Annotated in this window: 55 protein-coding genes and 1 pseudogene (1 of these 56 running past the window's edge); 23 read left to right on the top strand and 33 right to left on the bottom strand. The window is 59.9% G+C overall.

Features of this window, described 5'->3' with window-relative positions; genetic code table 11:
* The 3 genes in view from JFT81_RS15350 to JFT81_RS15340 are tightly spaced (at most 60 nt apart) and all read right to left on the bottom strand, a layout consistent with a single transcriptional unit that may run on beyond the window.
* Positions 1-189, bottom strand: partial view of an acyltransferase gene (locus JFT81_RS15350; RefSeq protein WP_201227950.1) — the beginning only. 714 nt of this gene lie to the left of the window's left edge; only the first 189 of its 903 coding nucleotides appear in the window; the start codon lies at positions 187-189; its stop codon lies off the left edge, out of view.
* Positions 190-2,289, bottom strand: coding sequence for a phosphate acetyltransferase (pta, locus tag JFT81_RS15345; protein WP_201227949.1), 2,100 nt, complete (start codon positions 2,287-2,289; stop codon positions 190-192).
* A gap of 60 nt (positions 2,290-2,349) precedes the next feature.
* Positions 2,350-2,676, bottom strand: a complete 327-nt coding sequence (locus JFT81_RS15340) for a DUF3565 domain-containing protein (protein ID WP_201227948.1) — start codon at positions 2,674-2,676, stop codon at positions 2,350-2,352.
* On the opposite strand from JFT81_RS15340, the gene JFT81_RS15335 reads away from it, so the two are divergent.
* The 3 genes from JFT81_RS15335 to JFT81_RS15325 all read left to right on the top strand — a co-directional run bounded on the left by JFT81_RS15335 (position 2,645) and on the right by JFT81_RS15325 (position 5,035).
* Complete coding sequence (locus tag JFT81_RS15335; RefSeq protein WP_008085027.1) at positions 2,645-3,130, top strand: peptidylprolyl isomerase; 486 nt, start codon at positions 2,645-2,647, stop codon at positions 3,128-3,130. The genes JFT81_RS15340 and JFT81_RS15335 overlap by 32 nt on opposite strands.
* Before the next feature lie 123 nt (positions 3,131-3,253).
* A complete protein-coding gene (locus tag JFT81_RS15330) occupies positions 3,254-3,736 on the top strand; it encodes a glutathione peroxidase (RefSeq protein ID WP_064387988.1) in 483 nt (160 codons plus the stop codon).
* 195 nt (positions 3,737-3,931) lie between these two features.
* Entirely contained in the window at positions 3,932-5,035 is a 1,104-nt protein-coding gene (locus JFT81_RS15325) for an NADH:flavin oxidoreductase (protein ID WP_201227947.1), read from the top strand.
* Positions 5,036-5,169: 134 nt separating this feature from the next.
* On the opposite strand, the gene JFT81_RS15320 is transcribed toward JFT81_RS15325, so the two are convergent.
* The 5 genes from JFT81_RS15320 to JFT81_RS15300 form a co-directional block, all read right to left on the bottom strand.
* The gene (locus tag JFT81_RS15320) at positions 5,170-6,369 is read right to left on the bottom strand and encodes a glycosyltransferase family 1 protein (RefSeq protein WP_201227946.1); all 1,200 of its coding nucleotides are present in this window, start codon (positions 6,367-6,369) and stop codon (positions 5,170-5,172) included.
* Positions 6,370-6,423: 54 nt separating this feature from the next.
* Positions 6,424-7,176 (bottom strand): sulfate transporter CysZ, encoded by a 753-nt coding sequence (gene cysZ, locus JFT81_RS15315; RefSeq protein ID WP_201227945.1) that lies wholly within the window; start codon positions 7,174-7,176, stop codon positions 6,424-6,426.
* Between the two features lie 138 nt (positions 7,177-7,314).
* The gene (locus JFT81_RS15310) at positions 7,315-8,400 is read right to left on the bottom strand and encodes an aromatic ring-hydroxylating dioxygenase subunit alpha (RefSeq protein ID WP_201227944.1); all 1,086 of its coding nucleotides are present in this window, start codon (positions 8,398-8,400) and stop codon (positions 7,315-7,317) included.
* Positions 8,385-9,986 carry a GH3 auxin-responsive promoter family protein gene (locus JFT81_RS15305; RefSeq protein WP_201227943.1) on the bottom strand — a complete coding sequence of 534 codons (1,602 nt, stop codon included), beginning with the start codon at positions 9,984-9,986 and terminating at the stop codon, positions 8,385-8,387. Before JFT81_RS15305 ends, JFT81_RS15310 begins: the two co-directional genes overlap by 16 nt.
* Positions 9,986-10,915 carry a fatty acid desaturase gene (locus JFT81_RS15300; RefSeq protein WP_201227942.1) on the bottom strand — a complete coding sequence of 310 codons (930 nt, stop codon included), beginning with the start codon at positions 10,913-10,915 and terminating at the stop codon, positions 9,986-9,988. The genes JFT81_RS15305 and JFT81_RS15300 overlap by 1 nt, the downstream gene beginning before the upstream one ends.
* Positions 10,916-11,019: 104 nt before the next feature.
* On the opposite strand from JFT81_RS15300, the gene JFT81_RS15295 reads away from it, so the two are divergent.
* Together JFT81_RS15295 and JFT81_RS15290 are read left to right on the top strand one after the other, a co-directional pair.
* On the top strand, positions 11,020-11,898 hold the full coding sequence (locus JFT81_RS15295) for a metal-dependent hydrolase (protein WP_201227941.1): 879 nt from the start codon (positions 11,020-11,022) through the stop codon (positions 11,896-11,898).
* A 14-nt stretch (positions 11,899-11,912) separates the two neighbouring features.
* Positions 11,913-12,806, top strand: coding sequence for a hypothetical protein (locus tag JFT81_RS15290; RefSeq protein ID WP_201228106.1), 894 nt, complete (start codon positions 11,913-11,915; stop codon positions 12,804-12,806).
* On the opposite strand, the gene JFT81_RS15285 is transcribed toward JFT81_RS15290, so the two are convergent.
* Both JFT81_RS15285 and JFT81_RS15280 read right to left on the bottom strand, forming a co-directional pair.
* Positions 12,794-13,909 carry a hypothetical protein gene (locus tag JFT81_RS15285; RefSeq protein ID WP_201227940.1) on the bottom strand — a complete coding sequence of 372 codons (1,116 nt, stop codon included), beginning with the start codon at positions 13,907-13,909 and terminating at the stop codon, positions 12,794-12,796. The genes JFT81_RS15290 and JFT81_RS15285 overlap by 13 nt on opposite strands.
* Positions 13,903-14,562, bottom strand: coding sequence for a hypothetical protein (locus JFT81_RS15280; RefSeq protein ID WP_201227939.1), 660 nt, complete (start codon positions 14,560-14,562; stop codon positions 13,903-13,905). Before JFT81_RS15280 ends, JFT81_RS15285 begins: the two co-directional genes overlap by 7 nt.
* Before the next feature lie 245 nt (positions 14,563-14,807).
* Between JFT81_RS15280 and JFT81_RS15275 the strand changes: the two genes are divergently transcribed.
* Complete coding sequence (locus JFT81_RS15275) at positions 14,808-16,268, top strand: fatty acid desaturase (protein ID WP_201227938.1); 1,461 nt, start codon at positions 14,808-14,810, stop codon at positions 16,266-16,268.
* 33 nt (positions 16,269-16,301) lie between these two features.
* Here the strand turns inward: JFT81_RS15275 and JFT81_RS15270 are convergent, their stop codons facing one another.
* The 7 genes from JFT81_RS15270 to JFT81_RS15240 all read right to left on the bottom strand — a co-directional run bounded on the left by JFT81_RS15270 (position 16,302) and on the right by JFT81_RS15240 (position 25,101).
* The gene (locus tag JFT81_RS15270) at positions 16,302-16,562 is read right to left on the bottom strand and encodes a PAAR domain-containing protein (protein WP_054048120.1); all 261 of its coding nucleotides are present in this window, start codon (positions 16,560-16,562) and stop codon (positions 16,302-16,304) included.
* Between the two features lie 13 nt (positions 16,563-16,575).
* The gene (locus tag JFT81_RS15265; protein ID WP_277952780.1) at positions 16,576-18,156 is read right to left on the bottom strand and encodes a DUF2875 family protein; all 1,581 of its coding nucleotides are present in this window, start codon (positions 18,154-18,156) and stop codon (positions 16,576-16,578) included.
* A complete protein-coding gene (locus JFT81_RS15260; RefSeq protein WP_201227937.1) occupies positions 18,156-20,300 on the bottom strand; it encodes a DUF3274 domain-containing protein in 2,145 nt (714 codons plus the stop codon). The genes JFT81_RS15265 and JFT81_RS15260 overlap by 1 nt, the downstream gene beginning before the upstream one ends.
* Before the next feature lie 76 nt (positions 20,301-20,376).
* On the bottom strand, positions 20,377-21,114 hold the full coding sequence (locus JFT81_RS15255; protein WP_201227936.1) for a hypothetical protein: 738 nt from the start codon (positions 21,112-21,114) through the stop codon (positions 20,377-20,379).
* Complete coding sequence (locus tag JFT81_RS15250) at positions 21,111-21,725, bottom strand: hypothetical protein (protein WP_201227935.1); 615 nt, start codon at positions 21,723-21,725, stop codon at positions 21,111-21,113. The genes JFT81_RS15255 and JFT81_RS15250 overlap by 4 nt, the downstream gene beginning before the upstream one ends.
* Entirely contained in the window at positions 21,718-24,477 is a 2,760-nt protein-coding gene (gene tssI, locus JFT81_RS15245; protein ID WP_201227934.1) for a type VI secretion system tip protein VgrG, read from the bottom strand. Before tssI ends, JFT81_RS15250 begins: the two co-directional genes overlap by 8 nt.
* Positions 24,478-24,585: 108 nt before the next feature.
* A complete protein-coding gene (locus JFT81_RS15240) occupies positions 24,586-25,101 on the bottom strand; it encodes an Hcp family type VI secretion system effector (RefSeq protein ID WP_201227933.1) in 516 nt (171 codons plus the stop codon).
* A 565-nt stretch (positions 25,102-25,666) separates the two neighbouring features.
* Here JFT81_RS15240 and trxB point away from each other — a divergent pair.
* A complete protein-coding gene (gene trxB, locus JFT81_RS15235; RefSeq protein WP_201227932.1) occupies positions 25,667-26,629 on the top strand; it encodes a thioredoxin-disulfide reductase in 963 nt (320 codons plus the stop codon).
* Positions 26,630-26,814: 185 nt separating this feature from the next.
* Here the strand turns inward: trxB and JFT81_RS15230 are convergent, their stop codons facing one another.
* The 6 genes from JFT81_RS15230 to JFT81_RS15205 form a co-directional block, all read right to left on the bottom strand.
* Positions 26,815-27,153, bottom strand: coding sequence for a HopJ type III effector protein (locus JFT81_RS15230; protein ID WP_201227931.1), 339 nt, complete (start codon positions 27,151-27,153; stop codon positions 26,815-26,817).
* Entirely contained in the window at positions 27,146-27,442 is a 297-nt protein-coding gene (locus JFT81_RS15225) for a DUF1244 domain-containing protein (protein ID WP_201146955.1), read from the bottom strand. The genes JFT81_RS15230 and JFT81_RS15225 overlap by 8 nt, the downstream gene beginning before the upstream one ends.
* Before the next feature lie 98 nt (positions 27,443-27,540).
* Positions 27,541-27,912, bottom strand: coding sequence for a dihydroneopterin triphosphate 2'-epimerase (gene folX, locus JFT81_RS15220; protein WP_007914273.1), 372 nt, complete (start codon positions 27,910-27,912; stop codon positions 27,541-27,543).
* Positions 27,913-28,473, bottom strand: coding sequence for a GTP cyclohydrolase I FolE (gene folE / locus JFT81_RS15215; protein WP_201227930.1), 561 nt, complete (start codon positions 28,471-28,473; stop codon positions 27,913-27,915).
* 22 nt (positions 28,474-28,495) lie between these two features.
* The gene (gene folM / locus JFT81_RS15210; protein WP_201227929.1) at positions 28,496-29,206 is read right to left on the bottom strand and encodes a dihydromonapterin reductase; all 711 of its coding nucleotides are present in this window, start codon (positions 29,204-29,206) and stop codon (positions 28,496-28,498) included.
* A 181-nt stretch (positions 29,207-29,387) separates the two neighbouring features.
* A complete protein-coding gene (locus tag JFT81_RS15205) occupies positions 29,388-29,957 on the bottom strand; it encodes an antibiotic biosynthesis monooxygenase (RefSeq protein WP_201227928.1) in 570 nt (189 codons plus the stop codon).
* Positions 29,958-30,168: 211 nt separating this feature from the next.
* Between JFT81_RS15205 and JFT81_RS15200 the strand changes: the two genes are divergently transcribed.
* Positions 30,169-31,128 carry a MerR family transcriptional regulator gene (locus tag JFT81_RS15200; RefSeq protein ID WP_201227927.1) on the top strand — a complete coding sequence of 320 codons (960 nt, stop codon included), beginning with the start codon at positions 30,169-30,171 and terminating at the stop codon, positions 31,126-31,128.
* A 3-nt stretch (positions 31,129-31,131) separates the two neighbouring features.
* On the opposite strand, the gene JFT81_RS15195 is transcribed toward JFT81_RS15200, so the two are convergent.
* Both JFT81_RS15195 and JFT81_RS15190 read right to left on the bottom strand, forming a co-directional pair.
* Entirely contained in the window at positions 31,132-31,737 is a 606-nt protein-coding gene (locus tag JFT81_RS15195) for a hypothetical protein (protein WP_201227926.1), read from the bottom strand.
* Between the two features lie 54 nt (positions 31,738-31,791).
* On the bottom strand, positions 31,792-32,268 hold the full coding sequence (locus JFT81_RS15190) for a PAS domain-containing protein (protein ID WP_201227925.1): 477 nt from the start codon (positions 32,266-32,268) through the stop codon (positions 31,792-31,794).
* A gap of 154 nt (positions 32,269-32,422) precedes the next feature.
* On the opposite strand from JFT81_RS15190, the gene JFT81_RS15185 reads away from it, so the two are divergent.
* Positions 32,423-32,878 (top strand): flavodoxin, encoded by a 456-nt coding sequence (locus JFT81_RS15185; protein WP_201227924.1) that lies wholly within the window; start codon positions 32,423-32,425, stop codon positions 32,876-32,878.
* On the opposite strand, the gene JFT81_RS15180 is transcribed toward JFT81_RS15185, so the two are convergent.
* Positions 32,868-33,755 (bottom strand): LysR family transcriptional regulator, encoded by an 888-nt coding sequence (locus tag JFT81_RS15180; protein WP_201227923.1) that lies wholly within the window; start codon positions 33,753-33,755, stop codon positions 32,868-32,870. The two genes, JFT81_RS15185 and JFT81_RS15180, sit on opposite strands and share 11 nt — an antisense overlap.
* Before the next feature lie 97 nt (positions 33,756-33,852).
* On the opposite strand from JFT81_RS15180, the gene JFT81_RS15175 reads away from it, so the two are divergent.
* The 5 genes from JFT81_RS15175 to JFT81_RS15155 all read left to right on the top strand — a co-directional run bounded on the left by JFT81_RS15175 (position 33,853) and on the right by JFT81_RS15155 (position 37,946).
* Positions 33,853-34,239, top strand: a complete 387-nt coding sequence (locus JFT81_RS15175) for a CidA/LrgA family protein (protein WP_201227922.1) — start codon at positions 33,853-33,855, stop codon at positions 34,237-34,239.
* On the top strand, positions 34,229-34,915 hold the full coding sequence (locus JFT81_RS15170) for an LrgB family protein (RefSeq protein WP_201227921.1): 687 nt from the start codon (positions 34,229-34,231) through the stop codon (positions 34,913-34,915). Before JFT81_RS15175 ends, JFT81_RS15170 begins: the two co-directional genes overlap by 11 nt.
* A gap of 131 nt (positions 34,916-35,046) precedes the next feature.
* Positions 35,047-35,829, top strand: a complete 783-nt coding sequence (locus tag JFT81_RS15165) for a class II aldolase/adducin family protein (protein WP_201227920.1) — start codon at positions 35,047-35,049, stop codon at positions 35,827-35,829.
* Positions 35,829-36,731: an alpha/beta hydrolase gene (locus JFT81_RS15160; protein ID WP_201227919.1), complete on the top strand. Its 903-nt coding sequence runs from the start codon at positions 35,829-35,831 to the stop codon at positions 36,729-36,731. The genes JFT81_RS15165 and JFT81_RS15160 overlap by 1 nt, the downstream gene beginning before the upstream one ends.
* Positions 36,732-37,034: 303 nt before the next feature.
* Entirely contained in the window at positions 37,035-37,946 is a 912-nt protein-coding gene (locus JFT81_RS15155) for an SDR family oxidoreductase (protein ID WP_201227918.1), read from the top strand.
* A 40-nt stretch (positions 37,947-37,986) separates the two neighbouring features.
* Here the strand turns inward: JFT81_RS15155 and JFT81_RS15150 are convergent, their stop codons facing one another.
* Both JFT81_RS15150 and JFT81_RS15145 read right to left on the bottom strand, forming a co-directional pair.
* A complete protein-coding gene (locus tag JFT81_RS15150; protein WP_201227917.1) occupies positions 37,987-38,244 on the bottom strand; it encodes an immunity protein in 258 nt (85 codons plus the stop codon).
* Between the two features lie 13 nt (positions 38,245-38,257).
* The gene (locus JFT81_RS15145; RefSeq protein WP_201227916.1) at positions 38,258-38,545 is read right to left on the bottom strand and encodes a hypothetical protein; all 288 of its coding nucleotides are present in this window, start codon (positions 38,543-38,545) and stop codon (positions 38,258-38,260) included.
* Between the two features lie 400 nt (positions 38,546-38,945).
* Between JFT81_RS15145 and JFT81_RS15140 the strand changes: the two genes are divergently transcribed.
* The 3 genes from JFT81_RS15140 (at position 38,946) to JFT81_RS15130 (ending at position 44,831) form a co-directional block, all read left to right on the top strand.
* Positions 38,946-40,739 (top strand): DUF1302 domain-containing protein, encoded by a 1,794-nt coding sequence (locus tag JFT81_RS15140; protein WP_201227915.1) that lies wholly within the window; start codon positions 38,946-38,948, stop codon positions 40,737-40,739.
* Positions 40,740-40,762: 23 nt separating this feature from the next.
* Entirely contained in the window at positions 40,763-42,130 is a 1,368-nt protein-coding gene (locus JFT81_RS15135; RefSeq protein WP_201200671.1) for a DUF1329 domain-containing protein, read from the top strand.
* Between the two features lie 139 nt (positions 42,131-42,269).
* Complete coding sequence (locus tag JFT81_RS15130) at positions 42,270-44,831, top strand: LuxR C-terminal-related transcriptional regulator (RefSeq protein WP_201228104.1); 2,562 nt, start codon at positions 42,270-42,272, stop codon at positions 44,829-44,831.
* A gap of 13 nt (positions 44,832-44,844) precedes the next feature.
* Here JFT81_RS15130 and JFT81_RS15125 read toward each other — a convergent pair whose 3' ends face one another.
* Positions 44,845-45,633, bottom strand: coding sequence for an IclR family transcriptional regulator (locus JFT81_RS15125; protein ID WP_201227914.1), 789 nt, complete (start codon positions 45,631-45,633; stop codon positions 44,845-44,847).
* A gap of 164 nt (positions 45,634-45,797) precedes the next feature.
* On the opposite strand from JFT81_RS15125, the gene hmgA reads away from it, so the two are divergent.
* From hmgA to JFT81_RS15105, 4 genes are all read left to right on the top strand, one after another.
* Positions 45,798-47,102 (top strand): homogentisate 1,2-dioxygenase, encoded by a 1,305-nt coding sequence (gene hmgA / locus JFT81_RS15120; protein WP_201227913.1) that lies wholly within the window; start codon positions 45,798-45,800, stop codon positions 47,100-47,102.
* Positions 47,103-47,105: 3 nt separating this feature from the next.
* Complete coding sequence (fahA, locus tag JFT81_RS15115) at positions 47,106-48,410, top strand: fumarylacetoacetase (RefSeq protein ID WP_201227912.1); 1,305 nt, start codon at positions 47,106-47,108, stop codon at positions 48,408-48,410.
* Positions 48,411-48,422: 12 nt separating this feature from the next.
* Complete coding sequence (gene maiA, locus JFT81_RS15110) at positions 48,423-49,058, top strand: maleylacetoacetate isomerase (RefSeq protein ID WP_201227911.1); 636 nt, start codon at positions 48,423-48,425, stop codon at positions 49,056-49,058.
* A 148-nt stretch (positions 49,059-49,206) separates the two neighbouring features.
* On the top strand, positions 49,207-50,568 hold the full coding sequence (locus JFT81_RS15105; protein WP_201227910.1) for an aromatic acid/H+ symport family MFS transporter: 1,362 nt from the start codon (positions 49,207-49,209) through the stop codon (positions 50,566-50,568).
* A gap of 75 nt (positions 50,569-50,643) precedes the next feature.
* Here JFT81_RS15105 and JFT81_RS15100 read toward each other — a convergent pair whose 3' ends face one another.
* Positions 50,644-51,447, bottom strand: coding sequence for a transglutaminase family protein (locus tag JFT81_RS15100; protein ID WP_201227909.1), 804 nt, complete (start codon positions 51,445-51,447; stop codon positions 50,644-50,646).
* A gap of 185 nt (positions 51,448-51,632) precedes the next feature.
* Here JFT81_RS15100 and JFT81_RS15095 point away from each other — a divergent pair, with 185 nt between their 5' ends.
* Positions 51,633-52,652: a Glu/Leu/Phe/Val dehydrogenase gene (locus JFT81_RS15095; protein ID WP_201227908.1), complete on the top strand. Its 1,020-nt coding sequence runs from the start codon at positions 51,633-51,635 to the stop codon at positions 52,650-52,652.
* Positions 52,653-52,842: 190 nt separating this feature from the next.
* On the opposite strand, the pseudogene JFT81_RS15090 reads toward JFT81_RS15095, so the two are convergent.
* Positions 52,843-53,082 (bottom strand): annotated as a pseudogene (locus JFT81_RS15090) (YebG family protein); the annotation flags it as partial.
* Positions 53,083-53,409: 327 nt separating this feature from the next.
* Here JFT81_RS15090 and JFT81_RS15085 point away from each other — a divergent pair.
* Positions 53,410-53,910 (top strand): phosphate-starvation-inducible PsiE family protein, encoded by a 501-nt coding sequence (locus JFT81_RS15085; RefSeq protein WP_095188769.1) that lies wholly within the window; start codon positions 53,410-53,412, stop codon positions 53,908-53,910.
* Here the strand turns inward: JFT81_RS15085 and JFT81_RS15080 are convergent.
* Both JFT81_RS15080 and JFT81_RS15075 read right to left on the bottom strand, forming a co-directional pair.
* Positions 53,907-54,224, bottom strand: coding sequence for a DUF3509 domain-containing protein (locus tag JFT81_RS15080; protein ID WP_201227906.1), 318 nt, complete (start codon positions 54,222-54,224; stop codon positions 53,907-53,909). The genes JFT81_RS15085 and JFT81_RS15080 overlap by 4 nt on opposite strands.
* A gap of 305 nt (positions 54,225-54,529) precedes the next feature.
* Positions 54,530-55,831: a serine/threonine transporter gene (locus tag JFT81_RS15075; protein WP_201227905.1), complete on the bottom strand. Its 1,302-nt coding sequence runs from the start codon at positions 55,829-55,831 to the stop codon at positions 54,530-54,532.
* Between the last annotated feature and the right edge of the window lie 19 nt (positions 55,832-55,850).

Raw genomic sequence — 55,850 nt, 5'->3', positions numbered from 1 at the left:
CTTGTTGTTGCTGATCCACGCTTCATGAGTGTGGCTCATCAGCCAGCCGGCGATGCGCTGGGTGAAGGCGAACGGCAAGGCCTTGACCAGTGCGACGCAGAACAGAAACGAGCAGAGCAGAATCGTATTGAGCGCCAACAACAGTGAGGCGATCACGCCGCGCAGCGGTGCAGGTAGAAAATCCAGCATTTACACATCCATAGGTCGGTTGGCGGCTTGAATCGCAGTGAGGGCGATGGTGTAGACGATGTCATCGACTTGCGCGCCGCGCGGCAAATCATTCACCGGTTTGCGCAGGCCCTGCAGCATCGGGCCGAGGCTGACGCAATCGGCGCTGCGCTGTACGGCTTTGTGGGTGGTGTTGCCGGTGTTCAGGTCGGGGAACACGAACACGGTGGCGCGACCGGCCACCTGGCTGTTCGGCGCCAGTTGCCGGGCAACGTCCGTGTTGGCGGCAGCGTCGTATTGCAGCGGGCCGTCGATCAGCAGCGAGTGCTGTTGTTCGTGGGCGAGCAGGGTGGCTTCGCGGACCTTCTCGACTTCTTCGCCCGTGGCCGATTCGCCGCTGGAATAGCTGATCATTGCCACGCGCGGAGTGATGCCGAACGCTGCGGCCGAGTCGGCGCTTTGCAGGGCAATCTCGGCCAGTTCGGCGGCGCTTGGGTGTGGGTTCATCACGCAGTCACCGTAAACCAGCACCTCCTCGGGGAACAGCATGAAGAATACGGATGACACCAGCGTGCAGCCCGGCGCCGTTTTAATCAGTTGCAAGGCCGGGCGGATGGTATTGGCGGTGGTGTTGATGACGCCGGAAACCAGGCCGTCGACTTCATCCAGTGCGAGCATCATGGTGCCGATCACCACGGTGTCTTCCAGTTGCTGCTCGGCCATCGGTGCGTTGAGGCTTTTAGTCTTGCGCAGCGCAACCATCGGCTCGACGTAGCGTTCGCGGATCAAGTCCGGATCGAGAATCTCCAGGCCCGGCGGCAGCACGATGCCTTGCGCACGAGCCACGGCTTCGACGTCTTCCGGTTTGGCCAGCAATACGCAACGGGCAATCCCGCGCTCCTGGCAGATCGCCGCTGCTTGCACGGTGAACGGCTCGCTGCCTTCTGGCAGGACAATGCGCTTGTTCGCCGCTTGCGCGCGTTGGATCAACTGATAGCGGAACACGGCGGGCGACAGGCGCATTTCTCGCGGCGTGCCGCAACGCTGGTGCAGCCAGTTGGCGTCGAGATGGCTGGCGACGAAATCGGTGATGATCTCCGCGCGCTCGCGGTCATCGATCGGGATTTCCTTGTTCAAGCCGTTGAGCAGGTTGGCAGTGTCGTAAGAGCCGGTGCTCACCGACAACACCGGCAAACCGGCCTGCAAGGCGCCACGGCACAGATCCATGATGCGCGGGTCGGGCAGGGTATCGCTGGTCAACAACAGGCCGGCCAGCGGCACGCCGTTGATCGCTGCGAGACTGACCGCGAGGATGATGTCGTCGCGATCGCCGGGCGTCACCACCAACACGCCGGGCTTGAGCAACTCGACGGTGTTGCGCATGGTGCGCGCGCAAATGATGATTTTGGTCATCCGGCGAGTTTCGTAGTCGCCGGCGTTGAGCACTTGCGCGCCCATCAGGTCGGCAACGTCGCGGGTGCGCGGCGCATTGAGTTCCGGCTGGAACGGGATGCAGCCGAGCAGGCGGAAATCACCGCTGCGCAGGAGCGGCGAATGTTCTTTAAGGCGCGCGGCGAAGGCCTCCATGCTTTCGTCGGTCTTGACCTTGTTGAGGATCACGCCGAGGACTTTCGGGTCTTTCGGGCCGCCAAACAACTGCGCCTGCAATTCGACGCGGCCGGACAATTCGGCGAGCACTTCGTTTTCCGGGGCCGAGACCAGAATGACTTCCGCATCCAGACTTTTGGCCAAATGCAGATTGACCCGCGCGGCATAGCTGGCGCTCCGGGTCGGCACCATGCCTTCAACGACCAGCACGTCTTTGCCGACGGCCGCTTGCTGATACAGGGCGATGATTTCTTCGAGCAACTCATCGAGCTGACCGTCGCCGAGCATCCGCTCAACGTGGGCCAGACCCAGCGGCTGCGGCGGTTTCAGACCGTGAGTACGCGCCACCAGTTCGGTCGAGCGCTCAGGGCCGGTGTCGCCCGGATGCGGCTGGGCAATCGGCTTGAAGAAACCGACTTTCAGCCCGGCGCGCTCCAGCGTGCGTACCAGCCCGAGGCTGATGGAGGTCAGACCCACGCCAAAATCGGTGGGTGCGATAAAAAAAGTTTGCATGCGAATTCTCTAAGGGTGCATGGCAATGGCTGCCGTCTATAGCTGACGATCTGCCGAAATTCAGTCGCCAAGGTTAGCGCTAACCGAGCCTTGTGCGCACCAACCGCAGGCAAAGGGTTGGCCTATTTTTTCAATACGTTGCGCCGGGTCAAGGACCCAGGCGCGCGATTGCCAGGGCGGCTGGTGACGCAGGTGTTGGGTGTGGCCACAGGAAAGCTCGGCCACCCAATGGCCGTCTGCATCCTGATGGAAGCCGCTAATCGTCGAAACCCGTTTGTCCGGGTTGTGTTCGCTTTCGAGCGATTGCTTCGCTAAACTTGGCCTTTCTATATTCTTATGCAAAAGGTCTCGCCCCATGCTGATCGCCGCCAATAAGGCTGTCTCCATCGACTATACCCTGACCAACGACGCTGGTGAGGTCATCGACAGCTCCGCCGGCGGCGCTCCGCTGGTCTACCTGCAAGGCGCAGGCAACATCATCCCGGGCCTGGAAAAAGCTCTGGATGGCAAAGCTGTTGGTGACGAGCTGGAAGTCTCCGTTGAACCGGAAGACGCTTACGGCGAATACGCCGCTGAACTGGTCAGCACCCTGAGCCGCAGCATGTTCGAAGGCGTTGACGAGCTGGAAGTCGGCATGCAGTTCCACGCTTCGGCGCCGGACGGCCAGATGCAGATCGTCACCATTCGTGACCTCGACGGCGACGACGTAACTGTCGACGGCAACCACCCACTGGCCGGTCAGCGTCTGAACTTCAAAGTGAAGATCGTTGACATCCGTGACGCCAGCCAGGAAGAAATCGCTCATGGCCACGTCCATGGCGAAGGTGGCCATCACCACTGATTTCTGCGCTAAGCTTTCGAGAACTGGAGAGGCGCCCGCGGGCGCCTTTTTAGTCCGCGGCTGTCCTTGGTGGCCTCGCCAAGTGGCTGTTTCGAGAAGAACATCGGAATCCTGGAGTTCGTCATGAGTGCTTTTCACGACCTTAAGTTGACAGCCCTGGATGGTCAGGAGCTACCGCTGGCGCCTTTCAAGGGCCAAGTCGTGCTGGTGGTCAACGTCGCCTCCAAATGCGGCTTGACGCCTCAGTACGCGGCGCTGGAAAACCTCTATCAGCAGTTCAAAGGCAAAGGTTTCAGTGTGCTGGGCCTGCCGTGCAACCAGTTCGCTGGTCAGGAACCTGGAAGCGAAAAGGAAATTCAGGATTTCTGCAGCCTCAACTATGGCGTGACGTTTCCGTTGTCGAGCAAGCTCGAAGTCAACGGTCACGAACGGCATCAGCTTTACCGTCTGCTGGCGGGCGAGGGCGCGGAGTTTCCCGGTGACATCACCTGGAATTTCGAGAAATTCCTGCTCGGCAAGGACGGCCGCGTGTTGGCGCGGTTTTCGCCGCGTACGGCGCCGGATGATCCGACTATTGTTCATGCGATTGAAAAAGCGCTGAGCTGATAAAGCAAGATCAAAAGATCGCAGCCTTCGGCAGCTCCTACAGGTGACCTCAAAACCCATGTAGGAGCTGCCGAAGGCTGCGATCTTTTGCTTTGCGTCTTCTAATCCTTAATCACCCAAATCAATAGTGCTGTTCAAGGGATTCTCGAATCAATATTATCGCCGTCATAAAGTCATTCCCTGTGGAGCCTTCCAATGCCGGTTCAAGCCTTGTTCAAACCGTTCCACCTCGGCGCCCTCGAACTGCCGACCCGTGTGGTCATGGCGCCGATGACTCGCTCTTTCTCCCCGGGTGGCGTGCCTGATTCGAAAGTCATCGAGTACTACCGTCGTCGTGCGGCGGCGGGTGTCGGCCTGATCATCACCGAAGGCACCACCGTCGGCCACATTGCCTCCAATGGCTACCCGAACGTGCCGCAATTCTTTGGTGACGCGCCCTTGGCCGGCTGGAAAAAAGTCGTCGACGCCGTTCATGCTGAAGGCGGCAAGATCGTTCCGCAGCTGTGGCACGTCGGCAGCGTGCGCCGCATCGGCACCGAACCGGACGCCAGCGTGCCGGCTTACGGCCCGACGGAAAAACTCAAGGATGGTCAGGTCGTGGTGCACGGCATGACCAAACAAGACATTCAGGAAGTCATCGCCGCGTTCGCTCAGGCCGCTAAAGATGCGCAAAGCATGGGTATGGATGGCGTGGAAATCCACGGCGCCCACGGTTACCTGGTCGACCAGTTCTTCTGGGAAGGCAGCAACCAGCGCACCGACGAATATGGTGGCAGCCTGGCCAACCGTTCGCGTTTCGCCATCGAACTGATCCAGGCGGTGCGTGCAGCGGTCGGCGAAGGTTTCCCGATCATCTTCCGTTTCTCGCAGTGGAAACAGCAGGATTACACCGCACGCCTGGTGCAAACCTCCGAAGCGCTGGGTGAGTTTCTCAAGCCGTTGTCTGACGCCGGCGTGGATATTTTCCACTGCTCGACGCGCCGCTTCTGGGAGCCTGAGTTCGACGGCTCCGACCTGAACCTGGCCGGCTGGACGCGCAAACTCACCGGCAAACCGACCATCACCGTCGGCAGTGTGGGTCTGGACGGCGAGTTTCTGCAGTTCATGGTCAATACCGACAAAGTCGCGCAACCGGCCAGTCTGGAAAACCTGCTGGAGCGTTTGAACAAAGAGGAATTCGATCTGGTGGCGGTGGGGCGTGCGCTGCTGGTTGATCCGGACTGGGCGCTGAAAGTCCGTGAAGGGCGTGAGCAGGACATTTTGCCGTTCAGCCGTGAGGCGTTGATGACGCTGGTTTAACCAGCGCCGCTTCTGACGCTATCGCTGGCAAGCCAGCTCCCACAGGTTCTGGGGATGTTCACAAATTTTGTGTTTTCCGCAAACACTGTGGGAGCTGGCTTGCCAGCGATGGCGCCTTCCAAGTCAGCAATGATTCAAGGCAATGTCTGCGCATTCGGTACCACTTGCTCCCCCACACAAGCCCCACGCAAATGGCTTTCAAACTGCTCGATAATCGCCGCCCACCCCTGGCGACTCGCATGCTGCCGCGCATTCAGGCGCACACAGCGCAACGTTTCTTCCTCCTCCAACAACCATGCCGCCGCCTCGCAAAACGCCTGTTCATCCCCGGGCATCGCCAGCACACCGTTGTAGCCATGGCGAATATGCTGCGCCGCCGCCGCTTGATCGTAAGCGACCACGCCCAGCCCCGACGCCAACGCCTCCAGCACGACATTGCCGAAGGTTTCAGTCAGGCTCGGAAACACAAACACATCCCCCGACGCATAGTGCGCGGCCAATGCCTCGCCACGTTGTGCGCCGCAGAAGATCGCCTCAGGCAATTCCTTTTCCAGCGCCATGCGTTGCGGCCCGTCTCCGATAACGATCAGTTTCAGATTGCGCTGTGGATAAGTGCTGTGCAGAGTTTCGAAACTGCGTTTGAGCAGCCCGAGGTTTTTCTCCGGGGCGAGTCGTCCTACGTGGATCACGGCGGTGTCGCGTTCGCCGAGCCCCCACTGTTCACGCAAGGCGTTCATTCGTTTGCTTGGATGAAACAACTGGCTGTCGACCCCTCGCGACAACAACGCCAACCGCTCGAAATGGCGCCGCTCCAGTTCCAGCCGCTGGCTGACACTGGGCACCAAGGTCAGCGCCGAACGATTGTGAAACCATCGCAGATAATGCGTGAGCATCCGGGTCAGCAAACCCAGGCCGTATTGACTGGTGTATTGCTGAAAATTGGTGTGAAAGCCGCTGACCACCGATATTCCCAACCGTCGCGCCGCACGCAATGCCGACAACCCCAGCGGACCTTCGGTCGCGATATACAGCACATCCGGGCGCTGGCGTTTCCAGCGCCGCAGCAGTTTGTGCATCGACGACTGCCCCCACTGCAACCCCGGATACCCCGGCAGCGGCCAACCTCGGCACAGCAGCAGCGCATCATCTTCACTGCGCTGCGGATCACCGGCCTGACGCGGCCGCACCAGTTCCACCTGATGCCCGCGCGCGCGCAGGCCATCGCACAAGCGGCCAAGGGTATTGGCCACGCCGTTGATTTCCGGTGGGAAGGTTTCGCTGATGAGGGTGATATGTAGAGCTGTCGTCATGACCTCAGTGTCGGCTGAGGCCATGTCGTGCTTGTGACGTTCGGGTGATGGATTTATGACGTGCTGTCTGTTGCCGGTTCAGCGCTGAGTCACGAGGTTCTCGGCACCGCGCTCACGCACCCAGAACAGCGTCGCGCCCGCTACAGCGGCGGGCATCATCAGGATGTTGACCACCGGAATCAGCAGCGCCAGATAGACGATGCCGCCAAAGCTCATGCTCTGCCAGCGCTTCTGCCGCAGCCAGGCGAGCATTTCGTTCCAGCCCAGTTTGTGGTTGTCCGCCGGGTAGTCGATGTACTGGATCGCCATCATCCACACACCGAACAACAGCCACAGTGGCGCGGCAACAATGTTTACCACCGGAATGAACGAGAGGATGAACAGGCCAAGGGCTCGGGGCAGGAAGTAGCCGAGCTTGCGCATTTCCCGAGCGAACGTACGGGGAACCATCTCGACCAGTTCGCCCCAGCTGAAGGCCGGGAAGTCGTCGGTACCACGCACCACCACTTCGACTTTTTCCGCGAGGAAACCGTTGAAAGGCGCTGCAATCACGTTAGCGAGCATGGTGAAGGTGAAAAACACCATCAGCCCCACCAGCACGACAAACAGCGGCCAAAGGACATAGCTGAGGAAGCTCAGCCAGTCGGGCAGCGACGGCATCAGCGTATCGACCCAGAGGCTGAACTGGTGGCCGGCCAGATAAATCAATCCGACGAACAGCACCAGGTTGATCGCCAGCGGCAACAACACGAACAGGCGCAGGCCAGGGCTGAGGACCAGTTTTAGGCCTTCTCGCAGGTATTGCGGGCCGGACAGAACAGGGGCGGGCATAAGGTGCTCCGAGCAAAGGAAAACGCGCCGACCTTACCGACTTTGCAAAGGCTGCGAAAGCGCGGTAAAGCGATCGACATTCACTGTAACAAAGATCAGAGGGAGTCTATTCCTCAGTCAATCGTTTGCCGTCCGCCCTCAAAGCTCGAAGCGTATCCGCGATTCACGGCGTTGTGCCGGTGGTAACGCTTCTCCGCGTTTTACGGCTGCCAGGAGCTGATCGACGCCGATATGCACGGCATCGGCCTGCACGTTGCACGGTTTGAAATCCGCGACATTGTCGAGGCCTTGCCGGTGCGCCTGAATGATTTTCACGTCCTGGCGAATAACGATGTGGGTGTACAGATGAATGAATGGACGCAACAGGCCCAGCACCCAGCGGGGTAGGCGGAAGCGGTAGGCGATGTAGGTGTAGACGCGCGACTGGCGTGAATCGATGGGCGTGATCTGACTGATGATGATGAACGCCGAACGCTCGCCCCAGCGGTAGTCGCAACGCGTGACGTTGGGTGCAAAAAAGCGATCGGTGTGCACCATGGGCTCGCCGTCGGGGTTGCTCAGCCAGTTCAGGATACCGATCTTGTCGCCGTCATCGTGATACGTCACTTCAATGCTCTGCGCTTTACACGCGAGCGTGGCTTCCATCGTTCGTCCGGTGCTGGAGCGGAAGATGCCCTCGTGCACGAAAACGGTGTGCGGCACGTCCATGAAGTTCTGCACGAGGCTGCCGACGTCAGCCTCGAAGGTGTTGATCATGAAATACGACTGCCAGGGCTTTTCGCCGTAGACCGGTAGTTTGAACGGGGCTTTCCTCTGCGGGTCGCCCTTGCCGGTGTAGACCCAGATCAGCCCGTCCTGTTCTTGCACCGCAAAGTGACGCTGGCGGTAGCGATACGCGGGGGACGACGATGAGCACGATTTCTCGCCGACGCTGGGAATGTGCACCACTTGCCCCTCAGCGTCGTAGCGCCAGCCGTGGTAAGGGCACACCAGGCAATCGTCGGCAATCTTGCCCGCCGATAAGCGGGTGCCGCGATGCACGCACTGGTCGAGTAATGCCGCTGCCCGGCCGTCACGCTGGCGAAAAAGCACCAGGTTCAGGCCCAGAATCTTCGCCCGGTAAGGTTTGTTTTTGCGCAGTTCGTTCTGTGCGCACGCCACATACCATTGTTCGAGGGTAGCGTCGTCGGGTGTTTCGAGGAGGTTATTCACAGGTGCCGACATGAGCTTTCCGTCAGAGCGAGAAGGTCTTGAGCTGTCTCCAGCCGGTTGATGAGCGAACGCGGCTTGAAGTCGCCCGCACGGATGCCGCTCAACTCCGCCGCCTGTTGCAACACCTGCGCGAGTTGATCAGCGCCGCCGTCGAGCAGGCGCACCTGCACCGGTCCCAGTTGCCCGAGTTGGCGTGCCTGGCCGTAATGAAAGGCGTCGGCCAGTGCTGCCTCGATCGTCAGCGCCAGGGCGCTGACATCAAGGTCTCGGGACATCGCCACCAACGCCGTGTAATGCGGTGGCGAAGCATAGGCATTGGGGATCAGACATGCGCCAGCCTGGGTGGTCGGGCAACGCTCGAACAGGTTCTGCACGACGTGTTCATCCAGTTTTTCACCGACCAGATCACTGGTCGCCGTGGCACGTCCGACGAACTCGACCCGCGGTGTGGCCCCCGACATGCCGACCACGCGGACCCGATCGCCCAAGGCGTAGCGGTACAAGCCGCCACCGGTACTCAGCAGCACCTGCGCCGTTTCGCCCAGACGTAACGAATGAGCGTGGCGCAGGGTGCCGTCTTCGCAGAGAAACTCCAGATAATGACTGCCGATCGCCAACGGGCAGCCCGGTCCGTCGCCGAATGGAACGCTCACGACACCTTCGGTGGCAAAAAGACTTTTCGGTAGCCACTGCGTTTGCGGAAAGCGTGTGGCCAACTGCGTGAAGTAGTGGCGACTGGGCCCCTCCATCCAGCAACTGACGGCGGCCAGGCGTGGCCATAATTCGCTGCAGACACCCTGGGCTCGCGCGCGGCGTAGCGCTGACCGGCGCGGCGCGGGGAGCGCAGCCTCCAGCCAGGCAAACGTCTGTGCATGTTCTGGCGTTTCGGCGTCGAACAGCGGCTGCAACAGGCTGGTCAGAAAGGTCGGGCTCCAGACACTGATAAAGCTCAAATCAGCATCGGCCAACAAGGCCAAGAGCGTCTGTCGGCGCCATTGCGACAGTGCACCGTTAAACTCTGGAATCAGCAACGTCCCTGCCAGATCCGCCAGATGACTGCCGCTCAAATACTCCAGATCACTGGCCGAGCCGAGACAAATGCCATTGGCTCCCGCCACAGGCATTTGCAGGGGCGGCGACATCGACCAATAGCTCGAGCCATGACTGATGCCAGGCACTTGGCGATGCATGTCGGCGAGCCACACGGTCAGCGCGCTGTGCATTTCTGTGAGGAAGGCGCGCGTATAGGGAATCGCTTTTTGCAGCGCGCTGTTGCCGCTCGTACGCTCGAAAAACAGCGGTGGGGAGGCGGTCAGAATCGCGGCGGATTCCGTTTGCGCGCGCTCGATCCACGGCTGCAGCTGCGCGTAGGTGTGGATCGGTACGTGGTCGCGAAACTGCGTCGAGTCCTGCAGGCGGGCAAAGTGGTGGGCACGGCCGAATGCGCAATCACGATTGGCTTCGAGCAGTCGCTGCAATAAATGCTCTTGCGTCGATTGCGGTTGCTCGAGTTGCCTGTGCCATTGATCGAGCGTGGGCTTGGCGTGCTCCAGGAAGGTTTGCCATAGCGCGCGTTTGACATCCATGTTGGCGCTCATCAGAAGTAGGTCTTCTCCAGTTGCGTCAAGTCATCGGGTAGCCGCTGGGGCGGCAGGAAAACCTGCAGCCAGCCATACCACAACGGCCGGGTTTCCTTCAGGTTGGAGGCTGCATGCATCTGCTGCCAATGCATGGCCGAATGCCGATGATGGGTCAGGTTGTAGTTGAAGTTCAAAAATGCCCAGCGAACCAGACGCGGGGCGCGCAGGTTATAGGCGCCTTCGACCACGTCCAGTGGCGTGCGCATGTGGTACACCCACTGCAGCGACGACCAGGAAAATGCAAAGGCGAGGTAGGCGATGAGCACAACCTGCCACGTCCATCCGAGCAGGATTCCGATCGATAACCACGCGGCGACGCTGGCAATGACTTCCAGGCGGATGCGTTTGAAGTCAGCGCTGGAGAAGTCCTTGAACGCCGCGGCATAGGTATTGACCTCTGCGGTTTGCGACCATTTGTCCGTGATCCGCGCCGGCAGCACCGGCAACAACAGGCTGCCGACAAACGCCGCCAGCCAGATACCGCCGAGCACCGCAAAGTAGTATTCGATACGCTTGCGCCACAGCGACTCATCCGCGACCGCAAAGTCGGCCAGCTCTGCGCGCGTGCGATTGCGCACATGATGACCCAGGTGATTGATATGGATCAGCGTAGCCGAAGCACCGAACAGGGTAGAAGCCCACCACATGACGAAGTAGTTGAGGGATTTGCGACTGTGCGCCAGCCCATGAAAGGACTCGTGCATCATCGAGAAGACACCCTGCATCACCAGGCAAAACGGAATGAGCACCAGCCATTTGAGCCCGCCCGCCTCGGTGTGGGAAAGCCATGTCAGGGTCGCGCCCCATAACAGCGTTTGCAGCGCCAGCACGCACAGATTGGCCACGTCGAAACGACGTGTTTGCGAAATGTCACCGGAACTGCGCATATGGGCTCCTTGAAAGGTCGAGTCGAAAAAGTATACCGCCCTGATCGCTTCGCTAATGATCAATTGCAGGCGCGTCGGGGCAACGAGGAACCGCAGAAAACTGTATGTCGTATCTAAAACGCCTTCTGGCCAGACGCTCGGCGGCAAAACCCGCTGGCGCAGACATCCCCCGACGCGACGTGCGTTTTGCGCTCGATGAGCAGATTCCTCGCTATTGGTATCGCGGCTGGCCGCATGTCACGCGCTTTTTCGATGGCCTGTCGATCATGTTTCCACTCGGCGAAAAACTCTTCATCGACAGTGTCGTGCACTTTCGCAAAGCCATCGAAAAACATCCGGTGCTGGCGCAAGCGGTTGACGCGTTCGTGTATCAGGAAGCGGCGCATATTCGCGAACATCGCGCGTACAACCGGCTACTCGCGGCGCAAGGCGCCCCGATCGATGCTCTGGAACAACTGCTGTTGCGTCGTCAGGAGGTGGGCAAGAAATTTTCGCCGGCGATGCGTCTGGCGATGACGGCCAGCCTGGAACATTTCACCGCGATTCTCTCCGATCAGCTCCTGCGTCATCCCGCTGTCCTCAACGGTGCCGATGCGAAGATGGCCATGCTCTGGCGCTGGCACGCGATCGAAGAAACCGAACACAAGGCCGTCGCCTACGATGTGCTGCGCGTGGTGGTGAGCAATCCGCTGCGGCGATATCTGAAGCGATGCGGGGTCATGCTGATCATGACCGGCTACTTTGCCGTCGATGTCATGTACTTCATTTACCGACTGGCAGGCAATGACGGGCAACGCCGCAACGGGCGCGAGTGGCTGCGTTTACTCGGCTGGTTATTCGTTCATCCCGGGCCGCTGACCCGTGTATTTCCGCGATGGCTGGCGTGGTTCATGCCGGGATTTCACCCCAATCACCTCGATACCCGAGAGGCGCTGCAAGCGGCGCGACAAACGCTGGACGAATATGCTGGGCGCACGCCATGAAAAGACCTTCGGCGATCACACACGCCTGGATGCCTGAGGGGTTTGCCGATTGGCCGCTGCATTTTCCGGCAACCGAATTCGTAGCGCCTGACGCACGGCTCGACTGTACGGAGAAATTTGTCGCGGCCTGGCACATGCCCATGCCCAGCCTTGACCCGGATACGCTGGTGGTACTGGTGGCCGGGCTGTTTTCCGAATGGTTGCCCGGCTGTTTTCAGGATTGCGCGCAGACTTTGCGGCGCCTGGGTTATCCGGTTCTGCGCCTGCCCGTGCGTTCATCCCGCGGCGTCATGGCGCAGGGGCGGCATATCAGCAAGGTGCTGACGGCCGAACTCAGGCAGGGGCAGCGCTTTGTCGTGTTGGCGCACAGCAAGGGCGGGCTCGATGCGCTCGCGGCGTTGGCACAGAACCAGGCATTGAGCGAGGCGTGTGACGGCGTGGCGCTGGTGCAACCGCCGACAGGCCCGTCGACGGTCATCGATGACGTGTTGGCGTGCAATGTTGGGCAGCCGAGCGGCAACTACCCGCTCGACCGCGTTCGCCGTGTGCTGGCGAAAACGCGTTGGGTGGCCGAGGGCGCACGGGATATCAGCAGCCTGCGCGACCCGCACATCAGCGACCTGCTCGAACACCTGCCCGCTGACGTGCCCTGCCTGCACGTTATCAGTTGGAGCGCCGCGCCCAGTTCGCGCTTCGATACCCATCATGGCCGTCTCAATGCCCGACGACCGGGTTGGGCCCATGACGGGCAGTTTTACCTCGAGCATCAATGCATCGAGGGCATGCCGCAGATTTGCCTGCCCAGGCTCGACCACGGTCAACCGGTGCTGGGCGGCGGTGGCTTTGACGCCACGCGTTTCTGGCTGACGTTATTGGCTGTCCTGCACGGGTGCGCTCAGACGAGATAGATTTCGAACCCCGGAATGCGCTCGGCATCCTGCGGCGTCAACGCCGCGGCATTGCCCACACAGGGTGCCGTGTACAGGTCCATGGCGATGGACACGGCGCGATAGCGCTTCATGGCCATCCAGAACGGATCATGGTCATACAGACACAATTGCATCAACGCGTACTGACCGCGAACGCGCAGCCACGCCGCATCCAGCAGTGCCGCAAAAATCTGCGGGTCGCGTTGTCGGACGTGCAAGTGGGTCAGGTAAACGTCGCGTAATGCCTCACCTGGCGCAGCAATCGCCGGGCGCCCCAGCAGCGGCGCACAGCTGTTGAATGCGAGGCGAATGGCCTGGTGCGTCAGCGGCAAGGTCTCCAGCACCACCCGCTTGATCCGCCCGGCATCCCAGGGCGCGACGCAGCCCAGCAGATTGTCTCGGGCGTCCAGTGCCAGCAGAAATGACGAGAGGTCGAAGTCCGGCCAGGTCTCCAGGCGCCGGGCAAACTGCGCCTCACTGAAGACGTTGCCGAACGGCTGACCTGCCGATTCGCTGTCGAGAAACGCACGCAGCGCATCGGCGTGGCACGGCTGCGCTTGCACAATGCGCACGTGGTCTGGCGTTCGTGGAATGCTTCGCCAACCGCGCTGGGCATAAACGGCGACGTTGCTGTAGCCCCGCCAGTGCGCAAGGCCGAGTGGATTGGCGCGCCGTCCGCCGAGCAGTGACTGGGTGGCGAGACGGTTGTCGCGGATGACACAGCAATAGGCGTGCTGCACTCCCGTTTCAGCGGCCAGTGCGGCGAGACGGACTTTGACCTCGGCCATCCACGACAGCGACAGACGTCGGTCAGGCACCAGTCGCAAATCCCCCAGATAGGCCACGGGCTGAATTTCACCCTGAAGATAACCCTCGCGCACCACCAGGCTGGCGATGCCCTTCAGATCACCGGTGGCGTTCTCGGCCAGCCAGGTGCGATGGTCGCTGGCATGACAACGGTGCAGCGCAAAGTAATCCGGCCCGCGATCGAAGCGCATTGGCAAACCACCCTGCATGGCCCGCTGCGCCTGAAAATCGAGCAGCTGCCGATTGTCCGCCGCGCTGGCCTGGCGGATCAGCATGGTTGCGCGGCGGCAAACAGACGCAGCGCCAAGGGCCGCAGGTTGTCGGGGTGTAATTCACATAGACAGACCAACTCATCGCCCGACGCGTAACGAGGATTCTGCTGTAGAAAATACGCCACGTTTTCCAGGCGCAGGTGAGGGGCGGGGACGTGTGCCAGCTCGGTCGTCAAGCGACCTTGTGGCACTGTGAAAGACAGCACGCCCGTCGCCGGATCGTAGGCATCGCCGAAACGATCCACTGCCAGATAATCCGCCAGTGCCTGAACCGCAGGGTCCGTCACCACGCCAGCGCGGGGGGCGTAGTTCAACGCCATGGCGGCCAGATAGCGGTAGGTGCGGTGACCCTTGCAGATCAGAAACCAGTACAGCGGAACGTCAGGCTGCTCCTGCCAGATCTCGCCGGCCAGGCGCATCCACGCGAAGGCCAGTTGCTGGCTGCCCCAGTGGTCGCGATCAATGATGGTGTCGCCGGAAAAAATTACCCTGATCGGTTGGCCCGACCACGTGCGCCCATAGCGTTTGAGCGTGGTGAAACCGACGATGGTCTGATCCGCACAACGCAACACGATGCAGTGGGTTTTGTCCTGCAAATCCTGGTCGAATTGCGCGCGGGAGGTGTCGCAGTAGGAGGCGCGATAGATCTCGAACATCCGATCGATTTCATGTGGATGCAGATCGGAGCATTCAACGGACGTTGCGCACAAACGCATGGAGATCCTCGGCATCGCAGGCAAGATGTCTGGAGTTTGGCGAGTTGAAAGGGTCAATGCAACGTAGACTTCCTTTCGTCGCCGTCATTTACTGACGCTGAAAATCTGGCATAACCGAGCAGAAGCCGCCGCTCTTGGCGGTATGGAAACGTTGCACGTGTTCTGACCCATCAGGCGCTTTATTCATGTCATCCACGTTTGCCAGTCATCACATTGATACCTCGATCGTGACGCGGCCCTTCCTTTGGCTGGTGGTCTACACCGTCGTGACGGGCGCGCTGTATTTTCTCGTCACGCACTGGCCGATGGGCGCGGTGCGGGTGATTCAGCCCAGCGGTTTTGACGCGCACATTGCTCGACTTCCTTTCACCCTGCCGTTGTACCTGAGCTATGTGCTGATCATGCCGGCGCTGGTGCTTCTGGGACGGCGCCGCGCATGGTTGCTGCCAGCCTTTTTTGCCGCGGCCGTGGCGTCCGGAACCTGCCTGCTGAGCCATTTGTTTTGGCCCACCATGATCGAGCGGCCGGACAGCACGTCGCAGTGGCTCACGTGGTTCTACCAACTCGACTCACCGTTGGCCGCCTCGCCCAGTGGGCATGTGGCATTGCCGGTGGCGATCAGCGTTGTCCTCAGTTATCTGCGCGTGCGTGCCGTATGGCTTTTCAGTCTGTGGAGCGTGGTGCTGGGGATTACCGTGTTGACGACGGGCCAGCACGTGCTGCTCGACGTGGTGTATGGCGCCGCGATTGGCGGCGTGGCAGGCCTGTTCACCGTCATGCTCAAGCGCCTGAAAGTGGATCTGCGCAGCATGGCGGCGATCCTGCTGGAATGGCTGTGCATCATCGTCACGTTGCGCATCGCCCTGTACGTGGGGGACTGGCGTCTGTATGGCGTGGCCTTCGTGGTGATTGCCGCGCGCCAACATGCGCTGTTCATCCTGTACCACGACGCGACGCACTATCACCTGACCCGTCATCGCACGCTCAACGACTTTCTGATCAACCTGGCGATCGGTGTGCTAGGCATGGTTCCGGTAGAGTTCTATCGGCCCCTGCACCTCGAACATCATCAACAGACCGGAACCGCGAACGACCCGGAGCGCCGCTTTTTGTATCACCGCCAGCCTTGGGATTTCCGTCCGCTGAGCGGCAAACTGTTGCTGCGGCAATTGCTCGGCGATCTGTTCCTGATCAACACACTGCGCAATCTGCGCGCCTACAAGGCAGCGGGCGGAGCATCGCCGAAGATGACCGGCCCGGCCTTCGCCGCCAGTGTGATCTGGCTGGGCCTTTTAGCGTTCATTGCCTGGCAGACGTCGGCGCAGACGATCCTGTTGATTGCTTTTTTCTGGTTCGTGCCACTGGCCACACTGGGCACCCTGTTGCAGAAAATCCGCAGCATCGCTGAGCACAGTGGCGGGCCGGACGTAACTCCCGGTTGGCGGGAATGGACGTATGCCTGGAAAGTCGGGTGCACAGGGCGGTTTTTCATCTGGCCCTATCACATCAATCTGCACCTGCATCATCACCGCAGCGCCAACCATCCCTGGCACGTTCTGCCTCGTCTGGTGACGGCGGATGACGCGTTGCTGGACTCACGGACGCTGCCCTCGCTGTTCTGGTCGGGGGCGAAGAACAAGCGCTGATCCAGCCTTGTTCCCGCGCAGTACCGCTTGGGCTTAGCTGGCAGCCTCACCCTTGGGATTGCTGGCAATCAGGCTGGCGCCGCACGCGGTTTTCATCCCGTGCAGCGCTACTGCGATGCCGCCGACATCCAGCAGCGCACTGCCCTGCGTGATCGGGAACACCCCTTTGCACAGCGGGCAAACCACCTTGTGGCCAACACCGGACATGGGTTTGCCGTTCAGGTCCGTCTGGTTGAATGCTTCAAGGACGGTGCCACCGTGACTGGTGGAGTCGCCGAGCCGAATGATGTCCATGGCAGCAGGCCTCCTAGAGATCGTCCATCCAGTTGGTTTTCGGTTTCTGCTCGGCGAGGAACTCTTCGAGCGTGTGATCCTGCTCGACGACCGGCATTTTCGTGGCCGAATGCGCAGTAGGCACGGTTGGCGGTTCCTCGGTACTGGCGGTCTGTGGCGCCAGGTTGACGCCGAAATGATCATCGCCTGAAGGCTTCTTGCCGGGCGTCGGTGAGGTCACGGCAATGATCGTCGCCTGTTCCGGGCGGCGCATCGGCATGACTACGCTGGTGTCGGCGTTGAGGTAGCTGGCCATCGTCGCCAGCGTGAGGCCAACGAACGGCGAGGCCGAGCCGGTGTCGCCCAAGCGCTGAGTGAGGTCGTAGCTCTCGCGCGAATCGAGCAGGTCCAGCGGACTGTGCGCGGCAGTGAGCGCCGGCAGCAACTCCGCCAGTGGCGTGGTGTTCGCGCCGCCATCAAAGAACACCCGAACCGGTTTTTGCGCGAGTCCGTCGGTGGCGCTTTTCCAGCCAGCGGCCAGTTCGGCGGTCAGCGCGTCACGCTTCAGGCGTTCGCCATTGTCTGGCCGCAGCAGTGACACGGTGACCGGCCGATGCAGCTTGGCCAGCACCGGTTGCGCATCCCATTGCTCGAACGCACGTTGGGTCCAGGGTTGCGGAATGAACGTCGATGGCTGGAACTCCACGGCGGGTTTGCTCGCGCCCCAACCGCTGAACTCCGGGTCGATTTTGTTCTCGTTGACCTTGGCGAATTGTGCGTAATAACGCAGCCATTCGACGCGTTCGGGGCGGCCGACCACCATGGCGACCATGGCGTCGGTGAGTTCTCCCGGTTTGCGCGGGCCCGGCCCGCCAATCAACGGTGCCTTTTTTGCCGACAGCGCGAACGACATGCTGAACCCTTCCACGTTGTAGACCAGCACAGCGGGGAGGTCAGGGTTTTGTTCGAACAGGTTGAACAGGTTTTCCACCAGGCCTTCGGGGGTGTCATTGCAGACCACGCCATCTTGCAGATTGCGCACGCGATGCCAGTGCAGGCCCGCTTCCGTGCGGTAACTGTTGACCATGCCCGAGAGCATTTCCCGGGTTCTTTGCGGGGCGTAACGCAGGTTCGGTGTATCGGGATTCCAGCCACGCACGACGGTGATGGTCGGGATCGGCCACTTCTCCATGAAGTCGCGCAAGCCCAATTCCAGCGCATCGGCCTTGCGCTTGTCATAGGCGAGGTCTTTGGCGTCACCATCCACCGGGTACTTTTTCGGATCCGTGGGCAGAATGCTGCCCACATGCAGGGCTTCGGTCTGCTTTGCATTCTGCTCCTGCAAGGCTTTCCAGGCCTGACCCTGACGGAACACGTCGAGGCTCAGGCCAATGGCGAGCACATCCAGCGTGTCCAGACGAGGCGAGGTGGCAGGGGCGCGGTAACGGGCATCAACAGGCATGGTGGCGGCCTCCTTGGCCGAGGTATAGGCAGTCACGGGAGAAGCCGCGCTGGCAAAGCAACGGCTGACCGTCGATGGATGTTCAGCCGCGTGAACCAGAAGGCTGGTCAGGAGCAGGCCGGTGAAAAACAGACAAGCTCTATCGAGGCGCATCAGGCGCTGCCACCAAAACGTACCGGCTCGCCTTTTCTGAGCTCGGTGCGGGTCTGGGTGGCCACCAGACTTGGCATGGTGTCGCTGATGGCGGGTAGCGTGCCGGTCTTGCGATAGGCGACCGTAGAGTCAATCAGCTCGCGGTTTTTACCGTCCTCCTCCTGATAGTGCTGATCCACGGAGTCGTCCGGATCTTCATTCTCCGCCTGAAATTGCGCGTTGGCGCCGCCGTCGGTCTTCGCCCAGTCCAGCCGCCAATCCGCCACCCGACACAAATACGCGTAAAACGATGCTTCATCGACGCATTCGCCGGCACCGATCGCCACGTCATAGGCCAGCACTTGTCGGCTGTGTTCAGGGTTGTTGGGAATGGATGAGTGGAAAGACAGGGCCTCCGAATAGTCCTCGCCTTGCAGACGAATACGCGCCTGATAAGGCGTTTCCCCGCGAGTGATGAGGACCTTGCCGTTGCCTTGAGCCCGAGCGGCAAACACATGGGCACACTCCGAGGCTTCCTTGCCCTCGTTGCGGGCCTTTTCGACGCTCTGGATGTCTTGCCCATATTTGAAGGCCAGGGCTTCTTCCATGATCTCCGCTTCGGCATGACGTGGGTTCTTCGGCTCCCAGCCGCCATTGGCTACGCCGATCGAGGCATCGACAGGGTCGAGTTTGTCCTTCATCTGGTACACCCCGCTTTTGGAGGCTTCCCCGGGGGCGGTCATAACGCCATCGTTGGCAAAATTCACGTCGCCCGGCACCGGCAATTGCGGCGCGGTCAAGACCACGCTGGCGCCCTTGTCCAGGCTGCCATTGGGAATACGGTCCATGAAGCCCAGCCCGGTGTCCTCCCACGGTTGTTCGCTGTCCTGGCGCAACAGGTAGACATAAGGAGGCACGTGTTTGCCGACGGGTTCTTTCTCGCCGTTGCGTTTGCGCACGGTAAAGACGCGTTGGTGGAAACGTTGTGGAAGAATCTTGCGCGCAGGCTGGCCATCGACCTCTTCGCCGATGCCCTGCCAGCCGATGCCCTGGACGTTCCTGAGGCCAACCGTCTGATCCTGAGGGGTGAAATAGAGAAAGGTGCAGCCGCGGTTGTCGCGCTCGTTGAAGGTGATCTTGTCTCCGCGGATCGTGCTTTGACACGCCGCCGTGCCCGTCCAGCCAGGCCCGCCAATCGCTCCGTAACCCTGCTTGTTTTTAAGCGCCACGCCCGACAGGGCCGGCACCGGATTAGGGCTGCCGGCGATGAATTGCAAGATGCCGTTGAGTGTGGCGATGCGCGCCGCGGTTGTCTGTTGCCCGCCCCACTTCTGGACCTTGTCCATGTTCGGCTGGAACAGGCTGTAGGGCGAGTTGAACATGACCACGCCGTCCGCCGGTTTGGCGTTTTCTTCCTTGAGAAACGCGTGGGCCAACAAAGTGAGCAGCGTGCCCTGGCTGTGGCCAACCACGTTGATCGTATCGTTCGGATGACGTTTGTGAATGATCTTGATCAACATGGCCAAGCGCATGGCTGCCAGCACCATGTAGCGGCGGCCGGCAGCCGAGAACAGCGGGTGGGTCATCGTGCCACCGATTTTGTTCAGGGAAATGAACCCGAGCAGCATGCCATTGAAGCCCTTGCCCCACATATCCGGCAGGTTGGTGGTGGCGTTGGCGAACTGGCCGCCTTCTTTGGTGCCGGCCTTGTCCAGGCGGTTGCCGTCACGGTCCAGCCACTGACCGTGCGCCTCGGTTTTCTGAATGAAAGCCTCTTCCTCGCGAAATCCCCAATAGAACGGCACCACCACACTGCGTGGCTGGCCGCCGTTGCTGGAGGCTCCGGCCTTGCGGCGGAAGTACACGGCATCAGGGTTCTTGGCCTCGCCATCATCATCGCCTGGAGCGGTGTAGCTGGCCGGCAACAGGTATCCCGGATTGTTCGCGCCGTTGGGGAAGGTTCGTGGCATATCGAGGCGTTCGTTCAGCCCCTCACACAACCCCTGCTCAATACGTGCGTAGCAACCCGCCAGGTCGTTTACACCGTGCACAAGGATTGTCACGCAGGGTTTCGGTGGCGGCGGAATCAGGTGAATGTCGCCACCGCTGGGCATGGTGATCGATTGGCTGGAAGCGATCTTTTTCGGCTGGGTAGGATCAGTCATCGCCCATTTCCTCCTTGAAAATTCCGTTGGTCTCGACGCGTGGGCGCAAGGTCATGCCGGATTTGTCCGCTGGCGCCTATTGGCGCTGCGCCTCAAATACGAAGGGGTCGCCCTGATTCGGGAAGTGCAACAGGTACTGCTCCAGCGGTTTTTTTGCGTTGGGTACCCGGTAATCCACTTGCAACCCGGTCGGATTGTTTTCCAGTTCCGCCCCCAGGTAGGCGTTTTCCGGGTAGCTGAACTGATTGCCGGGCGCCTTGCGAATGGCCGAACAAGAGGCGAACAGTCGCGGTAACGCGTAGAGATGCTGGCCGTGTACCAGCAACACCAGAGGATAGCGATCACCGTAGCCACTGCTGACGTATTGCAACTCCAGGCACGTTGAGGCGCCCTGGCGCCAGGCCGTGGCCGTCGCCACATTTTCCGGGTCGATGGGATCACCGACAGGCCATTGCGGCGAGGCGAAGTTGATCGCGTCGCGCAGCGGCCAACGTTGTTTGCCGACCGTCAGGGCCTCTCCGTCAAAGGCAATGACGGGTGTGCCTTTGGGCGGATCGAGCTTCAGTTCGTCGGGCGCGCTCCACTGCGCATCTTCAAAGCGTTCAAACGCCGGGCGCATGGCGTTGACCCACAGGCAATGCCTTGGCGATTCCGAACAGGGTCTGGCCAGCTCGCTGCCGGGCCCGGCGAACAGGTTGTCGCCCAGCGACTGATAGAACGCACGGTAATCGGTGAACTGTACCGGGGCTGCCTGGGCCAGAAATGGCAGGCTCGCGCCGAGAACCAGACTCAGACAACGGGTGAGTGTGCTCATCGATATTCCTTGGCGCCGGTTGCCTTGATGTATTCCGGGTTGGTGGTCCAGAAGATCGTTTTGCCGATGGCGGCGGTGGACCGATATACGTGGTCATAACGACCCCGTTCGCGGGTATTGACCATTGTGTTGGTCTTTTTGTTGAGCTGCTTCCAATAGGTGATTGTCTCCGGCTTCGAGACTTGCGCAATCCCGAAGATGTTGTGCGAGGGGGAGCCGTAGTGAAATCCCAATGAGTGTCGGGGGTTGGTCGACTTCTTGATATCGATGCCATCCCACCAATACGCACCGTTGGAGGGATCGTTGCCACGCTGGGCCAGAGCATCCCGCGCGCTCTCCACCGCCGAGCGCATGTTCGGGTCGGCATTGATGTCCGCTTCCGAAGCCTTCATCAATTGGTTGTAACGGACATTGTCGCCCTGCGCGGCAACGATATAACTGGTCCCGGTCTCCTTGAGCAGGCTGGCGACGTCGGCCAGCCCCCACGCGCGCATACGGTTGGTCACCGTAAAACAAATGGCGCGGACTTCCTGCGGGTTGTTGTCCGTCGAGGCTTCGCCGTATCCGATGGCCGCGAGCTTGCGCACCTGTGGCGTGATGAGATCAGGCATTTTGTGTCTCCTTCACCGGCCACGACTCCAGCTCCAGCTCCATGTCGGCAGGGAATTCCGGTGTGCGATCACCGGAACCCTCGGCCACGACTTCGCCGGCGGACATCACCTTGAAGTGGTGCGGCGCGGGACCACCCTGGTCATCCGTGAATTCGAAGAACTGCACAATTTCCTCCGCCTCGTCAGCGGCACCGGCACCACTGGCAACTGCACCTGCACCTGCACCTCCCGCTGCCGCGCCTGCCGCTGCGGGGGAGGGCGGCTTGAGCATGGCGACGTTGGCAATGCTCATCACATCTTTCTGCAGCAACTGCGTGGCGCCCTGAGCATCGGTCAGGCCTTCGACCACTTCGCCATTGGACAGGGTGATTTTGTACGGCATGTTGGGCATCGCCGAGGTCCCGTCAATCTGCTTGAGCATGAAGCGTCGCTGGGTATCGCCGACTTTGAATTTGGGCAGTTCCGCTTCCAGGCTGGTGGCGCCAAGCAGGCTGTGTTTGGCCGCTTTGACGATCAGGTTGCCGGGCATGCCCAGTTCGATATTGCCGCCCTTGATAGTGATGTAGGCCCCGGCGCACATCAGGGTGATGTGCTCTTTGGCCGACACCAGCACATGCTGGTTGCTGGCGCTGACTTCCACACTCTGATCCGCCTCCAGGCGAATATTGTTTTTCTGCGCCTGCAACAGCATCGGGCCCTGGTGAGTGATCTGGCGCATTTCGCCGCTGTGGGCAAACATTCCCAAATCGGTCCCGGCATTTAGCACAAACTTCTGCCCCGAGGTCTGTTGCTGATTTTGCTGGGCAATCGTGTCGATATGCTCACCCGCCGCCACCGTGATGCTCTTGGGCGACGCCGCGGCAATGCCGGCTTCACCGCTCACGGCAATCGCCGGATTGCCGCCGTTGCTCTTGCCCGACTCGTCGTTCGCGCCGTTGCCCAGGTCGCGAACCGCATCGCTGAGGGTCTTCTGCGGTGCCTTGTCATGGCCTACGCCCTGGTTGTCCTGGGCGTAGTCGCCCAGATCCTTGGCAAGTTTCAACGCCGCTTCCAGCACCTGTACGACCGAGGCACGATTGAGGTGGCCGCCGCTGGCGTTCAATTGCTCCTCGGTACTCAGCAGCAGCCCCTTGGCGGCCCGCAGCGCACCGTGCTCATCGGTGCGCAACTCGAAGCCTTCGCCGCGCGGCTCACCGCCGCTCGGCCGTGGATGCGTCAGGTAACCCAGATGCAATGCGGTGCTGCCGTGATCACTCATCAAGGCGGCACTGATCTGCTTGGTGGTGTCGTCAATGCGCAGTTCGTTGGCCCGAGTGCCCTTGTATTCCTTGCTTTTGATGGTGCTGAGAATCTTGTGATCGGGCAGTTGGTAGGGCGGCATGTTCGTCGCGCGGTACGTGCGGCCGGTGATGATCGGCTGATCGCAGTCGCCGTCGAGGTAATCGACGATGACCTCTTGGCCAATGCGCGGAATCGCCATATGGCCCCAGTCCGCACCCGCCCAGTTCTGTGCCACGCGCACCCAGCAGGAACTGAATTCGTTGTTCTTGCCTTCCCTGTCCCAGGGAAACTGGACTTTTACCCGGCCAAATTCATCGGTGTAAATCTCTTCCCCGTCCGGCCCGGTCACCGTCGCAATCTGTGGCCCGTCGATGATCGGTTTGGGCAGCGGCGGGGTGCGCCATTCGGTTTCTTCGCAAATGATTTCGGCGACGAAGTCATAGCTCACGCCGACCTCGGCGCCGGCGGATTCTTCTTCCTGGCTGGCGTGCTGGATGCCCTTGTGAGTGATCCTCAGCGAGCGCCACCAACGATTGAAATCTTCCCGGGGATGGCCAGTGAGCTGGAAAGAGAAACCCGGGATCAGGCGCGGGTCGTCGCCTTCGACAACGGCGATGCGCGCATCGCCACGGTGCCCGAGCAAGCGATTCTGGGTGAAGGGCTTACCGGCCGAGGTGACCTTGTAGCGACCCGGGTAATCGTAGCGTTGATAGCTCGGCGTCTGATGTTGCAAGTCATCGCCAGCGTAGTTTTGCTGCTGGTCGAAGGTCGGACGCTTGAAGGTGTAATCGCGTTGCGTCTGCTCGGCCGTGCGCACGTTTTCGGTGTAACTGAACGCGTAGAGCACGGGCTGTGTGGCATCCGCTGCGGGTTCAGTGGTGTACAGCACCGGAGCGCCTTGAATGCGCTCCTGCACATAGAGTTTGTCGCCCTGGATCAGCGTGTGAGTGCTTTCGTTGCATTTGAAGAAATAGAACAGGCCTTCTTCACTGGACAGCCGATCGAACAGGTAGAGGTCCGTGTCGCCGACCTGCGTACAGTATTCGCGCGGCAAATGTTCACTGTTGATGTGTGGCTGATAGTCGAGGATGCCGTGTTCGCTGAGCACCGACTTGATGATGTCCGGGACGTTTTTCTGTTGGAAAATACGCCAGTTGGAACTCAGGGCGAGTCGGGCGAGTTGCGGTTCGACCACGGCGCGATAACGCGTGCGGCGAAAGCCGGTTTTACCTTGAGTGAAACTCGACACCAGCCCGTGGACATGGCGCACCGCTGTGCCGCCCTGCCAGATCGTGAGTAAGGAGGGCTGATCGAGAACCTTGCCGAAATCGATGTTGGGGTTGTAGCTGGCCAACTCGATCGTGAGTCGAAACGGCTCACAGAGGGCTTCCTCCAGTGTGAACTCTACGACCTCGAACTCCATCTGCCCTGACAACACGGAAAACGTGAACTTCAAATCCCTTTGACGCATTGGACTGTTCCTTGGTCAGGTGAGAAAGAGAGGCCGCACATCAACACTGCAAGGTATGAATCGCATCGACCAGCAGCGCTGGCCGATGCGTGAAGCGGTCAGCCGCGATCAAGCGACTGGAGCACGCCAGTCATCGGAACCCGAAGTACCAGATACTTCGTGGGTCCAGGTGATTTTTCGGTAGGTGAATTGCACTTCTTCCAGGTGCGTGAAGTGCGCGTTCGACGGGTCCTGGCAGTTGTGCATTTTGTTGTTGATGGCGACGATGATCGCGTCTTCCAGTTTGGTGGTGTAGTAGTGCTCTTGGGTGCCTTGAGCCGAAGTGCGGTACCACTGGATAACGATTTCGCTCATGCGCTCGCCCGAAGTCAGAGCAGCTTGCAGCAGAGGCGATGCCTTGTCGTAGACCTTGGTGATCACCACTGGCTTGTGCACGCGTTGGCCGGTTGGCTGACCTGATTGCGGGTCACGCGGGATGATCACATCGTGAGTGAAAGCCTGAACCATGACCTGGTCTTCGTGGCCTTCCTGAAAGGTGTTGCCAACCGAGTCGGCGGTGAAGGCGCCGGCAGTGATCAGACCTTGTTTTTCGCCAGTGACGGACATGTACGCGGGTGTTGCCATGGGAATGCTCTCCTTGCTCGAAAAAACACGTCAAACAGGCACGATTGCCTGCCCGTGTGTTTTGGGAGACATCAACTTCCATGCCAGCGATTCGATAGTCATTCCGGATCAATGATTTAAGCGAAACATCTCATCCAGGCAGGCGACTCGGGCAAGGAAAAACCATGAAAAGTGCGCAAGAAGTTGCGCAGTACTGCGCAACTTCTTGCGCACTTGGCTACAGGCCTTGCGCTGTAAGGCCTGTAGCGGTTTCAGGGGGTGTTTTATTATGGGCTGCTGCGCAACTTCTTGCGCATCATGGCCTAATAATGGCGTTGCAGATTCGGTTGGTATCTCTCATAGATGTGGATGTCCATCTCGTCAGTCTGTCGGCATAGAGACGACCTATGAGCTGGATTGTTAAACCGTATTTCCTTAATCTTGCGCCCCTCGATACGCTGCACCCAACTTTTTACAGGACTGTCGAGCTCAAGCCTTCCCCAAGGTTTTCCACGGTCCTTTTTTATTCCCGCCGGCAGTCCGGCGATCCGTGCCCGTTTTTCGGCCCGGTCAACAGGAGCAGGTCATGTCTGAAGTCCGTCATTCGCGAGTGATTATTCTCGGTTCCGGCCCTGCCGGTTACAGCGCTGCGGTATATGCGGCCCGTGCCAACCTCAAGCCACTGCTGATCACCGGCATGCAGGCTGGCGGTCAGCTGACCACCACTACCGAAGTCGACAACTGGCCGGGCGACGTCCATGGCCTGACCGGTCCAGTCCTGATGGAGCGCATGCGCGAGCACGCCGAGCGTTTTGAAACCGAGATCGTTTTCGATCACATCAACGCCGTCGACTTTGCTGCCAAGCCTTACACCCTGACCGGTGACAGCGCGACTTACACCTGCGATGCCTTGATCATCGCCACCGGCGCCAGCGCTCGCTACCTGGGCCTGCCGTCGGAAGAAGCGTTCATGGGCAAAGGCGTTTCGGCCTGCGCAACCTGCGACGGTTTCTTCTACCGCAACAAGCCAGTGGCTGTAGTGGGCGGCGGCAACACCGCGGTTGAAGAGGCGCTGTACCTGGCCAATATCGCCAGCACCGTGACCCTGATCCACCGTCGCGAAACCTTCCGCGCCGAGAAAATCCTGATCGACAAGCTCAATGCTCGCGTGGCTGAAGGCAAGATTATCCTCAAGTTGAACGCCACCCTCGACGAGGTGCTGGGCGACAACATGGGCGTGACCGGTGTGCGCTTGAAGAACAACGACGGCAGCTTCGACGAAATCACTGTCGACGGCGTGTTCATCGCCATCGGCCACACCCCGAACACTTCGTTGTTCGAAGGTCAGTTGACCTTGAAAGACGGTTATCTGGTGGTGCAGGGCGGCCGTGACGGCAACGCGACCGCGACCAGCGTAGAAGGCATCTTCGCTGCCGGCGACGTGGCTGATCACGTTTACCGTCAGGCCATCACCTCGGCTGGCGCCGGCTGCATGGCGGCACTGGACACCGAGCGTTACCTGGACGGTCTGCAGAACGCTTCGTTCTAAGATCGCAGGCATAAAAAAACCGGCCAATTGGCCGGTTTTTTTGTGTCCGTTATTCACAGCCCACACATCGAATGTGGGAGCGAGCCTGCTCGCGAAAGCGGTCTCACATTCAGCACATGAGTCAACGGATAGACCGCATTCGCGAGCAGGCTCGCTCCCACTGGGGATTGTGGTTGGTTCTGTGATCAGCGGCGGGTCAGGGGCTGTGCGGTGAATTTCACACCGGCCAGGCCATGAGCGATCAACGCTCGAATGTTGCCGTGATCACTGCCCTCAGGCGTCGCCACCACCGAGCGGTAATGCTCGCCAAACGCCAGCAGCGCTTCTTCATCGCTCAGACCTTCCAGCAGCGCCAGACCGAGGGTCTTGCACGAGCCTTCGTTCTGCCCAGCCGCGTTATCCACTCCACCGTTGTTGAACGCCTGCGGCTGGTAGTCATACCCGGCGGCGATAAACGCCAGAGTGTCGGCGAAAGCGTGTTCACCGCTCTTGAGGCTGGCGCGCAGGGTGTTCAGGTCACTCATGGGTTTTTCCTTTGGCGAACGCCGCTTGTTGTTCGGCGCTGGCTTCTTGCTGAAATTGGGCTTTCCACTCGGCGTACGGCATGCCGTAAACCACTTCGCGGGCGTCATCGAGGCTGACGTCTATCTGGCGCTCGTCGGCTTCGGCCTTGTACCACTTCGACAGGCAGTTACGGCAGAACCCGGCGAGGTTCATCAGGTCGATGTTCTGCACGTCCTTGCGGCTGTCCAGGTGGGCGACCAGCCGGCGGAAGGCGGCGGCTTCGAGTTCGAGGCGTTGTTGCTCGGTCATGGAGGTCTCTTCGAGACAGCTTCAAGCGGCGAGCTTCAAGCTGCAAGTTTGGATTGTGGGTGGCTGTAGCTTAACGCTTGCGGCTCGAAGCTTGAAGCTCAGCGGCTCGCCGCGAGCGTTATTGATACCGACTCGGCAAAACGCAGTGCGTGCGGCTTGTCGACTTCGACTTCGGCGTACAGCACCGAACCATTGCTCATTACCAGATCCAGCAATTCCTGAGTCAGGCGTTCGAGCAGCGCAAAGCGGTTGCCCTCGACGTGGGCGATGATCGCCTTGGTGATCGTGCGGTAATTCAGTGCGTGGTCGATGTCGTTATCGCGCACCGCTTCCTGCGCGGCATACAGGATGGTCAGATTGATCAGCACATCCTGCTTGTTGAGGATCTCGTCCTCGTTGATCCCGATAAAGGTGCGCAAGCGCAGATCCTTGACCCGGATGCGCGCCATTCCCGGCTGAAGTTGTGGCATTTACTTGCTCCGTCCAATCAATTGCAGGAACTCCTGGCGGGTGTTGCTCGACTCGCGGAAGGCGCCGAGCATGACCGAGGTGTTCATCGTCGAATTCTGTTTTTCCACGCCGCGCATCATCATGCACATGTGCTTGGCTTCGATGACCACGGCGACGCCGGCGGCATCGGTGACCTGTTGCACCGCATCGGCAATTTGCCGCGTGAGGTTTTCCTGAATCTGCAGGCGCCGCGCGAACATGTCCACCAGCCGCGCGATTTTCGACAGGCCCAACACCTTGCCTGTCGGAATATAAGCCACATGGGCCTTGCCGATGAAGGGCAGCAAGTGATGTTCGCACAACGAGTACAACTCGATGTCAGCGACGATGATCATCTCGTCGCTGTCAGAGGCAAACAACGCGCCATTGACGATCTCCTCAACGCTCTGTTCGTAGCCGTGACACAGGTATTGCATGGCCTTGGCCGCGCGTACCGGGGTGTCGAGCAGGCCTTCGCGGTCGGGGTCTTCACCGAGGCCGATAAGGATTTCGCGGTAGTTTTCGGGCAGGGACAGTGGCATGCAAGATCCTCTCGGGGCGGCGTTATTTGACGTGCCGTCCGCCGTTGACGGTCAGGGTCGTACCGGTGACATACGGGTTGTCGAGCAGGTAGCGCAGGCTCTGATAGATCACTTCGCTGCCCGGTTCGATGCCCAGCGCGGATTTGGCCAGGGCTTTGGCGCGGTACGCCGCGTTGTCGTCGGGGTTGAACAATAGCAGGGCCGGCGCGACGGTGTTGACCTTGATGGCCGGCGCATAGCGGGCGGCGAAGGACAGGGTCAGGCTGTCGAGCCCGGCTTTGCTGGCGCAATAGCCGATGTGCTTGCTGCTGCCCTTGCGCGTGACGTCGTCGCTGATATGGATGATGTCGGCAGGCGTCGAGCGTTGCAGCAGCTCCGCGCAGTGCAGGTTGATCAGGTACGGCGCAAGCATGTGCAGATTGAACATGCGCGTGAACGCTTCGGCCTCGCTGTCCGGGGTTTCGGCCAGCCATTCTGAGGCGTTGTGGACGATGGCGCGCAGGCTGTCGGTGTGGGTGTTGAGTTCGCCAATGAAGGCAAGGATGCCGGCTTCGCTGGAGAAGTCGGCGAACAGGCCGATGGCACCCAGATCACGCAGTGTTTGTACGCCGGGGCGTTCAGTGCGGTAGGTGAAGATGACGCTGTAGCCATCTTCGAGCAGACGCTGCGCACAATGCAGACCGACACGTTGGCCGGCACCGGTGATGAGGATCGGGGCGGAAGTGGTGGTCATGAACAGCTCGCGTCGCGGGTAGAGCAAAAACTATAACAGCGACACGGCTTACCCACCTATTGCGGGAAGGGCTTTGCGTTTCTCGCAGGAGCAAGGCTTGCCCGCGAAAGCAGTGTGTCAGCCGCCGACAATGCTGAATGACACATGGCCTTCGCGGGCAAGCCTTGCTCCTAAAGACGTTTCATCGGTTTTGAGAAACTGGCTCGGCCGGCAAGCGTCGCGTCGGTGTGCTGTTCAACCAATTGGCCAGCAACCGCGTCGACAACGGTATAAAGAAGTAAACCATCAGTGGCGTCAGGCACAAAGTGCTGATAAAAACCCGCGGCAGCAGGCTCATATCGCCGAGCAGCGGGCCGAGCACGAAGTTGAACAGCAGCGAAACCGGAAAGAATGCCAACCAGATGGCCACGGCCTGTTTCCAGCGTGGTGGCCGCTGACCGGCTGCACCGAACCAGCCCTCGATGCCGCTGACCCGATGTTCCTTGGGGTGCAGAAACAGATCGCTGCCGCGATCCAGCCACGCAGTGCGGGAAGCCGAATGCTCCCAGGCATGCAAAGTCTGTTCGTCGACGAAGCGAAAAATGATTTGAAACTCGTTATCGCCAGGCGGCGGAGCCAGCACGCCAGAGCCGAGATAACCGGGGAAGTCGGTGGCCAGTTGTTCGCCTTCGCGCAGCCAGGCGATCAGATCCTGATAGCGGCCATCGGCGACGCGACGCGCAACCATCAGCGTGACGGGGGAAGTAGACATTGTGTATCTCCGTATTACGAACGCGTTGCTCCGGGTAGGAGTTTCGCCAGACGCAGGCCGGGGTAGTGGCCTGCGTTTTATTGCAAGCAAGGATTATTCCTGATTTTCGCGATTTAACCAGCGACTTTCGTCGTAGTTCGTCGCATGAACCTTTATGGAGCATTGCAACTACAATGGGATCCAATTTACTCACATGGACGTCGATAGCCACATGCCTGTCATGACGGACTCAAGCCTTATTTCGCAGGCATCTGTAGCGCTCGAGCGCGAAGACCTGTTCCCGATACGCGAAGTCTCGCGGCTGACCGGTGTCAATCCGGTCACCCTGCGTGCCTGGGAGAGGCGCTATGGTTTGATTGAACCGACGCGCACCGAAAGTGGGCATCGGTTGTATTCGATGACCGATATCGAGCGCGTGCGCAGCATCGTCGAATGGATCGACCGTGGCGTGGCCGTCAGCAAGATCGGCAAGATCCTCGCCAAGACCGAGCCGCTGAAAGTGCTGGCCAACTACATTGCCGAAGATCGGGTGCAGGCCGATTACCTGCAATGGCAGCATCAAGTGCAGCGTGCCGTCAGTGCGTTCGATGATCTTGAGCTGGATCGGGTCTACGGGCAGATCTTTTCTTCGTATTCGTTGCCGGTGGTGTTCCAGGACATTCTGCTGCCACTGTGGCGGCAATTGCTGCAGCGCCAGGACAGTTTCGGGCAAACCAGTGAATGGTTGTTTCTCGATGGCTATCTGCGCACGCGGGTGCTGCAGCGAGTCATTGCGTTACGCACAGCACAGCCGCGCAAGATTATCGTCAGTGCGTTGGCCGGGCAGTGCCGGGAGCTGGAGTTGCTGGTGGCCGCGCTGTTTTTGAGTGGCAGCGACTCGGGAGTGCGGGTGTTGACGGCCGGCCAGCCGTTCGATGAATTGACGTTGGTCTGCGAAAAGATCAAACCCCAGGCGCTGGTGCTGTTTTCCAATCATGCACCGGCTGCGGAGTTATCACGGCGCCTGAATCGATTGGCGCTGAGCCTGGATTGTCAGGTGTTGTTGGCCGGCGATGCCGCCGACCTGGCGCAGGACACTCTGGCCGGGTCTTCGATCGGTTGCCTGGGCAATGAGGGGGCGACCATGCGTCAGCGGCTGACGCAGTTTCTCGCAGGAAAACTCGATACCTGAAACTCAGGTGTGCAGGGCGGGGTGGGTCAGGCGGTGTTGTTGCAGGATGAACTGGCGCAGGCGCTCGGTTTCATCAGCATCTGTCTGGCTCAGTTCGTAGGCATGGAAACCGTGCTCGGTTTCGCGCTCGAAATTGCCACGCAGTGAAATTCGCTCATAACCGGAAGGGCTGAACCACAGCGCAAAGTGCTTGGGTGGCTTGGTCTTGTTGCGCATTTCGAGCAGCACGCCTTTGTGCGAAACCTCATGCACCCACATCGTGCCGGGTTGGCCTTTGGCATTTTCCAACGCCACCGGTTCTTCAAGGGCCAGTCGCCAAGGGCGGACCATCGGGCCATCTTCGTAGATGCTCGGCACACCCAAGCGTAAATGCAGGGCGTGAAACTCGTCTTCCACCAGGTGCAGGGGGAAGGTCATCTGCTGATTTTCGAAGTTGGCCTGAATGGTCACTTGCTCATGAGCGGCCAGGCGCGTGAGCAGATCACGAATTTGCGAACCGCCATTAACCAGCAGACTCGACGTCGCATCCCGCACGTTTAGCTGCGGGTTGTGCTGCATGGTCTGGATAAAATCCAGCTCATCCTGAGTGAGGAGGGCGTCGCGTTGCATGGCTCGCTCGAAAGAAATAGTTACAAAGTCATTGGTGATTGTAGTTAATGACAATTAGTTCGCTGTTTTGTTTGAACCGTTCGTCGATTTCAGTGCGGCCAGCTCTGCATGCAGGGCTGCAACCTCGGCTTCCAGTTGCGCGACGCGCTGCTGAGCCTTGACCTGAACCGTCACATCCTTTTGCACACCGACGAAGTACGTCATGCCGTCCTCAGCATTTTTTACTGTCGAAAGCGACAGCTCATTCCAGAATGGCGTGCCGTCCTTGCGATAGTTACGCAGGATCTGCCGGCACGATCCATTGTTGCGCAGCACCTCGCGAATCAGTCCAAGCCCTTGCTGGTCGCGGTCTCCGGCCTGCAGAAAGCGGCAGTCCTGATAGAGGATTTCTTCGCTGTTGTAACCCGTCATGCGCTCGAAGGCCGGGTTGACGTAAATCAGGATGTTGTCCTGTTCGCCTTCCTTTTCTGCCACCACGATTCCATCGTTCGAAGCATTGATCACCATTTGCAGCAGATTGGCATTGATCATCTGTGAGTCCATTCAGAATTGCCGAAGGCTCGCATTCTAGAAGAACCGCCGGCGCTGTCTACTGGCCATTAGGGCCAGTTGAGATCCAATCGCAGCTTTGCGGCCCGGGCTGTTACTATCGCCGCTCATTTTTTTCAGTTTCAGGATCAGATTGATGAAAGTCGCCATCCTCTCCGGTTCGGTCTACGGCACCGCCGAAGAAGTCGCCCGCCACGCCCAGAACCTGCTGAAAGCCGCTGGCTTTGAAACCTTCTACAACGCGCGCGCCAGCCTGGCGGACATACAAGCGTTCGCTCCCGAGGCATTCCTCGCGGTGACCTCGACCACCGGCATGGGCGAGTTACCGGACAACCTGCAACCGTTGTACTCGGCTATCCGCGATCAATTGCCCGCCGCTTGGCGCGGTCTGCCGGGCGCGGTCATTGCACTCGGCGACGCCAGTTATGGCGACACCTTCTGCGGTGGTGGCGAGCAGATGCGCGAACTCTTCGCAGAGTTGGGCGTGCGCGAAGTGCAGGAAATGCTGCGCATCGACGCCAGCGAAAGCGTGACCCCGGAAACCGACGCCGAGCCTTGGCTGGCGCAGTTGATCGACGTACTCAAGGGCTGATCGGGCGCTCGCGCAAGAGGGCCAGCCACGCCTGCGCGGCATTCGACAGATAGGCGCCCTTACGCCAGATGAACGCGATGTCCCAGCGCAGGTAATCCGGCGCGCGCAAGGTCAGGCGCACCACGCCTGGCCGCACCAGCCCCCGCGCGACGACACTGGGCAGCAGCACCACGCCTTGCCCGGCGGCGACCAGCGCCGCAAGAAAATCCGCCTGACCGCTGCGCCCGCCTTCCTTCGGCGTAAAGCCCATTTGCTGGCACGCTTGCAGCAATCGATCATTGAGCACGAAGCTGCGTTGATAGAGCAGGAATGGCGTATCGGCCAATTCTTCCAGGCCGATTTCACCTCGATCTGCCAGCGGATGATCGATCGGCAGCAGCGCGTCGAGTTTCTCGTCGCAAAACGGCTGACAGTCGAACTGCGGATCTTTCGGCAGCAGACTACCGCCCAATTCCAGTTCACCGTTGAGCACAGCTTGTTCGATGTTGCGGCTGCCGCCCTCCAGCAACTGCACACTGATGTTCGGGTAGCGCCGGCGATATTCGGCAAACAGCCCGGCGAACAGCGCGTCGCTGCCCAGCAATGGCAATCCGAGGCGTAATTCACCGCGCGCCAGATGACTGAGATCGTCGAGTTCAACCAGCAATTCATTGCGCAAACGCAGCATGCCTTCCGCGCGTTGCAGCACCACGCTGCCGGCGGCGGTCAGGCGCAATTGTGAACCCAGCCGTTCAAGCAGTGGCGTGCCGAGGCTTTGTTCCAGCTGCGCCACCTGTTTGCTCACCGCCGACTGGCTGATGTGCAGGATCTTCGCCGCTTGGGTAAACCCGCCCTGATGCATGACTTCGACAAAACTGCGCAGTTGTTTGAATTCCATCGTCCTGATTCCGTTTTGGAATGGCTTTGAGTCTAACAATTCGCTTCAGGGATGGCAGGTCGCTTCGTAAAATATGCCCCTGTCAGGAGCAAAAACCATGAACGCCGTAACCCTCAAGCATCTTTCCCGTTTAGTCGCTGAACTCGCCGTACTGCTCGGCCTGTACCTGCTCGGCTGCCAACTCGCCGCGTGGCTGGCGTGGCCGATTCCCGGTGGTGTGATCGGCATGGCGCTGCTGTTGCTGGCCTTCGCTCTCGGCTGGGTCAAACCGGCGGCGCTGCAATTGGGCGCGGGACTGTTGATGGCCGAAATGTTGCTGTTCTTTATTCCGGCGCTGATGAGCCTGCTCGACTACGGCACGCTGTTGCGCAATGACGGCTGGCGAATCCTCCTGGTGATTGCCGCCAGCACATTGATGGTGATGCTGGTTACAGCATTCACCGTGGAACTGGCCGTGCGCATGAGGCGTTCCCATGAAGCTTGAATGGATGCCGATGTTCTGGCTCGCCGTCACCTTGCTGGCGTACCTGTTCAGCCGCTGGATTTATCGGCGCACCGGGCGTTATCTGTTGTCGCCGCTGATTCTGGTGCCGGCGCTGCTGCTCGCGCTGGCCGTGCCACTGCATACCGCTTACGCCGAATACTCGAGCAACACCCATTGGCTGATGTTGGTACTCGGGCCGGTGACCGTGGCCTTCGCCGTACCGATCTGGCAACAGCGCCGTTTGTTGATGCGGCATTGGTCGGCGTTGATGTTGGGCATGGTCGCCGGCAGCACGGCGTCGATTGCGACGTCGTTCGGTCTGGCCAAAGCGCTGGCGCTCGACAGCTCGGTGACACTGTCGCTGGTACCGCGTTCGATCACCACGCCGTTTGCCATGCCGCTCGCGCAGGATCTGGGTGGCGTGCCGGAACTGACTGCCGTGTTCGTGATGTTCACCGGGGTGATCGGGGCGATGCTCGGTGGCGTGCTGCTCAAGTGGCTGCCGCTGCGCAGTGCCTTGGCGCGCGGCGCCTTGTTCGGGGTCGGCGCGCACGGTGCCGGCGTCAGTCGCGCCCATGAAGTGGGCGGTGAAGAGGGGTCGGTTGCGGGGCTGGTGATGGTACTTACCGGGTTGTTGAATCTGTTTGCTGCACCTTTGTTGGCGTCGTTGCTTTGACATGGATCCAAGGAGTTTGCATGGCTGACTCGGTCAGTCATCAAGCTGGCTGCCAATGCAACTACGCGATTGCCTGCGCCTGACTAGACTGCTCACACGTGCAGAACAATAAGAACGCAGAGGTGCATACAGTGAGCGTAGCCCCCGTCCAATCGTCCCTTAATGTCAAAGGCCAGGTCAGTGCTGCGGAATGGCAGGCCCGTGTCGATCTCGCCGCTTGTTATCGTCTGGTCGCGCTGCATGGCTGGGACGATCTGATCTTCACGCACATTTCCGCGAAAGTGCCGGGCACCGAAGATTTCCTGATCAACCCGTTCGGTCTGATGTTCCATGAAATCACCGCGTCGAGCCTGGTGAAAGTCGACCAGGCGGGCAACAAACTCATGGACAGCCCGTACGAGATCAATCCCGCCGGTTACACCATCCACAGCGCCGTACACGAAGTGCGGCACGATGTGGTTTGCGTGCTGCATACGCACACCGCCTCCGGTGTCGCGGTGTCGGCGCAAAAGCAGGGCGTATTGCCGATCAGCCAGCAGTCGCTGTTCGTGCTGTCGAGCCTGGCCTATCACGCCTATGAAGGCGTGGCGCTGAACCACGAAGAAAAGGCGCGCTTGCAGGCCGACCTCGGTGAGAACAATTTCCTGATGCTGCACAACCACGGTCTGCTGACTTGTGGCGGCACCATCGCCGACACCTTTCTGATGATGTTCACCTTCCAGCGTGCCTGCGACATTCAGGTCATGGCACAGACCGGTGGTGCTGAACTCATCGCCATCGAACCGCAAATTCTGGCGGGTGCCAAAGCGATGATCGCTGGCGTCACCAAAAGTGCGCAAGGCATGGGTGGCGCGCTGGCCTGGCCAGCGCTGCTGCGCAAACTCGATAAACAAGACCCCGGATATAAACTCTAATGCCTCTTGCCGAGATTCCTCTGTGTGTCTGGCGTAAACGCAGCCAGACGTTTGTCTTTCGTGGCCAGCCGATTCGTTACTGGACGACAGGGCAGGGTGAGCCGTTGTTGCTGATCCATGGCTTCCCGACCGCCAGTTGGGATTGGCATTACCTGTGGCAGCCATTGGCCCAGCGTTATCGGGTGATTGCCTGCGACATGCTCGGTTTCGGCGATTCGGCCAAGCCGCTCAATCACACCTACAGCTTGCTGGAGCAGGCCGATCTGCAACAGGCGCTGCTCGCGCATCTGCAAATCGAGCAACCGCTGCATATTTTGGCTCACGACTATGGCGACAGCGTCGCGCAGGAATTGCTCGCCCGGCATTACGAAGATCGCATTGATGTCGCCAGTTGCGTATTTCTCAACGGCGGGCTGTTCCCCGAAACCCATCGTCCGGTGCTGATGCAAAAACTGCTGTTGAGCCCACTGGGCTGGATGATCGGGCGCGCGTTCACTCGCGATGGTCTGGTGAAAAGCTTTCGACATATCTTCGGCCCACAGACCGCGCCGACCGAAAGCGAACTGGACGATTTCTGGAGCTTGGTCGACAGCAATCACGGCCCGCGAATCATGCACAAGTTGATCGGCTACATTCCGGAACGCCGGGTGCAGCGAGATCGCTGGGTCGCGGCGATGCAGCGTGGCGAAATCCCCTTGCGGGTGATCGACGGCGAAGTCGACCCGATCTCCGGTGCACACATGGTCGAACGCTATCGCGAACTGATTCCGGACGCGGACACCGTGCTGTTGCCGGGTATCGGTCACTACCCGCAAACCGAGGCGCCGGTGCAGGTGCTCAAGCACTACCTGGCATTTCGTGAGCGTCTGGTGCTGCCGCCACGCAAAGTCGCCTGCTCCTGATAACCACTGGCTTGAGTGAACTCTTGTGGCGAGGGGATTTAGCGAAACGTCGCCCCGCCCCGCTCGGCTGCGAAGCAGTCGCAAAACCATAAGGCTCGGTAAACCTGACGAATCGCGTTCACTGGATTTGGGGCCGCTTCGCGCCCCATCGGGGATAAATCCCCTCGCCACAGGATCTCTATCGCTCTGACTATCCCCCAACCTTATCGCACACCATTCAGCCCCAGCCGTGTTCGTTGTGACACCACGCCCCGTGCCTGACACTCGGGGTCAATGTCCCATTGGCCTGCTGGAGTTGCCTCGATGAATGAGTCTGTGCGTTTCGAAGATAAAGTCGTGATCGTCACCGGAGCCGGTGGTGGCCTTGGCCGCGCCCACGCACTGCTGTTCGCCAAACAGGGCGCCAGAGTGCTGGTCAACGACCTCGGCGGCTCGACGCAGGGCGAAGGTGCCAATGCCTCGGCCGCCGACCGCGTGGTCGCGGAAATTCGCGAAGCCGGCGGCATTGCCGAGGCCAACCACGACTCGGTCACCGACGGCGACAAGCTGGTGCAGAACGCTCTCGATGTCTTTGGCCGCGTCGACGTGGTGGTCAACAACGCCGGCATCCTGCGCGACAAGACCTTCCACAAAATGGACGACGCCGACTGGGATCTGGTCTACCGCGTCCACGTCGAAGGCGCCTACAAAGTCACCCGCGCCGCGTGGCCGCATCTGCGCGAGCAAAACTACGGCCGGGTGATCTTCACCGCCTCGACCTCGGGCATCTACGGCAACTTCGGCCAATCCAACTACGGCATGGCCAAGCTCGGCCTTTACGGCCTGACCCGCACCCTGGCCATCGAAGGTCGCAAGAACAATATTCTGGTCAACGCCATCGCGCCAACCGGCGGCACGCGCATGACCGAAGGCCTTATCCCGCCACAAGTGTTCGAACAACTCAAACCGGAACTGGTCAGCCCGTTGGTGGTGTATCTGGCGAGCGAGCAATGCCAGGAGACTTCCGGGTTGTTCGAAGTCGGTGGTGGCTGGATGGGCAAGGTGCGCTGGGAACGTAGTTTGGGCGCCGGGTTTGATCCGCGAGTGGGTTTCTCGCCGGAGGATGTAGCGGCGCACTGGCAGCAGATCTGTGATTTCGAAGGCGCGGCGCACCCGAAGGACAATATTGAAGCGCTGAAGGAAATGATGGCGAATTTGCAGAAGTATTCGCTCTAAGTAAAAGGGCCATCAATCTTGGGATTGATGGCCCAATTTTTTAGGAGTATCTGTTTTCTGTCATGAGTTTTGGAGCTTTCCATTTTGGTCCTTTGATTGCAACAGGCCCTTTGGCGTCGGCCAATACGACCTTTTCGAAAAGTTTCGCATATGTTTGAAGCAGTTCACCGCTGGCAACCACTTCGTATCGATAACGCGCAAACATTCTGTCTAGTGTTGGGGTTGCGGAACCTCGTGCGAAAACAGTTAGCACGTCCTCGACGGATTCATTTTTGACAATTTGCTCGACGGTGCTCATTGCTGGCCTCCTTTCAGAAGTTTTTTATAAAAAACTGCCTCCTGCTTATCTGCTGCTGCAATTTCGCTTCGTGAGCGGCTCGGTACGAAGCCGCCCAAGCCTGCATAGCAATCCCTCGCGTATTGACTGAGCTATCGATGCTCTTCGCTTTTTGAAAATAAGCACCAAAGTCTTTATTGAGTGGGCTGTCTCCAAAGAACTGGTTGGACAGTACAGTTTGCGCAGGACGGAGCAGTGACTTTTCCCGAGGCATAAAAAAGGCCGCTGCAAACGCAGCGGCCAAGGTAAGACGTTGGATCAAGGAGCTACAAATCAACGTCAGTGAACACCGGGGCGATAAATCGAACACTTCGATTCATCTGAAATCTGTTGCCAATCGCTTCAGTGACTCAGCGTAGCTGGCATCACGCTTTACGGCGTGTCCCGTGAAAGCCCGCTCAGAATAAGCACTTCGGCCTGTAGGAAAAATAGCGATTCCGGACATGCACTGTTACGGGGCATGCAACAGTCAAGATGGCTCGATGAGCACCATGCGCTGCACTGATGATCCGCCATCCAGCTGACGCATGGCCCGCGCAAAGCCCCGTCCAGTGCGGGCATTCATCCTTTCGAGCGACAACGCGAATACCTCCTTGGTGCGCTTATCGTCGTGTGTCGGCGGCAGTAGGGTGAGGCCTTCTGTCACTCACCGGGGAAGACGCATGACAACAAAAACAATGCGCGCCATCTTCACACCGCAGGCGCTGACCGCCGCGGTGGCTCTGGGTTGCTGTGCCCAGGCGCACGCGGTTTCGTTCAACATCGGCGAAATCGAAGGCACGTTCGACTCATCGCTGTCGGTCGGTGCGAGTTGGGGTATGCGCGATGCCGACAAGTCGCTGGTCGGCACGGTCAACGGTGGTACCGGGCAATCCTCGACCGGTGATGACGGGCGCTTGAATTTCAAGAAGGGCGAGACCTTCTCGAAAATCTTCAAAGGCATTCACGACCTTGAGCTGAAGTACGGCGACACCGGGGTGTTCGTGCGTGGCAAGTATTGGTACGACTTCGAACTCAAGGACGAAGACCGCGAGTTCAAGCAGATCAGCGACAGCGGCCGCAAGGAGGGCGCCAAGTCTTCCGGCGCGCAGATTCTCGACGCATTCGTCTATCACAATTATTCCATCGCCGACCTGCCGGGCACTGTGCGTGCCGGTAAACAAGTGGTGAGCTGGGGCGAAAGTACCTTCATCGGCAACTCGATCAACAGCATCAACCCGATCGACGTCTCGGCGTTTCGCCGGCCCGGCGCGGAGATCAAGGAAGGCCTGATTCCGGTGAACATGTTGTTCGGTTCCCAGAGCCTGACCGACAAGCTGTCGGTGGAAGGTTTCTATCAACTGGAATGGGACCAGACCGTTCTCGACAACTGTGGCACGTTCTTCGGCGTCGACGTCGCGGCGGATGGTTGCAACAACAATTACACCGTCGGCAGCCCGGCAATTGCGCCGTTTGTACCGCTGACCCAGGCCTTTGGCCAAGGCATTGAAGTGACCCGTGAAGGCGTCGTGGTACCTCGCGGTGGTGACCGCGATGCGCGCGACTCCGGGCAGTGGGGCACGGCGCTGCGCTGGCTCGGCGACGACACCGAATACGGCCTCTATTTCATGAACTACCACAGTCGCACGCCAACCGTGGGCACCACCACTGCCGGGCTTTCGACGCTGGCGGCATTGCCGGGGATGGTCGGCATTGCCAACGGTCTGGCGCCTGGCAGCGGCGCGGGGCTGGCGCAGAGCGTGATGCTCGGGCGCGGCCAGTATTACCTTGAATACCCGGAAGACATTCGCCTGTACGGCGCGAGTTTCTCCACCACGCTGCCCACCGGCACCGCGTGGACTGGCGAGATCAGCTACCGGCCCAATGCTCCGGTGCAGGTCAACACCAACGACCTGACGCTGGCGCTGCTCAACCCGATTGCCGGCGGCGCAGCGTCGCCACTGTCGACCGCGCCGGGTGCGGACAATAAAGGCTATCGCCGTAAAGAAGTGACGCAAGTGCAGAGCACGCTGACGCACTTCTTCGATCAAGTCCTGGGCGCCGAGCGACTGACCGTGGTCGGTGAAGCCGCAGTGGTTCACGTCGGCGGTCTGGAGTCGCGCAGTCAGCTGCGTTATGGCCGTGACTCGGTATACGGCCAGTACGGTTTTGGGGGCGACACCGATGGTTTTGTCACCTCGACGTCCTGGGGCTACCGCGCCCGGGCGATCCTCGATTACGCCAACGTGATTGGCGGGGTCAACTTCAAACCCAACCTGTCGTGGTCGCACGACGTCGCCGGTTACGGGCCCAACGGCCTGTTCAACGAAGGCGCGAAAGCGATCAGCGTTGGCGTCGATGCCGATTACCGCAACACCTATACCGCGAGCCTCAGTTACACCGACTTTTTCGGTGGCGACTACAACGTCCTCGAAGACCGTGACTTCGTCGCTCTGAGCTTCGGCGTGAACTTCTGATCTGCCCGAGAAGGATGAATGCAATGCGCAAAATGATTCTGCAATGTGGTGTGCTGGCCCTGAGTCTGCTGGCGGCCAACGTAATGGCCGCGGTGTCGCCGGATGAGGCAAACAAACTCGGCACCAGCCTCACGCCGCTCGGCGCCGAGAAGGCCGGCAACGCCGATGGCTCGATTCCAGCGTGGACCGGCGGCATCCCGAAAAACGCCGGCGCGGTCGACAGCAAAGGCTTCCTCGCCGACCCGTTCGCCAATGAAAAGCCGCTGTTCACCATCACTGCGGCCAACGTCGACAAGTACAAGGACAAGCTCTCGGAGGGCCAGGTGGCGATGTTCAAACGCTACCCGGAAACCTACAAGATTCCGGTCTACCCGACTCATCGAACCGTCGCCGTGCCAGCGGAAATCTACGAGTCGGCCAAGCGCAGCGCCCTCAACGTGACCACGATCAACGATGGTAACGGCCTGGCCAATTTCACCGGCAATCGCTACTACGCGTTCCCGATCCCCAAGAATGGCGTTGAAGTGTTGTGGAACCACATCACCCGTTATCACGGCGGTAACGTCAAACGGATCATCACTCAGGTCACACCGCAGACCAACGGCAGCTACACGCCGATCCGCTTCGAAGAAGAGATCGCCGTGCCGCAACTGATGAAGGATCTTGACCCGCAACAGGCTGCCAACGTGCTGACCTTCTTCAAGCAGTCGGTGACCGCGCCAGCGCGATTGGCCGGTAACGTGCTGCTGGTTCACGAAACCCTCGACCAGGTGAAGGAACCGCGTCTGGCGTGGATCTACAACGCCGGTCAGCGCCGCGTACGTCGGGCACCGCAAGTGGCCTATGACGGCCCGGGCACGGCGGCCGATGGCCTGCGCACCTCGGACAACTTCGACATGTTCTCCGGGGCTCCGGATCGCTACGACTGGAAACTGGTCGGCAAGAAGGAAATGTACATTCCCTACAACAGCTACAAACTCGACTCGCCGAAGCTCAAGTACGACGACATCATCAAGGCCGGGCACATCAATCAGGATCTGACGCGCTACGAACTGCATCGCGTCTGGGAAGTGATCGGCACGGTCAAACCGAGCGAGCGGCACATTTACGCCAAGCGCCACATGTACATCGACGAAGACAGCTGGCAGGTGGCACTGGTCGACCATTACGACGGTCGCGGGCAACTGTGGCGCGTCGCCGAAGGTCACGCGCAGTATTACTACGATCATCAGGCACAGGCCTACACCCTCGAAGCGCTCTACGACATCATTGCCGGTCGCTACATTGCGTTGGGCATGAAGAACGAAGAGAAGCACAGCTTCGAGTTCGGCTTTGAAGCCAAGGCTGCCGACTACACCCCATCGGCCTTGCGCGCCGAGGGCGTGCGGTAACGGTCTGGATTCATTGGCGAAACACAAGGCGACCACCCGGTCGCCTTTTTTATGGGCGTTAATCAGCGTGCTGAATACTCGTCAACAAGGTGCCTGCAGAGGGCTAGGGTGAGTGCACAACGATAAAAAGGCTCACTCGATGACCGCCATGACGCCGTGCCTGGATCGCCGCGGATTTCTCCCCAGGCTTTCTTCCCATCATCAGCCGCGTGCGCGTTTAAGCGAGCCGTTGCTTGAATCCTCTGCGCGGGTGCGTCTGGTGTGTGCGCCTGCCGGCAGCGGCAAAAGTGCCTTGCTCACTGAATGCCTGTTTCAGGCGCCGCCGGCGTGCGGGGTGTTGTGGTTGCCGCTGGCCGGCACTGCGTTCAGTCCCGATGAACTCCGCCAACGTCTGGCGCAGACGCTGGGGGTGGTCGAGCGTGTTGATGAGGCGCAGTTGGCCGCGGTGCTGGCGCGCTGGTCTGAGCCGACCTGGTTGTTTATCGACGATTACTGCCGCTTGCCGGATGCGGCGCTGGACGCTCTGCTCGACCGTCTGCTTGCCATCAGCAGTCCGGCACTCACCTGGTGGATCGGTACTCGCCGACGTCCACAATGCAACTGGCCGCGTCTGCTGCTCGATGATGAATTGTATGAATGCGAGAGTGCGACGCTGGCCCTCACCCAAGACGAGATCGCCTGCTCCTTGCAGCATTTGTCGCCGGAGCAGGCTGCCAGTGTCGCTGCGCGCATTGTCCAGCGCACGGGTGGCTGGTGCGCCGGTGTGCGTATGGCGCTTCTGCAAAAGTGCGATTGGTCGCAAGGTCTTCAGCCGCAGCAACGGGTCGACAAGTTGCTGGATTATCTGCAACACGAACTCTTCAGCAGTCTGACGCCGGAGCTGGCCGAGGTCTGGCGGGTGCTCGCACATTTGCCGCGTTTCAACGACGAATTATGTGAGCATTTGTTTGGTGCCGGGGAGGGCGCGCAGCACCTGCGCACGCTGCAAATGCTTGGCTGCTTCATCGAACCGTGGCATGAATCGGCTGAATGGCAGCAGGTGTTTGCGCCACTCTCGCAAGTCATGCGCGACGCGCAGTGGCCGGCGGGCCGTTCCTGGCATCGTCGCGCCTGTCAATTCTTTACGGTCGGCAAAGATTGGCGCTCGGCGTTTGAACAGGCCCTGCTTGCCGAGGAATTCGAAGTGGCGGTCAGTCTGTTGCAACACTTCAGCTTCGAGCAGCTCTTCGAAGACCAGACCGTGGTTCTGTTGCTGCACTTGCATGAGCATCAAGGGGAAGAGTTGACCCTCAGCTCGCCGCAACTGGTCGGGTTGTTTACCGCAGCACTGTTGTTTGCCGGGCGGTTTGCACAGGCGGCGCAGTGCATCGCGCATCTGGCGCGTTTCATGCCACAACCGTCGGCGTCACTTGAGCGGCAACTGATTGCGCGCTGGCAGGCGCAACAGGGCTGGCTGTTGCATTTGCAGGGGCAGATGCAACCTGCGCGTGAACATTTTCAGCAGGCATTGGCTGAGCTCGCTCCCGAGGCGTGGCCGACTCGACTGTTGTGCCTGTCGGGGCTGACGCAACAGGCGTTGCTCAGAGGCGAGCTGGACGTCGCGCAAGCGCTCAATCGGCAAGCGCTGTGCCAGGCGCGCGCGCAGGATTCGCTGGTGTTCGAAGGCCTGCTTGAACTCGACCATGCGCAGTTGCTCGAACAGCGAGGCGCGTCTGGTCGTGCCGAGGCATTGTTGAGCAACATGGATGCGTTGCTGCGCGAGCAACCTTGCCGGCTTACGCCTTTGCATGGACGAATCGCCCTGCTGCGTGGGCGTTTGGCGTTGAATCAAGGGCAGGATGAACGTGCGTCGCAACTGTTTCAAAGCGGCTTGAATGATTGTCTGCGCAGCCATGATAAACGTGTGTTGTATGGCTACCTTGGGCAGGCGCAGTTGGCGGCCAATCGGCGTGACTTTGAACTGGCATTCAATCGGCTCCGAGCGGCAGAGCGCTTGATGCAGCAGCGGCAGATTCCAGACACTGTTTACCGTGGCGTCCTGTTGCAGATAAGTAGCCACTTCTGGTTGCAGCAAGACCGTCGAGAGCTTGCCGGTGAAACGCTTGGCCGGGTGGTGCGCCATTATCGAGGGCCGCAAGGCCTGCAAGCGCCTCCGGCGACCGTATTGTTGATCTCACGAATTGAATATCTGTTAATACTCGCTAACGCAAAAGATCCGCAAATGATCAACACCGCTCTGGCGCAGTTGCAGCAGATGGTCAGCCTGGCAGAAGCCCGCGCAATGAACGCTTTGCAGACGGAATTGCAATTGGCAATAGCCGAGCTGCTGTGGCTTGAAGGTCGCAAGGATGAGGCCGATAACGCCTTGCAAAAAGGCTTGGGGCTGGTCGCGAGCTTTCAGTGCCAACAGGCATTGCGAGAGCTGAGCTTGCGCAGGGGCGCGATGTTGCAGGCGCCTTCAGTAGGCTCAATTGGCCAAGAGTCATTTGCCGAGCCGGCGAGCCTGCCTGTGTTGAGTCAGCGTGAACTGGAAGTTTTAAGACGGATTGCACTCGGCTATTCAAATCAACAGATTGCCGATGAAATGTTTATCTCGTTGCATACAGTAAAGACTCACGCTCGGCGCATTCACGTGAAGCTGGGCGTAGAGCGCCGAACTCAGGCTGTCGCGAAGGCAAAACTATCAGGGCTGCTGAGTTAGTGCTGTCGTGTGTTCAAGGGCGGGAACTTTCAAAACCCATCCGCCAGCTCACGGCCCGCGTCGCCGCCAACAAGCGCTGCGCCGCCGGGCCGTTTTCGTCAGCGTGAAACAGTGACGTCGGGCCGACGATTGTGAGTACCGCCGCGACTTGCCCGACCGCATTGAATACCGGTGCCGACAACGCATCGACGCCCGGCATCAGCAAGCCGTGGACATGATGCAGACCGCGCTCGCGGATCTGTTCGCATAGCGTTGCGTAGGCCTTCTCGTCCTTCAGCGGATGATCGCCAACGGTGATTTCCCGCTCGCGCAGATCATCGGTTTCCCGATGCGGCAAATAGGCGCTGAAAACCAGTCCCGTCGATGAGCTGAGCAATGGCAACACCGAGCCCAATTGCGTCACCACCGTCACCGCACGCACCGCGGGCTCAATGTGCACCACGGTCGCGCCTTGATTGCCCCACACCGCGAGGAAACAGGTTTCGTTGAGTTCGTCGCGCAGTTCGGCCAACGGCAGGGCGGCGATTTTCAGCACGTCCATACTGTTGAGTGCGGCCAGGCCTACGCGCAGGGCTTCACGGCCGAGACCGTAATGGTTGGTTGCGGCGTTCTGCTCGGCGAATCCCGAGGCGATCAGCGCCTGCAAGTAGCGATGCACTTTACTGGCTGGCATCTGCACATGTTCGGCCAGGCGCGACAGCGAAGTCGACGGTGACAACTCGGCCAGGGCCTTGAGGATGTCGGTGCCGACTTCGGCGGAGCGGACTTTCTGTTTGCCGTTACTGTCGCTGGTTTTTTCCATGGTGCGGCCGTGTTCCAAAACGAATGGGCGTCTTTATAGCTTGACGCTGGATAGCGAGCAAATTACGTTATGCGTAATCGAATTACGATAATAACAACCCCGGCGTGCCGAAACCTCTGAGCCAGAGCGATGGGCCACTGCCGACTCCCTGTTCAGGAGGCTCCATGAACCTCGATTCAACCGCTCAGACGCTGGCGTATCAGTCCGGTTTCGGTAACGAATTCAGTACTGAAGCGTTGCCCGGCGCGCTGCCCGTCGGACAGAACTCCCCGCAAAAGGCCCCCTACGGTCTTTACACCGAATTGTTTTCCGGCACCGCGTTCACCATGACCCGCAGTGAAGCGCGGCGCACCTGGATGTACCGCATTCAGCCGTCGGCCAATCACCCGGCGTTCGTCAAACTCGAGCGACAACTGGCCGGTGGCCCGCTGGGTGAAGTGACGCCCAATCGCCTGCGCTGGAACCCGTTGGACATGCCCGCCGAACCGACCGACTTTATCGACGGCCTGGTGAGCATGGCGGCCAATTCTGGCGCCGAGAAGCCGGCAGGCATCAGCATCTATAACTACGCCGCCAACCGCTCGATGGAACGCGTGTTCTTCAACGCCGACGGCGAAATGCTGTTGGTGCCGCAACTCGGACGTCTGCGTATCGCCACCGAATTGGGTGTGTTGGAAGTCGCGCCGCTGGAAATCGCCGTGCTGCCACGCGGGCTGAAATTTCGCGTTGAACTGCTCGACCCACAGGCGCGCGGCTATATCGCCGAGAACCACGGCGCGCCACTGCGCCTGCCGGATCTGGGGCCGATCGGCAGCAACGGCCTGGCCAATCCGCGCGACTTCCTGAGCCCGGTCGCCGCTTACGAAAACCTGCAACAACCGACCACTCTGGTACAGAAATTCCTTGGCCAGTTGTGGGCTACCGAGCTCAACCACTCGCCGCTCAACGTGGTCGCGTGGCACGGCAATAACGTCCCGTACAAATACGATCTGCGCCGTTTCAACACCATTGGCACGGTCAGTTTCGATCACCCGGATCCGTCGATCTTCACCGTGCTGACCTCGCCGACCAGCGTGCACGGTCTGGCCAACCTCGACTTCGTGATCTTCCCGCCACGCTGGATGGTCGCCGAAAACACCTTCCGTCCGCCGTGGTTCCACCGCAACCTGATGAACGAGTTCATGGGCTTGATCCAGGGCGAGTACGACGCCAAGGCCGAAGGCTTCGTGCCCGGCGGTGCGTCGCTGCACAGTTGCATGAGCGCCCACGGCCCGGATGGCGAAACCTGCACCAAAGCGATCAACGCCGACCTCAAACCGGCGAAGATCGACAACACCATGGCCTTCATGTTCGAGACCAGCCAAGTGTTGCGCCCAAGCCGCTTCGCCCTCGACTGCCCACAACTGCAACCCCATTACGACGCCTGCTGGGCCACGCTGCCCGCCACGTTCGACCCGACCCGGAGATAACCCATGACGCAGAATTCCATCACCCGCAGTTGGGTCGTTTCGGCCAACGACCACACCGATTTTCCGCTGCAGAACTTGCCGCTGGGCGTATTCAGCCTCAACGGTTCGGCGCCGCGCGCGGGCGTGGCGATTGGCGAGCACATCTTCGACCTGCAAGTGGCACTTGAAGCTGGTCTGTTTGACGGCGTTGCTCGCAGTGCAGTTGAAGCCATGCACGGCGGCCAATTGAACGCGTTCTTTGACCTCGGTCGCGATGCGCGTGTCGCGCTACGTCAACGTCTGCTCGAATTGTTCAGCGAAGGCAGCACCCAACGCGGCAACATTGAAGCCCAAGGCGCGAAACTGCTGCCGCTGGCCGCCGATTGCCAAATGCATCTGCCAGCTCGCATCAGCGATTACACCGACTTCTACGTCGGCATCGAGCACGCGCAGAACGTCGGCAAATTGTTCCGCCCGGATAACCCGCTGCTGCCGAACTACAAGCATGTGCCGATCGGTTATCACGGTCGCGCTTCCACTGTGCGCGCCTCCGGTACCGACGTGCGTCGGCCGAAAGGTCAGACCTTGCCGGCCGGGCAGACTGAGCCGACCTTCGGCCCCTGCGCACGTCTGGACTATGAACTGGAACTGGGCATCTGGATCGGTCAGGGCAACGAGATGGGCGACTCGATTGCCATCGCTGACGCCGCCGAGCACATTGCCGGTTTTTGCCTGCTCAACGATTGGTCGGCACGCGACATCCAGGCCTGGGAATATCAGCCACTGGGTCCGTTCCTGTCCAAGAGCTTCATCACCAGCGTCTCGCCGTGGGTGGTGACTGCCGAAGCGCTTGAGCCGTTCCGCACCGCGCAACCGGCGCGTCCTGAAGGTGATCCGCAACCATTGCCGTATCTGTTCGATAAACGCGATCAGGACGGCGGTGCGTTCGACATCGAACTGGAGGTGTTACTGCTCACCGAGCGTATGCGCGAACAGAATCTGCCGGCCCATCGCCTGACCCTGAGCAACACCCGCTACATGTACTGGACCGTCGCGCAAATGGTCGCGCACCACAGCGTCAACGGTTGCCAGTTGCAGTCCGGTGACCTGTTCGGTTCGGGCACGTTGTCCGGCCCTGAAAACGGTCAGTTCGGCAGCCTGCTGGAAATCACCGAGGGCGGTAAAAAGCCGATCGAACTGGCTTCTGGCGAAGTGCGCAAGTTCCTTGAAGACGGCGACGAAATCATCCTGCGCGCCCGTTGCGCCCGCGACGGTTTTGCCTCCATCGGCTTCGGTGAATGCCGCGGCAAAGTGCTGGCGGCGCGCTGACAGGAGCGGATCATGGATCTCTACACGTATTACCGCTCGACCTCGTCGTACCGGGTGCGCATCGCGCTGGCACTCAAGGGCCTCGATTATCAGGCGCTGCCGATCAACCTGATCGCGCCGCCGGGTGGCGAGCATCGGCAAGCGGCGTATCTGGCGATCAATCCACAGGGCCGCGTGCCGGCGCTGCGTACCGATGACGGTGAGTTGCTGATTCAATCGCCGGCCATCATCGAGTACCTGGAGGAACGTTATCCACAGGTGCCGCTGTTACCTGAAGACCTTGCGGCTCGCGCACAGGTGCGTGGCGTGGCGGCAGTGATCGGTTGCGATGTGCATCCGCTGCACAACGTCAGCGTGCTCAATCGACTGCGCCAGTTGGGGCACGACGAACCGCAGGTGGTGGAGTGGATCAACCACTGGATCAGCCAAGGGCTGGCGGCGGTGGAGCAGTTGATCGGTGATAGCGGTTTCTGCTTTGGCGAGAGGCCCTGTGTGGCGGACGTGTATTTGATTCCGCAGTTGTATGCGGCTGAGCGGTTCAACGTCAGTCTTGAGGCTTATCCAAAGATTCGCCGTGTGTCAGCGTTGGCAGCGGAGCACCCGGCGTTTATCAGGGCGCACCCGGCCAATCAGCCAGACACCCCGTAAGCAAAATCGTGGGAGCAAGGCTCGCGCGCGAAGGCGGTGGTTCAGTTATTTATTGTGTAGCTGATCCACCGCCTTCGCGGGCAAGCCTTGCTCCCACAAGGTGTTTTGCAACACAAAAAAATCATAAAAACAAAACAGGTACCTTGCGATGCACAACCAGATTGCCAGCTTCCGGGCGGCACTCGACGCCCGTCCTGTGTCCCGTTATCAGTGGTTACTGTTGATCCTGCTTGCCTTACTACTGGTCACCGACGGCTATGACGCTCAGGTACTCGGCTACGTGGTGCCCGCACTGGCGCAGGACTGGGGGCTGGAAAAGTCGGCATTCGGGCCTGTTTTCAGCGCCAACCTGCTCGGTCTCACTATCGGATCTCTGGCGGTCACACCACTGGCCGACCGCTTCGGTGTGCGGCGGATTCTGCTCGCCTGCGTGCTGATCTACGCCAGCCTCACCGTGCTGATGGTGTTCGCCGATTCTCTCAACACGTTGATGATTGCGCGCTTCATCTGCGGCATCGGCATGGGCGGAGCGATGCCCAGTGCAATGGCGTTGATGTCGGAATACTCACCGCCGCGCCTGCGTACATTGATGGTCACGCTGGCCGCGTGCGGCTTCTCGTTCGGCGGTGCGGCCGGTGGGTTTGTCGCGGCGGGTTTTATCGACCAGTTTGGCTGGCAAGCGGTGTTTCTCGCCGGCGGCGTCACGCCGTTGCTGTTGTTTCCGTTTCTCTGGTGGATGCTGCCGGAATCACTGCCACGTTTGCTGCGTGATGCGCCACCGTATGCGCGACTGCGCAAGGTGACCGCACGCATGCTACCGGACTGGCAGCCACCTGCTGCAACAGTCGAGCAGAACGAAAGCGAGCAGGGCAGCAAACTGACCGTGGTTGAGTTGTTCCGCAACGGCTATGCACGGCCGACGCTGCTGATATGGGCGACGTTTTTTGTCAGTCTGATTCTGCTGTATTTCATGATCAGCTGGCTGCCGACGCTGTTGCTCGAAAGCGGTTTAACACTCAACGAGGCGAACCTGGTGACCTCGATGTTCCTGTTCGCCGGCACCGTGGGCGCGATCTGCATGGCCTGGTTCGCCGACCGTTTGAAACGCAAGGTGCGGTTGTTGTCCGGGGTATTGGCGGGTGCGGCGCTGTGCACGATTCTGCTTGGACTCAATCACGACAATCCACGTTATCTGGTGGCCTGCGTCTTCGCCGCCGGGTTCTGCATCATCGGCGGACAACTGACGTTGAACGCGTTTGCGAGTAATTTCTACCCGGCGCACGTACGCGCCACAGGCACAGGTTGGGCGTTGGGAGTAGGGCGCTTCGGTTCGATTCTCGGGCCGTTGTTTGGCAGCCTGCTGCTGGCGATGCACATTCCGGTTGAGCAGATTTTCTTCTTCTGCGCGATTCCTGCCGTCATCGCCGCGCTGCTGATTATCCAGGTGCGCTCGCCTGCCGAAACCGCACCGGCCCTTGCAGGAGCAAGGCTTGCCCGCGAAGAACGCTAACGCGATCTGACCAAAAGGCCGAGGCGCCTGCATCGCGGGCAAGCCTTGCTCCTACACGATCGTGTGATAGGGGATTCAGTGGACGACGGAGTTGGGCGGCAGGTGACTGAGCCGGTCGGTCAGGCGCAGGCGCTGGATCGGATCATCGCTAAGCAGCAGCGCATGTTCCAGGTCAAAGCGTTCGGCATTCGGGCAATCAAGCCGTTGATACAGACTGGCTCGCGCCATGTAATCGGCGGCAGCGGCGTTGCCCAGTTCGAGTACGCGTTCAGCGTCGATCAGTGCGGCAATGAAGTCATCATGCGTCAGATGCAACTGGCGCAAGTTGCGCGACAGACGCTGCAGCATCTGCACCGGCGAGGCGGTCAGCAGATGCTCGGCGTTGAGCTTCATGTTCGGCCCGTACTGACGCTGCAGCAACTCGCGACAGTCATTGGGATACAGGCGTCGGCCGCCGCAAGGGTCGAGCAAGTGATCGGCGCCGGGCACCCGCAGCAGGAAGTGTCCGGGGAAGTTGACGCCGACCAGTGGAATTTCCAGGCCGCGTGCCAGCTCAAGAGCAATCAACGCCAGGGTCAGGGGCTGACCGCGTCGCGTCTGCAAGACTTTGTGCAGCAACGCTGCCTGTGGGCGCAACGGCAGGAAGTCATCCTGGGCAAAACCCAGATCAATCATGCGCCGCAACAACGGTTGTGCCAGTTCACTGACCGGCAGCATCGGCAGGCCATAACTCACGCGCTGTTGCAGCTCTTTGAAATCGTGCAGCAGCGCCATTGGATCGACGTCTTTTTCGTGTTCGGCAGCGATCCACAGCGCGGCTTCAAACAGCGCGGGCGGTGAGCGGTGCAGACACTCGAAAAATCGTTGACGCGGACTCATTGAAATCTCCGGAGAATGCCTCGTTTTAGCCCTGTCCGCGCCATCCGTCCAGTGTCAGGCTTTGCCCTTGAGGGTTTATGCCACAAAGCACTTGTACTCTCGGGCGCTTATTCCGGTGCGCTCCAGCAATTTTCGGGCGCAAGCCTATACTGGCGTTCTACAAGAAGTGATTCGGGAGCCCAACGATGTTTGCTCTCATGCAAAGCACTCGCCTGGAATCGCTGCACCTTAGCGTTGACCCGGTTTCCGGGTTGAAGGCGGTCATTGCCATTCATAACAGTCGCCTCGGGCCAGCCCTGGGCGGGTGCCGTTACCTTGCCTATCCCAACGATGAATCCGCCGTTGAAGATGCCATTCGCCTCGCGCAGGGCATGAGCTACAAAGCCGCGCTGGCGGGCCTGCCTCAGGGCGGTGGCGTTGCGGTGATCGTGCGCCCGATACATGTCGAGAACCGGGGTGCGCTGTTCGAAGCCTTCGGCCGTTGCATCGATCAGCTCGACGGCCGTTACATCACCGCTATCGACAGCGGCACCTCGGTCGCGGACATGGATTGCATTGCCCAGCAGACTCAGCATGTCACCAGCACCACGTCGGCGGGCGACCCGGCGCCACACGCGGCAATGGGCGTGTTCACCGGGATTCGCGCGACCGCCATGGCTCGCTTGGGCAGCGATAACCTCGAAGGCTTGCGCATCGCTATTCAGGGCTTGGGCAATGTCGGTTTTGCACTGGCCGAGCAACTGCACGCGGCGGGCGCCGAACTGTTGGTCAGTGATATCGACCATGGCAAGGTGCAACTGGCGATGGAGCAGCTCAATGCGCATCCGATTGCCAATGATGCATTGCTCAGTACGCCTTGCGACATTCTCGCTCCCTGCGGCCTGGGCGGTGTACTCAACAGTCACACCGTCACACAACTACGCTGCTCGGCGGTGGCGGGCTCGGCTAACAATCAACTGACGCATCTGGACGTGGCCGATCAACTGGAGCGGCGCGGGATTCTGTATGCGCCGGATTATGTGATCAATGCCGGTGGGCTGATTTACGTCTCGTTGAAACATCGGGGCGAGGAGCTACAGAGCATTACCGCGCATCTGTCGAAAATCAGTTCTCGGCTGACCGAGGTGTTTGCCCATGCGCAGGCGGAGAAGCGTTCACCGGCGCGGGTAGCCGATGAACTGGCGGAAAAAGTGTTGTATCGCTGAAAATCAAAAGATCGCAGCCTTCGGCAGCTCCTAAAGGAACCATGCATTCCAATGCAGGAGCTGCCGAAGGCTGCGATCTTTCAAGGGGCGCGGATTACTTGGTCGCTTTTGCTGCTTTCGCGGCCTTGGCCGGTGCTTCAACAGCGTCTGCCACTTCAGCTTGCTCGACCACTTCGGCCGGTGCGTTGAGCAGTTCCGACAGGGCGTCAGGCTGGCTCTTGAACGCACGGGCAAACACATCGCGATTCTTCGCCATGTAGATCCCGGCTTCTTCCACTTGCTGTTCAGTCAGCGACGGAACGGCTTTTTGCAACACATCGGCCAGATATTCGGCCAGCTCGAGCATTTTGTCATGACGGTCAGCTTCGGCTTTATCCATGAACAAGCGCTCCAGATCTCGGCTGCTGCGGTATACCACTTCGACGGCCATTCACCACCTCACATGCCTTCACATTAAGTTGTCTTGACGACTACTGTATCCATATACAGCGAAAAGGATAAGCGAATCCCTGCGCCATGGGTAGTGGCTTTTCAATGTAGACCGGATTTGGGGTTTGTCAGGGAGGCAGCGTTGGGCCATCGCGAGCAGGCTCACTCCTGCAGGCGCGGGGCGCGGTGCGACCAAACGCCACGGCGCGGGTTTGGTGGCGGCTCGCCATGATGGCGTGGCCTCTTTTCTGCATGAAACTGCAAACGTGCAGAAAACCGTCACGTCCAACACGCATCATCCGCTCGAATCGGGCTAAGGAACATCATCGTGAAAATAAACTGGGCCGAGAAACTGCGGCAAAACGTGCATCAACTGGCCGAGTCCCTGGGCAACCTGTTCGTCGAAACCTTCCACTACCTGGCGTTGTTCGCCATCGGTGCGGTGACGGCGTGGGCGGCGGTGATGGAGTTTCTCGGGATGCTCGAGGAAGGCCACATCAAGATCGATGACATTCTGTTGCTGTTCATCTATCTGGAACTCGGGGCGATGGTCGGGATTTATTTCAAGACCAACCACATGCCGGTGCGCTTCCTGATCTACGTGGCGATCACCGCGCTGACGCGCCTGCTGATCTCCAACGTTTCGCACCACAACCCGCCGGACATGGGCATCATCTACCTGTGCGGCGGGATTCTGCTGCTGGCGTTCTCGATTCTGGTGGTGCGTTACGCCTCGTCACAATTTCCCTCGGTGAAGATCGAGAAACCGCAGCGCAAGTTAGGTGCGGGTTCTGGTGAACATCCCGAGGTCGAGAAGGGCGAACTCTAAAGCCCGGCGACTTGCCGAGGCTGGCCGAGCGATTGTGGCGGTGGCGGGGTCAGCCCGTCGCCGCTGGTCATCGCTTCGAGGATCGCCATGGCGCTGTGACCCTGTTCGATGGCGATGCCGAATTGAATGCTTTGCACCAGACGCTTGAGGCGTTTCGGGTCGTTGCGCTGTTCGGCGCTGATCATCCGTTTGGCCACGATGCGGCCACTGTTGGACAGGGTCAGCATGATGCTGCCGTCCAGGCCCTGAATGCTCAGGTTGATCTGATAGTCCGGCGCGAAGGCATCGGTAATGATCTGAAAAGGATTGTCCATGATGCGTCACCGCCTGATTGAACGTGCAGTTGTTGACCGGCCGTGATCGGGTTGGTTCGCCATACCAGACCATCGGCCATTCCGTGTCCTGTACTGGTTACTCATGCAGGAGCTGCCGCAGGCTGCGATCTTTTGCTCTTCAATGTTTTGATTTCGGTCATGAAGGTCAAAAGATCGCAGCCTCGTTTCACTCGACAGCTCCTACAGGGGGAGTTTGCAAGGGACATGCCGGGAAATTTGTCGAACAATGAACACGGCGAAAAAAAAGGCGAGCCGCTTGGCTCGCCTTTTTTTATGGCGCGTTTTCAGGGCAGGAATGAATAGATGATCGCTGACAGTGCAATCAGGCCGATCAGCACCACAAACACGTTGGAAGCCTGACCCGAATACTGGCGCAAGGCCGGCACGCGGCGGATGGCGTACATCGGCATCAGGAACAGCAGGCAGGCAATCACCGGCCCGCCGAGGGTTTCGATCATGCCGAGAATGCTCGGGTTGAACGTCGCTACAGCCCAGCAACTGAGGATCATGAACAGCGCGGTCGCGCGGTTCAGCCAGCTCGCCGACATCACCTTGCCACGGCCGCGCAGGCTTTTCACGATCATGCCCTGAAAGCCTTCGCTGGCGCCGATGTAGTGGCCGAGGAAGGATTTGGTGATCGCCACCAGCGCAATCAGCGGCGCGGCATAAGCGATGACCGGGGTCTGGAAGTGGTTGGCCAGGTACGACAGGATCGAAATGTTCTGCGCCTTCGCCGCTGCCAGATCCGCCGGCGACAATGCCAGCACGCAACTGAAGCAGAAGAACATCACCGTCACCACCATCATGCCGTGCGCCATGGCGAGGATGCCGCTGCTCTTGCGTTCGGCCTGATCGCCGTAGCGTTGTTTTTGATCAACCGCGAAGGCCGAGATGATCGGCGAGTGGTTGAACGAGAACACCATCACCGGGATTGCCAGCCACATTGTCTTGAGGAACACCGACATCGGCATTGCTTCTTGCGCACTGGCGAAGAACGCGCCGTTCCAGTTCGGTATCAGGCTGAGCGCGAGTAGCAGCAACGCCGCGACGAACGGATAAACCAGCACGCTCATGGCTTTGACGATCACGTTCTGGCCGCAACGGACGATGGTCATCAGGCCGAGAATCAACGCCAGCGAGAGGATCGCCCGTGGCGGTGGGGCAATGTGCAGTTGGTGTTCGAGGAAGCTGCTCAGGGTGTTGGTCAGCGCCACGCTGTAAACCAGCAGGATCGGGAAGATCGCGAAGAAATACAGCAGCGTGATCAGCTTGCCGGCACCGATGCCGAAATGTTCTTCAACCACTTCGGTGATGTCCCCGGAGCGCCCGGACAGGACGAAACGGGTCAGACCACGGTGGGCGAAGAAGGTCATCGGGAACGCCAGCACCGCGAGAATCAGCAGCGGCCAGAAACCGCCGACACCGGCGTTGATCGGCAGGAACAAAGTGCCGGCACCGATGGCGGTACCGTACAGGCCAAGCATCCAGGTGGTGTCGGGTTTGCTCCAGCCCTTGTGGGCCGTTGCGGATTTGCCTGTCAGGTCTACAGCGGGATTTTCGACAGCAGGTGTACGTACATCGGTCATCGTTATCGCCTCGTTATTA

It is taken from the genome of Pseudomonas sp. TH43 (genome assembly GCF_016650635.1).
Lineage (GTDB): Bacteria > Pseudomonadota > Gammaproteobacteria > Pseudomonadales > Pseudomonadaceae > Aquipseudomonas.
Note: the sequence above shows the minus strand (reverse complement) of the source record. Positions and strands in the feature narration are given on the sequence as shown.

Excerpts from the sequence above, each read along its gene's own strand:
- pta (WP_201227949.1), bottom strand. The coding sequence starts at position 2,289 with ATGCAAACTTTTTTTATCGCACCCACCGATTTTGGCGTGGGTCTGACC.
- JFT81_RS15335 (WP_008085027.1), top strand. The coding sequence starts at position 2,645 with ATGCTGATCGCCGCCAATAAGGCTGTCTCCATCGACTATACCCTGACC.
- JFT81_RS15340 (WP_201227948.1), bottom strand. The coding sequence starts at position 2,676 with ATGGAGACAGCCTTATTGGCGGCGATCAGCATGGGGCGAGACCTTTTG.
- JFT81_RS15330 (WP_064387988.1), top strand. The coding sequence starts at position 3,254 with ATGAGTGCTTTTCACGACCTTAAGTTGACAGCCCTGGATGGTCAGGAG.
- JFT81_RS15325 (WP_201227947.1), top strand. The coding sequence starts at position 3,932 with ATGCCGGTTCAAGCCTTGTTCAAACCGTTCCACCTCGGCGCCCTCGAA.
- JFT81_RS15320 (WP_201227946.1), bottom strand. The coding sequence starts at position 6,369 with ATGGCCTCAGCCGACACTGAGGTCATGACGACAGCTCTACATATCACC.
- cysZ (WP_201227945.1), bottom strand. The coding sequence starts at position 7,176 with ATGCCCGCCCCTGTTCTGTCCGGCCCGCAATACCTGCGAGAAGGCCTA.
- JFT81_RS15310 (WP_201227944.1), bottom strand. The coding sequence starts at position 8,400 with ATGTCGGCACCTGTGAATAACCTCCTCGAAACACCCGACGACGCTACC.
- JFT81_RS15305 (WP_201227943.1), bottom strand. The coding sequence starts at position 9,986 with ATGAGCGCCAACATGGATGTCAAACGCGCGCTATGGCAAACCTTCCTG.
- JFT81_RS15300 (WP_201227942.1), bottom strand. The coding sequence starts at position 10,915 with ATGCGCAGTTCCGGTGACATTTCGCAAACACGTCGTTTCGACGTGGCC.
- JFT81_RS15295 (WP_201227941.1), top strand. The coding sequence starts at position 11,020 with ATGTCGTATCTAAAACGCCTTCTGGCCAGACGCTCGGCGGCAAAACCC.
- JFT81_RS15285 (WP_201227940.1), bottom strand. The coding sequence starts at position 13,909 with ATGCTGATCCGCCAGGCCAGCGCGGCGGACAATCGGCAGCTGCTCGAT.
- JFT81_RS15280 (WP_201227939.1), bottom strand. The coding sequence starts at position 14,562 with ATGTTCGAGATCTATCGCGCCTCCTACTGCGACACCTCCCGCGCGCAA.
- JFT81_RS15275 (WP_201227938.1), top strand. The coding sequence starts at position 14,808 with ATGTCATCCACGTTTGCCAGTCATCACATTGATACCTCGATCGTGACG.
- JFT81_RS15270 (WP_054048120.1), bottom strand. The coding sequence starts at position 16,562 with ATGGACATCATTCGGCTCGGCGACTCCACCAGTCACGGTGGCACCGTC.
- JFT81_RS15265 (WP_277952780.1), bottom strand. The coding sequence starts at position 18,156 with ATGCGCCTCGATAGAGCTTGTCTGTTTTTCACCGGCCTGCTCCTGACC.
- JFT81_RS15260 (WP_201227937.1), bottom strand. The coding sequence starts at position 20,300 with ATGACTGATCCTACCCAGCCGAAAAAGATCGCTTCCAGCCAATCGATC.
- JFT81_RS15255 (WP_201227936.1), bottom strand. The coding sequence starts at position 21,114 with ATGAGCACACTCACCCGTTGTCTGAGTCTGGTTCTCGGCGCGAGCCTG.
- JFT81_RS15250 (WP_201227935.1), bottom strand. The coding sequence starts at position 21,725 with ATGCCTGATCTCATCACGCCACAGGTGCGCAAGCTCGCGGCCATCGGA.
- tssI (WP_201227934.1), bottom strand. The coding sequence starts at position 24,477 with ATGCGTCAAAGGGATTTGAAGTTCACGTTTTCCGTGTTGTCAGGGCAG.
- JFT81_RS15240 (WP_201227933.1), bottom strand. The coding sequence starts at position 25,101 with ATGGCAACACCCGCGTACATGTCCGTCACTGGCGAAAAACAAGGTCTG.
- trxB (WP_201227932.1), top strand. The coding sequence starts at position 25,667 with ATGTCTGAAGTCCGTCATTCGCGAGTGATTATTCTCGGTTCCGGCCCT.
- JFT81_RS15230 (WP_201227931.1), bottom strand. The coding sequence starts at position 27,153 with ATGAGTGACCTGAACACCCTGCGCGCCAGCCTCAAGAGCGGTGAACAC.
- JFT81_RS15225 (WP_201146955.1), bottom strand. The coding sequence starts at position 27,442 with ATGACCGAGCAACAACGCCTCGAACTCGAAGCCGCCGCCTTCCGCCGG.
- folX (WP_007914273.1), bottom strand. The coding sequence starts at position 27,912 with ATGCCACAACTTCAGCCGGGAATGGCGCGCATCCGGGTCAAGGATCTG.
- folE (WP_201227930.1), bottom strand. The coding sequence starts at position 28,473 with ATGCCACTGTCCCTGCCCGAAAACTACCGCGAAATCCTTATCGGCCTC.
- folM (WP_201227929.1), bottom strand. The coding sequence starts at position 29,206 with ATGACCACCACTTCCGCCCCGATCCTCATCACCGGTGCCGGCCAACGT.
- JFT81_RS15205 (WP_201227928.1), bottom strand. The coding sequence starts at position 29,957 with ATGTCTACTTCCCCCGTCACGCTGATGGTTGCGCGTCGCGTCGCCGAT.
- JFT81_RS15200 (WP_201227927.1), top strand. The coding sequence starts at position 30,169 with ATGCCTGTCATGACGGACTCAAGCCTTATTTCGCAGGCATCTGTAGCG.
- JFT81_RS15195 (WP_201227926.1), bottom strand. The coding sequence starts at position 31,737 with ATGCAACGCGACGCCCTCCTCACTCAGGATGAGCTGGATTTTATCCAG.
- JFT81_RS15190 (WP_201227925.1), bottom strand. The coding sequence starts at position 32,268 with ATGATCAATGCCAATCTGCTGCAAATGGTGATCAATGCTTCGAACGAT.
- JFT81_RS15185 (WP_201227924.1), top strand. The coding sequence starts at position 32,423 with ATGAAAGTCGCCATCCTCTCCGGTTCGGTCTACGGCACCGCCGAAGAA.
- JFT81_RS15180 (WP_201227923.1), bottom strand. The coding sequence starts at position 33,755 with ATGGAATTCAAACAACTGCGCAGTTTTGTCGAAGTCATGCATCAGGGC.
- JFT81_RS15175 (WP_201227922.1), top strand. The coding sequence starts at position 33,853 with ATGAACGCCGTAACCCTCAAGCATCTTTCCCGTTTAGTCGCTGAACTC.
- JFT81_RS15170 (WP_201227921.1), top strand. The coding sequence starts at position 34,229 with ATGAAGCTTGAATGGATGCCGATGTTCTGGCTCGCCGTCACCTTGCTG.
- JFT81_RS15160 (WP_201227919.1), top strand. The coding sequence starts at position 35,829 with ATGCCTCTTGCCGAGATTCCTCTGTGTGTCTGGCGTAAACGCAGCCAG.
- JFT81_RS15155 (WP_201227918.1), top strand. The coding sequence starts at position 37,035 with ATGAATGAGTCTGTGCGTTTCGAAGATAAAGTCGTGATCGTCACCGGA.
- JFT81_RS15150 (WP_201227917.1), bottom strand. The coding sequence starts at position 38,244 with ATGAGCACCGTCGAGCAAATTGTCAAAAATGAATCCGTCGAGGACGTG.
- JFT81_RS15140 (WP_201227915.1), top strand. The coding sequence starts at position 38,946 with ATGACAACAAAAACAATGCGCGCCATCTTCACACCGCAGGCGCTGACC.
- JFT81_RS15135 (WP_201200671.1), top strand. The coding sequence starts at position 40,763 with ATGCGCAAAATGATTCTGCAATGTGGTGTGCTGGCCCTGAGTCTGCTG.
- JFT81_RS15130 (WP_201228104.1), top strand. The coding sequence starts at position 42,270 with ATGACCGCCATGACGCCGTGCCTGGATCGCCGCGGATTTCTCCCCAGG.
- JFT81_RS15125 (WP_201227914.1), bottom strand. The coding sequence starts at position 45,633 with ATGGAAAAAACCAGCGACAGTAACGGCAAACAGAAAGTCCGCTCCGCC.
- hmgA (WP_201227913.1), top strand. The coding sequence starts at position 45,798 with ATGAACCTCGATTCAACCGCTCAGACGCTGGCGTATCAGTCCGGTTTC.
- fahA (WP_201227912.1), top strand. The coding sequence starts at position 47,106 with ATGACGCAGAATTCCATCACCCGCAGTTGGGTCGTTTCGGCCAACGAC.
- maiA (WP_201227911.1), top strand. The coding sequence starts at position 48,423 with ATGGATCTCTACACGTATTACCGCTCGACCTCGTCGTACCGGGTGCGC.
- JFT81_RS15105 (WP_201227910.1), top strand. The coding sequence starts at position 49,207 with ATGCACAACCAGATTGCCAGCTTCCGGGCGGCACTCGACGCCCGTCCT.
- JFT81_RS15100 (WP_201227909.1), bottom strand. The coding sequence starts at position 51,447 with ATGAGTCCGCGTCAACGATTTTTCGAGTGTCTGCACCGCTCACCGCCC.
- JFT81_RS15095 (WP_201227908.1), top strand. The coding sequence starts at position 51,633 with ATGTTTGCTCTCATGCAAAGCACTCGCCTGGAATCGCTGCACCTTAGC.
- JFT81_RS15080 (WP_201227906.1), bottom strand. The coding sequence starts at position 54,224 with ATGGACAATCCTTTTCAGATCATTACCGATGCCTTCGCGCCGGACTAT.
- JFT81_RS15075 (WP_201227905.1), bottom strand. The coding sequence starts at position 55,831 with ATGACCGATGTACGTACACCTGCTGTCGAAAATCCCGCTGTAGACCTG.